This window comes from Phytohalomonas tamaricis, assembly GCF_003012345.1.
Classification (GTDB): Bacteria; Pseudomonadota; Gammaproteobacteria; order Pseudomonadales; family Halomonadaceae; genus Phytohalomonas; species Phytohalomonas tamaricis.
The window spans coordinates 1-56,629 of sequence record NZ_PVRV01000016.1; the positions used below are offsets into that span (position 1 = coordinate 1).

A 56,629-nucleotide genomic window follows, 5' to 3' on the forward strand; every position below is an offset into this window, starting at 1 on the left:
TTTTATGCTCGCCACGTAGGATCTTGATCCTGCCCGCCCCCCGGCCCCGCCTGACGGCGTTGCCCGCCGCAGCCCGACTCCCGAACACGCCCACATAAAAAAAGCCCGCCATCGCGGCAGGCGTGGGCGTGGTTATCCGCATGTGATCTCAGCGCAGTTCGTAAAACTCGATCGGCGTGCCGTCCGGGTCGGCAAAGAAGGTGAAGCGCTGATGCGTCAGCTCATCGGTACGGATCGCCTCGCATGTTACGCCGCGTGATTTAAGCATGCTCACCGCACTGTCGAGATCTGTGACACTCAGGGCGAGATGGCGCAATCCGCATGCCTCTGGATAGCTAGGGCGCGGCGGCGGTGACGGAAAAGAAAACAACTCCAGTCGTGCCCCCCCGGGCAGCTGTAGATCAAGTTTGTAGCTCTGTCGTGCTTCTCGCCAGGTCTCTTCAATTATCTGTGCTTCAAGTACTTCAGTATAAAAATGCTTGGCACGGACATAATCTGATGTGATCAAGGCAACATGATGAAAGCCAGCAATGGATAACGACATGGCAACTCCTTCAGTGCGGCGTGACATTAATCAACGTATCAAGCGTTTCCAGGAGCGTATCCATTTCATCATCGGTGCCAATTGAGATACGTAGAAAATCATGCAGTATATCGGTGTTGAAATGTCGTACCAGAATGCCTCGCTCACGCAGTTCACTGAAAACTTCAAGCGCGCTCATACTGCGCGGACGTACGAAAAGAAAATTGGCCTGTGAAGGCAGGACTTCGAAATCGAGTTGCTCCAAACCCCGGCGGGTACGCTCCCGGGTCGTGATAACTGCTTCGCAGCATGCTTTGAAGTGGGCGCGATCCTCAAGTGCGGCGACGCCTGCTGCTATTGCTAGGCTATCGAGTGGGTAGGAATTAAAGGAATTTTTGACACGATCCAATCCCTCAATCAGCTCCCTAGAGCCAATAGCATAACCGATGCGCAGCCCTGCCAAGCTTCGAGATTTAGAAAATGTGCCTGTCACTAGCAGGTTAGGGCAGGTGTCTACCAGCCCGACCGCACTCTCACCACCGAAGTCCGCATAAGCCTCATCAACAAGCACGACACGTTCCGTATGGTGGCTGAGCAACTCTGCTATGGCTGCACGTGAATATCCGTGGCCGGTGGGGGCGTTGGGATTGGCAAAGATGATTCCGCCATTGTCGCTATCGAACGCATCAAGCTGCACACGCCACTGATCATCAAGCGCGACACGCTGAGCCTCAATGGCGTATAGCTGGCAGTAGACAGGATAAAAACTATAGGTGATTTCCGGCATGAGTAATGGTTTGTCATGGCGAAAAAAAGCCTGAAAGGCAAAAGCGAGTACTTCGTCGGAGCCATTGCCTAGAAAAACCTGTTCGGGCTGCACATTATATTCACGCGCCAGCGCGTCGCGCAGCGCGCTGGCGTCCGGGTCTGGATACAGACGTAGATGGTCTATCGGGTACTCACGCAATACGCGCTCGACGCCAGGGGCCGGCGGGTAGGGATTTTCATTCGTGTTCAGCTTGATCAAGCGCGTGCGCGGCTGTTCACCGGGAATGTAGGGCTTCAGCTCCTGAACGCTGGGGCTCCAGAACTTGCTCATGTTGGCTCACTTGGCGAGAAAGGATACGTTCGCTCATGGTGACGCGCCCCTACGCGTCACGCAAGCCTGTTTCTAATGGTGAGAATAGTTTGTTCAGCACACAACTATGATAGACAACGTCATAGCCCATCGATACACACGTTACGCTGGTGCTGAGCGGGATGTCTGGTTCGTTCTCGCTATGATCTGGCCGCCGATGCAATGGGTAGCACTCTGTTGGCTCATAAGGTTTTTAGGAGCACATTATCGAGGCTTATCTGGCCAGAGTTTACGGTGTGTTCTTCGGACACAATTTACTTGACCGGTTGGAACAATTTTGACGAAAGCTTGATAAGCAGCCTAATCATCGCCACATAAAGAGCTACGCTAGACAGGCAAGCTTTTATCAACTGGATGCAAGGAGGCCTCCGTGGCACATTCCAAACTGTTTACTCCGCTCAAGGTTGGTGCACTCGATCTACCCAATCGAATTATCATGGCACCGCTAACACGCTCGCGCACACCGGATACCATTCCTGGTGAAATGCAGCAGACCTATTATGGGCAGCGTGCTAGCGCAGGCCTGATTATCAGTGAGGCAACCAATATTTCACCGACAGCAGTCGGTTATGTTTATACGCCTGGTATGTGGAACGATGAGCAGGAAGCCGGCTGGAAGGGCGTAGTTGAGGCTGTCCATGCCAAGGGCGGCCATATCGCGATGCAGCTGTGGCACGTCGGGCGTGTTTCCCACGAAATGGTCCAACCGAACGGTCAGCAACCGGTAGCACCGAGTGCGTTGCGTGGTGAAGGTGCTCAGGCCTTCGTTGAATTCGAGGATGGCACGGCAGGACGCCATGATGCGAGTACGCCGCGCGCGCTTGAGACCGATGAAATCCCGGGATTGATCGAAGAGTACCGTCAGGCGGCAGAACGCGCCAAGCGCGCCGGCTTCGATATGGTCGAGGTTCATGCCGCCAATGCCTACTTGCTGCAGCAGTTCATGGCGACAGGTTCCAACCAGCGTACAGACCAGTACGGAGGCTCATTAGAAAACCGTGCGCGTTTGCCACTTGAGGTAGTTGATGCGGTGGTGGACGTATTTGGTGCTGACCGGGTGGGTATCCGCATTTCGCCATTCATCGAGATATTTGGCCTCAAGGATGACGAAGCTGAGGAAATGGCCTTTTATCTTGCCGAACAGCTTGATAAGCGTGGGCTTGCCTATTTGCATATCAATGAGCCTGATTGGGCGGGCGGCGATATCAAATTGACCGATGATTTCCGTCAGGCGATGCGCCAGCGTTTTAGCAAGGGCGCAGTGATTTATTGTGGCCACTACACTGCCGAGCGTACCGAGCAAGCGATTGAACAAGGCTATGCTGATGCTGCAGCATTCGGACGCCCTTTTATTGCCAATCCCGACCTGCCTGAGCGTTTCAGATTGAAGGCTGCTCTCAACGAGCCTAATCCCGACACATTTTATGGTGGTGGTGCCGAGGGTTATATCGACTACCCATTTCTCGAGAAGTAATCTCGGTTGAAGAAAGCCAATAGAGGTGGCCGACCCCTATCGCTTAACGTTATGCTGTAGGGTGTCGGCCGCTTAGTTGGCCACTGCCCAAGCATTAGGAGGAAGCTCATGCAGACCAGGACGTTGCTGGCCGGTTCGGCATTGATGGCCCTTTTGGCCGGTTGCGCGAGTTCGGGATCGCAGTCCGGTACGGATACCTCGGCATCACAAAGCGTGCAGAGCAATGAAGTGACCTATAAGGGGTCGCTACCCTGCCGCAACTGTAGTGCTATTGATTTGACGGTTGATTTAAAGGGTAGCGAAGATGCTTCTTCTTCTGAGGCGCGTAGCTTCACCCTTGATGCAGCATATCGCGATCACCCGCAGAACCCACCGGCCGAGCATTACCAGGGGAATTGGGATGTACTCTCGGGCACGCAGAGCGATCCGCAAGCGACAGTGTATGAACTGACGCCTAATGGCGAAGGGCAGGTCTACTATTTTCAGAAGATCGATCCCAGCACGCTGGAGTTGATCGATCCTCAGTTGCGTCGCTTTGAAAACGGTCAGAATCTGCAGCTCAAGCGCCAGCCATAATAGTTATACAGCTTTGTAGAAAGGCGGCTTAAGCCGCCTTTTTGTATTTTTGGTGGCTTAGTCGAAACATTGTACTTAACGCGTTGTACAGGAGCCGCGATGGCAAAAGCGAAGACAGCCTTCGTATGTACCGAATGCGGTGCAGAGTATTCCAAGTGGCAAGGCCAGTGCAGTAACTGTCGGGAGTGGAATACCCTTACTGAGCTGCGTATTGCGCCAGCGCGTAGTACCGGTGGCAGCTCGGCTTCGCGACAAGGCTATGCGGGTAGCTCGTCACAGGTTACTGACCTTTCAGTAGTAGACCTTACTGAGGTCCCTCGATTTTCTTCTACATTCGGTGAGTTTGACCGGGTTCTGGGGGGAGGGCTTGTACCGGGCTCGGCTGTCTTGCTGGGCGGCAACCCGGGCGCTGGTAAATCAACCCTGCTGTTGCAGACCGCTTGCAAGTTGGCGCAGCAGCGCAAGGTACTTTATGTCACTGGTGAGGAGTCGCTCTCTCAGGTGGCAATGCGTGCACATCGTCTGCAGCTGCCCACTCAGGGCTTGAAGATGCTCGCTGAAACCAGCGTCGAGACGATTCTGGCCACCGCTGAGCGTGAACGCCCTGACATCCTGATTATTGACTCGATTCAGACCATGCATCTTGAAGACCTGTCATCGGCGCCGGGTGGTGTAGCACAGGTGCGCGAGTCGGCGGCAGTGCTCACGCGCTTCGCCAAGCAGACCAATACCGTGTTGCTGTTGGTTGGCCATGTCACCAAGGATGGCACCTTGGCTGGGCCGAAGGTGCTTGAGCACATGATCGATGCCTCGCTACTGCTCGAAGGTGGGGCTGATTCACGCTTTCGTACACTTCGGGGCCAGAAGAACCGCTTCGGCGCGGTCAACGAACTTGGTGTGTTCGCGATGCTTGAACACGGTCTCAAAGAGGTCAAGAACCCTAGTGCTATCTTTCTGTCGCGTAGCGAAGAGCTCGCGTCAGGTAGCCTGGTCATGGTGGTATGGGAAGGTACGCGGCCAATTTTGGTCGAAGTGCAGGCCTTGCTCGATGAAACCCAACTTGGTAATCCCCGGCGCGTTGCGGTGGGTCTGGACGGTCAGCGACTGGCCATGTTGTTGGCGGTCTTGCACAAGCACGGCGGCCTTTTCACCGGCGACCAGGACGTTTTTCTCAATGTGGTCGGCGGTGTCAAGGTGCTTGAGACAAGTGCTGATCTTGCCGTGCTGCTTGCGGTCGTTTCAAGCCTGCAAAATCGAGCATTGCCTCGTGAGCTGGTGGTGTTCGGTGAGGTCGGTTTGTCCGGTGAAATACGACCCGTGCCAAGCGGACAGGAGCGCATCGTCGAAGCTGCCAAGCATGGTTTTACGCGTGCTATTGTGCCTCGTGCCAATGCCCCGAAAAAAGCGCCGCCCGGTATGGATGTTATCGCTGTCGACAAGTTGTCCGAAGCGCTCGAGGCGCTTTAATCGCAAGAGCTCGGCTGCTGCTTGCCAGGCATGATTACGCTAGCATTCCTTCAGTGCCACGACGCATGCGGATATCCGATTCACGCTCAGTTCAAGGAGGACTGAATATGCCCTCGATTCGTCTGACTCAATACAGCCACGGTGCTGGCTGTGGCTGCAAGATTGCTCCTGATGTGCTCGATACTATTCTCGCTAATGCAGGCCCCGGCGCGTCAAGCGATAAACTGATTGTAGGTAATCAGGATCGAGAAGATGCCGCCGTTTACGATATTGGTCATGGCCAAGGGTTGATCGCAACCACCGATTTTTTCATGCCGATCGTTGATGATCCTTTTGATTTCGGCCGTATCGCCGCAACCAATGCGATCAGTGATGTCTATGCGATGGGGGGCAAGCCAATACTGGCGCTGGGCATCTTGGGCTGGCCTATCGACAAACTACCCGCTGCGGTGGCGGGTGACGTCATTGCGGGTGCCCAGACGGTATGTCGCGAACTGGGTCTTGCCCTGTCTGGTGGTCACTCCATAGACACCCCGGAGCCCATCTTTGGACTGGCGGTCAATGGGCTGGTTGATCTCAAGTATCTCAAACGCAACAACGCGGCCAAGCCTGGCGACCGGCTTTATCTGACCAAACCGCTGGGTGTAGGCATGCTGACAACGGCGGAAAAGCGCGGTTTGTCGAGTAATGATCATCAGATGCTGGCCCGCGATACGATGCTCAAGCCCAATTCAATCGGTATGGCATTGGCCAGAGTCGAGGGGGTACACGCCATGACTGATGTGACCGGCTTCGGTTTGGCCGGACACCTCGGTGAAATGTGTACAGGCAGCAATGTGGCTGCCCATATTGATTTTGCCAAGCTACCCAAGCTTGCCGCTGCTGAAGGCTATCGGCGACAGGGGGCGGTTCCCGGTGGGACTGCGCGTAACCGGCAAGCGATGGGTGAACTTCTGCCGGCGATGGATGAAGCACACTGGCAATGGCTCTGCGATCCACAGACCTCGGGCGGATTGCTAATCGCGGTTGATCAGGCTTGGGAAGATGACGTAGAGCGCGTCGGACGCGAGCATGGCCTGACGCTTGAAGCTTTTGGCGAATGTGTATCGCGCAAGGGCAAAGCGGTCATCGAGGTTGTCAGGTGAGTTCAGCCGCTAGAGCAGGGGGTGATACGCCGCTGATAGCGCCATCGCTGTCGCTATTGCAGGACTCCACCTTGATTGACGTTCGTGCACCGGTTGAGTTCGCTCAGGGGGCGCTGCCCGGGGCAATTAACCTGCCGCTGATGGATGACGATGAGCGGCGTCAGGTGGGGACATGTTTCAAGGTGTCTGGACAGGGCGCTGCCATAGCCTTGGGCCAGCGGCTTGTTGATGGTCGACTGCGTGAGGCGCGCATCAGGGCATGGCGGGAGTTGGCATGTTCTCATCCTGATGCAGTGATCTATTGCGCACGCGGTGGGCTGCGCTCACAGACGGCGCAACAGTGGTTGAATGGAGCCGGTGTGGCGCTGCCGCGGATCAAAGGCGGTTTCAAGGCGATGCGTCAGCTTCTTATGGCGCAGATTGAAACGGCCGCTGGCCAGCCAATGTTAATCGTTGCTGGACTCACCGGTTGCGCCAAGACGGCATTGATCAATCGTATTGCTCACGGTATCGATTTGGAGGCGCATGCACGTCATAAAGGATCGAGCTTTGGCCGTCGTCCAGGGCCCTTGCCGTCACAAATAGATTTTGAGCATGCGTTGGGACTGGACTTGGCGCAAACCGCAGCGCCCTATGTGTTTGAAGACGAGTCACACCGTATCGGTGATGTGGAAATCCCCTTGCCTTTGTGGCAGACGATGCTTAAGGCGCCTCGCGTCAGAGCCGAGATGCCTCTCGATTGGCGCCTTGAACAGATTCGCAAGGATTATATCGAGGATCTTTGGGAGATCTATCAGGCTCAATATGGCCTTTGGCTCGGCTGGACGCTGATGCGTCGTCAGCTTTCCTCTGCGTTGATGAGGCTACGTAAACGGCTAGGGGGTGAACGTCTGGCTCGGCTTGTCCAATTGCAACAGATGGCGTTTGAGGCGCATGAGCGTGGCGATAGCCATGCCCATGAGGCATGGCTGGCCCCGCTTCTGACCGAGTACTATGATCCAATGTATCACTATCAGATCGAGAAAAACGAAACCCCTTTCGTACACGTTGGCGATTGGGACAGTTGCCTTGCGTTCGTCCGGCAATGGTGTGCTGAACAAGTGCCGCGATAGGTTTGAACCAAGCGCCTAGCGAGCAGTGTTGAGCCAGTCCAGCAGCAAGCGATCAAGCAGTGGAGCAAGACGGTCAAAGCGCTTGGATGTAGACAAGATTTCATCGAAAGATTGAACGTAAGGCCCCGAGCCGCTCAAGGCACTAGCGTGATGAACCGCTAGGGCGCGCACCCATGGCGCGGTGACTTCGAGATGAAACTGCAGCGCCACGACGCGTCCATCGTCCCAACTGAAGCCTTGTACCGGGCTTGCTGGCGTGGCGCCGATCGGGGCGGCATCATCAGGCAGGCCGAAAATATCACTGTGGCAGTGAAACGCTTCGAACGTGGCAGGAAGGGCCAGTTCGCATTCATCACTGCGTGTTACGGTATGCCAGCCGAGCTCTGTATAAGTGCCCCGCGAAATAATGGCGCCGAGCGCCTCGGCAATCAATTGGGCGCCGAAGCCAATGCCAAGCACTGGCTTGGCGCTATTGAGCGCGCGCTCGATCAGCTTGCGTTCGCGCTTGATCCAAGGATGTGCATCGGGATCTTCGGTGCGCATTGGCCCGCCGAGCACGACCAACGCATCGAATTCCGATAGCTGCGGTGGGATTTCGCCAGCATAGAGATGACGTGTATTGTGACTATGGCCCATCCCCGTTAGCCAGTCGGACAGTCGGGCCGGATCTTCGTAGGCGGCGTGCTGAAGGAAATAAATATGCATGATATCGCCATAATAAAGAACGCATTCCATTGCGCTCAGTGAATTAAGCAGAGCTTTGGCCAGATACGAGTATATGAAAGACGAGCTACGCGAACAGATTACCACTATCGTTGCGCAAATCCCTCCCGGACGAGTGACGACCTATGGTGCTATTGCGTACATGACCGATGGCGCTACGGCACGCTCGGTTGGCGCGGCACTGCGCATGCTGCCGCCCGGCCATGGCTTGCCCTGGCATCGTGTCGTCAGCGCCGGTGGGAAACTGGCTGATCATGGCGGTGCCGCTGAGCAGCGCCAACGTTTGCAAGAGGACGGTATCGTCTTCGATGCAAAAGGCCGCATTCCTCATCGGTTCATGTGGCCCTAGGTGACATAGTGATACGCCCCCCCATTCTTATCCATAGCGCTGGCATAGCCGTTATGGGTGTCCTGTGATGAGAGCTGATACATGAGTACTGAAAATGCGTCGTTGGAAGTACGGCTGGATGGCCTGGAAGGGCGTGCTGCCGTTGCCTTCATGGCTACGCTGACCGAGCGTCTACTGCCCAACTATATGCTCTATGCTGAATTGGGCGGACAGGGTGATACCAAGAGTGTTCGTGTCATGCTCGATCTGGTCTGGGAGGCATTGAATGTACGTGATGCCAAAATAGATTTTGCACGTCAGGCCGACAAGCTTACCGAAATCGAGCCTGACATTGACGAAGATCAAAGTTTTGGTGCCCGCGTAGCGCTCGACACCACCATGGCATTATCGTGCTGTCTCGATGCTTTGCAAAATGCCCTGCAGAAAAAGAAAGATAGCGAGTCACCTGTTGAGGTCAGTCGTCTATCGATAGGCGGTGTCGCACGTTATATCGAACTCAGCGAAGGGGACGGGCTTGATGACGATGCCCTGACCGCGCATATCGAGGCGCATGCCCTGATGGCGGATGAGTGCGCGTTTCAGTACGTTGTGCTTGAACTGGTGGAGCAAGCACCGCTTGACCGTGATCGGTTGCGTGAGCTGCGTCGGCTAGGGCGCAACGAGGGCGTTAGTAATATTGGTTTGTCGACCAATGATGAGTGAACTGTAAGAAAGCATAACGGAGAAATGAATCAGCGATGACCTGACGACTGCCGGATCATCGCTTTTCGAGACATTTTTTGCGATCTTTCTAGTTTAACGATCCATCATCCAAGACGCATCGTAATGCCGTGTGCGGCCATGTGTTCTTTGGCCTGTTGTACGGTGTATTCACTGAAGTGGAAGATGCTGGCGGCGAGTACTGCGTCGGCGCCGCCATCCTTCACACCGGCGACCAGATGATCAAGGTTGCCGACGCCACCAGAAGCGATGACCGGTACGGATACAGCGTCGCTGATTGCGCGTGTCACACCGATATCGAAACCGGCTTTGGTGCCATCGCGGTCCATGCTGGTCAAAAGCAATTCACCAGCACCGTAATTGACCATTTGCTGGGCCCACTCGACAGCGTCAAGCCCAGTAGGGTTGCGTCCGCCATGGGTGAATATTTCCCAGCGTGGCGTTTCGCCTTCTGCGCTGACACGCTTGGCATCTATTGCGACCACGATGCATTGGCTGCCGAAGCGCTCGGCAGCTTCCTGTACAAAATCGGGGTTGGTCACGGCTGCGGTATTGATCGATACCTTGTCGGCGCCAGCATTGAGCAATGCGCGAATATTATCGCAGCTGCGGATGCCGCCACCCACGGTTAATGGGATGAACACCTCACCGGCGATACGGCTGACCATTTCGATAGTCGTGCCACGCGCTTCGTGGCTGGCGGTAATATCAAGAAAAGTGATTTCGTCGGCGTTCTGTTCGTTGTAGCGTTTGGCCACTTCAACGGGATCGCCGGCATCACGAATGCCGACAAAGTTAACGCCTTTGACCACTCGACCGCGGTCGACATCAAGACAAGGGATAATACGTTTGGCCAGGTTCATGGTCAGCTCCTTTCAAAGGCATCGCAAAGCGCCTGCGCTTCGCTGACATCAAGACTGCCTTCATAAATGGCACGCCCGGTGATAGCGCCGAGAATTCCAGAGGGTGAGGCTTCGGCGAGCTTACGGATGTCATCGAGGTTGGTGACGCCTCCTGAAGCGATTACGGGCACCCCGCCTTGGCGCGCAAGATCAACGGTCGCTTCGATATTGACGCCCTGCATCATGCCGTCACGGGCGATATCGGTGTAGACAATTGATGACACGCCATCATTAGCAAAGCGCTTCGCCAGCTCAGTCGCCTTTAGCGTCGAGACTTCAGCCCAGCCATCGGTAGCGACATAACCTTCATGAGCATCAAGGCCAACAATGATATGACCGGCGAACTCACGACACATGGCGGTAACGAAATCCGGCTCCTTGACAGCCTTGGTGCCGATGATGACGTAGGAGACACCGGCATCAAGGTAGTGCGCTATAGTCTCGGGCGAGCGAATGCCGCCCCCAATCTGGATCGGCAAATCAGGATACGCTCGCGCTATGGCGGTAACTGCTTCACCATTGACCGGTTTACCTTCGAAGGCGCCGTTTAAATCGACGAGATGCAACCGGCGTGCACCTGATTCGACCCAGCGTGCCGCCATGGCAACGGGATCTTCACCATAGGTAGTGGCGTCTTCCATCCGGCCCTGGCGCAGGCGAACGCAATGGCCGTCTTTCAAGTCGATGGCGGGAATGACCAGCATGTCGTGTCCTTCTCTTCTTTTAATGGCGTTGCGTTCGATACGCGCCGCTTGGGCGTCAGGGTGACCAGTGAACGAAGTTGGAGAGTAACTTGAGTCCGGCGCCAGCACTCTTTTCTGGATGAAACTGTACGGCAAACACCGCATCACGGCCGGTAGCAATATGGGCACGGTGATCACCGTATTCAGTGATTCCGAACACATGCTCGTCCCGTTCAGCTGCAACATAATAGCTATGCACGAAGTAGAAGCGCTCCCCGGTGGGGATGCCTTCCCATAGGGGATGCATGTGATGCTGATGAACCTGGTTCCAGCCCATATGCGGTACTTTTAATCGCTCACCCTGAGCATCATGCATGTCAGCATTGAAACGGCTTACGCGCCCGGGTAGATAGCCCAGACAGCGCACCCCACCGTTTTCCTCGCTCTTGTCCATCAACATCTGTTGGCCGACACAGATGCCCAGCAGCGGTTTGTTGGCATCTGCGAGCAACTCCTTGACCAGCCCGGTCAGCTCGGTGCGCTCAAGCTCACTCATACAGTCGCGGATAGCTCCCTGCCCAGGCAATACAATCCGCGTTGCCCCTTTGATGGCACGGGCGTCTCGGGTAATGGTTACGCGCTCTTCGGCAACATGTTCGAGTGCCTTGGCCACGGAGTGCAGGTTACCCATTCCGTAATCGATTATGGCGATGGTCATGTTGTTCCTCGTGTGTAGAGCCGCTCACTTAAAGGCTGCCTTTGGTCGAGGCGATGCGCCCAGCCATACGATCATCCATGGCAATTGCCATGCGCAGCGCCCGTCCGAAGGCTTTAAAGATGGTCTCGGCCTGATGATGGGCATTGAAGCCTTTCAAGTTGTCGATATGTACGGTTGCGCGGGCGTGATTTGCAAATCCCTGAAAGAACTCAGCAATCAATTGGGTGTCAAAACGGCCAATCAGATCACGGGTGAACTCGACGTCCATGAACAACCCCGGGCGACCTGAAAAGTCGATGACAACACGTGACAAGGCTTCATCAAGGGGGACATAGGCGTGGCCATAACGATAAATGCCACGTTTATCTCCCAATGCTTGGGCGAATGCCTGGCCTAGTGTGATGCCAAGATCTTCTGCGGTGTGGTGATCATCAATATGCAGATCACCCTCGGCCTTGATATCGAGATCGATCTGGCCGTGGCGAGTTACCTGGTCGAGCATGTGCTCAAGAAAAGGGATGCCGGTCACTGCGTTGAGGTGACCTTCGCCATCCAGGTTAACGCGCACCTCAATACGGGTCTCGGAAGTATCGCGTGACACGGTCGCAATACGCGCGGAACGCTCAAGGCTCTCCATCGGGAATCTCCATCAGGGCGTTTTCAGCGCTGTGTGCGGGCGGAAAAGGATGACAGTTCTTGAAGAGACATTATAGAGAATCGCCCCTGCCATCCGCTACACTATTGCCTTGCTGCGCAGCGCTACGGTGGTGTTTATATCGAGTTTTGCCATGGTCTTGATCAAGATAGGGTGCCTTTCGGCCGTAATCCTATCTAAACGGGTGTAGACCGCAGGTATCATATTGTTTGATCGGGCCAAGTCATCGGCGGCACACCGGCTGTTGTCATGCAGCCTTTAATGTATTTTAGCTGGTATGGGAGAACGTCGATGAAAGCGCTGTTCCGGGCTCTGCTTGCCGCGGTAGGTGTCCTTGCCCTGCTCGTGGTCTGTGGGGTTATTTATGTCACGACGTTTCTCGACCCCAATGAGCTTAAGCCGCGTCTGGTTGAGGCCGTGCATGAAAGAACCGGTCTTGATCTTACACTCAATGGCCCCCTCTCCTGGACATTCTATCCTCGCCTCGGTGTGACTATCGAGGATGCCGAAGCTCGCTTGCCCGATCAGCCGGAACAGGATAGCCCCTTTGCGGCGTTCAAGCGCGCCGATGTCAAAGTGAAGTTTGCTCCTTTACTTGCGGGAGATGTCTCAATCGATGGCATCACGCTTGATGGCTTACGCCTTGAACTAGTGCGTGATGAGCAGGGGCAAGGCAACTGGGAGATGCTCATTGCACAGATGGCACAGGACGACGATACGGTAAGCGACACACGTCCGCGAGAGGCGCCGCGGAGTATCAACGATGCCGCTAACCGGCCGCTTGGCGTGGATATCGCTAATGTTCAAGTCACTGATAGTCAGGTGCACTATGTGGATGTTCAGCACAACCGTGACCTGCGGCTAACCCAGTTGGCGCTAACAGGTACCAATGTTTCGCCAGGACGATCGTTTCCACTTACGCTTTCATTTGATCTTGCCAGTAGCCAGCCAGCACTGACCAGCCACGTTGAATTGGCAAGCAAGGTGCAAATCAATCTGCGTGAATCACGCTATCAGTTGCAGCAGTTAGCGCTCAAGACCACTTCTTGGCTACCTGAATTGGCGACAGAGCAGACGCAAACGGTTAATTTGAACGCTGATAACGTAGTAGCAGATCTTGCTCAAAAGCAGTATCTCATCAATGGAGCAAGTATCATTGGCAATGCCAGACTTCCACAGCTCACTTCCCATGAGCTGCCATTTGCTCTCGCTTTCAATGCTGACGCTGCGCTGCAGGAACAGACGGGGCATGTGCGCAATATCGTATTGACCAGTGGCAAAAACCTCAATCTAACGGGAGAGCTGACGTTTAGCCAACTGATGGATAAGCCGAAGTACAACGGCAATTTACAACTATCCCCCATGGACTTACGTGCCTGGTTGGATCGCCTCGACATTGAACCCTTACATACCGCTGACCCTGACGCATTGACGAACGTCAGCCTGGCTTCACCGTTGAGCGGTGATCTTGATCATGTTGATCTTACCAATGTGACACTTGGCATCGATGATCAGACGTTTTTGGGCCAGCTAGGCGCTCAGCTGGACGGTAAGAGCGTCGATTTCAATCTGCAGGGCGATCGTCTCGATCTTGATGCTTATCTTCCGCCTGCAGAGGAAAAAACCGAAGATACAACAGCCATGCTCACAGGGTTGGGGATTGCTCCTGTACTGGCGGCAAGTGAAGGGGCCGAACAGTTACCTGTCGACTGGCTGCGTACGTTCGCCTTGAATGGCACAATCAACGTGGGGGAGCTAAAGATCAAGGACATGCTGCTCACGGATGTGGCACTGCGTGCGACGGGAGGCAACGGCTTGCATCGTCTCGAACAGCTATCAGCCAATCTTTATGGTGGCACTCTCAAGGCCAATGGGGAGCTTGATGTGCGTAAGACTCCGGCACAGTTGAGCATGGATGAGACGGTAAGCGATGTACAGCTTGAGCCGCTACTCAAGAATGCTGCCAACCGTGAGCAGCTGATTCGTGGCAAGTTGGCGCTTAACGGTAAGTTCACGTCGAGCACTAATACTTTGGATGCCTTAGTTCGTAATTTAAATGGGAGCGCCACTTTCTCTATCACTGATGGAGCAATACTCGGAACGAATATCTCTCAACAGCTATGTACAGCGGTAGCAGCTCTACAGGGCAAGGAGTCGTCACGAGAATGGGGGGCTGATACGCCATTTGATCACTTCGGCGCGACCGCTAAAGTGAGTGATGGTGTCGTTCATAATGATGATTTGTTGATTACTGTTCCCGGGATAGAGCTGGCGGGTAAGGGGGAGGCAAACCTTGCTACTACGCGGTTTGACTATGCGCTCGGAGCAAGATTCATCGATACGGCCGACCAGCAGGCCTGTAGTGTTAGTGATAAGTTGCAGAAAGTCCGCATCCCAATCCGTTGCGAGGGCGAGTTCACAGGTGAGCCGCAGCAATGGTGCTATTTCGATCGTGAAGGGGTTCAACAGGTATTAATGAACCTTGCCACTGATGAGGGAAAAAAGAAGCTACAGCAACGGTTGAATGAAACACTCGATGGTGATCTGGGCAAGAAAATCGATGAAAAGCTCGGGGAAGATTCTGGTAAGGAACTTCGCAATGCCATCCAAGGCCTTTTTAAATAAATATTCCTTGGGTTAGTTGATGAGCGCTGGAGAGATTCTCTAGCGCTTTTTTATTGATGCGTTGTCCTGCACCTGACGCGCGATGGCTATGATTCATTCAGGGCGTTGGGGCGGGTAACGTCCTTTTATGCTTGGCAAAACTATTGATGAAACTATGCACGAAATAGCGCTTGATGCCGGAGAGTTCCAGTCGCGAACTCTTGAATGGTTCGATCAATACGGACGTACACATCTGCCTTGGCAGCAGCAAAAGTCGCCATATCGGGTCTGGGTCTCGGAAATCATGTTGCAGCAGACCCAAGTCGCAACGGTTATCGATTATTACCAGCGCTTCATGGCCCGCTTCCCTGATGTCCAGGCGCTAGCTGCAGCTAGTCAGGATGAAGTGCTGCACCTATGGACAGGCCTTGGCTACTATGCAAGGGCACGCAATCTTCATAAAGCGGCACGGCAAGTTGTCGATGAGTTCAATGGCGAGTTTCCGACCCATAGTGTTGAAGCATTAAGCAGTTTGCCTGGCATCGGACGCTCAACGGCCGGTGCGATCATCAGCATCTCGACGGGACAGCGTGCAGCGATACTCGATGGCAACGTCAAGCGAGTACTTACGCGGTTGCATGCCGTTGAAGGCTGGCCGGGCAAGCCGCAGGTTGAACGTACATTATGGGATCTTGCCGAGCGCTACACTCCTGATTCGCGCGTGGCGGACTATACCCAAGCAATGATGGATCTCGGCGCCACACTTTGCACACGTCGCCGGCCCAGTTGCTTGCTATGCCCCTTTGCGGATGTGTGCGTTGCGCACGCACGTGGAGAGGAGCATGGCTTTCCACAGGGCAAGCCCAAAAAGACCTTACCGGTGCGCGCAGCTTATATGCTGCTGCTTCATGATGAAGCTGGTGCAGTATGGCTCGAGCAACGTCCATCTACGGGCTTATGGGGTGGCCTATGGGGCTTCCCTGAGTTTAATGATCTGGAGGCACTGCAATTATGGATAGATCGCTATGCGCCTCAGGCAGTGCTGGATAAGCCCTGGGGTGGATTTACTCATACGTTTAGCCATTTCCGCCTCGACATTACGCCCTGTCCTGCCAGACTAGGGCGAGCTTTCGACCAGGTGACGGAGACGGGGCAGCTTTGGTACAACCCTAAGCAGCCTGTCAATATAGGGCTGGCGGCACCGGTCAAGGCGCTACTTGAAAAATTGCTGCAGAGCATCTATTCACAGGGGAGCACATATGACGCGCAAGGTATTTTGTCGCAAGTATCAGCAGGAAATGGAAGGGCTTATGATGCCGCCCTTGCCGGGACCGAAGGGGCAGGATCTATTCGATAATGTTTCCAAGCAGGCATGGGAAGAGTGGCAGCAACTGCAGACACGTCTGATCAATGAAAAGCATCTCAATATGCTTGACCCTGATAGCCGCAATTACTTGATGGTGCAGATGGAACGCTTCCTTGCCAACGAAGAAACTGACTTGCCGTCAGGCTATGTACCTCCGGCTCATTGAGTAGTCAGGGAGTAATATGCCGGATGTATTTTTGTTTGGAAAAATCTTTCATAAAAAAATGAGGTAAGTGCTTGACCCAATAATCGATTTTAGGTTTAATGTGCGCCGTTGGCAGCGGCCAGATAGCTCAGTTGGTAGAGCAGGGGATTGAAAATCCCCGTGTCGGCGGTTCGATTCCGTCTCTGGCCACCACACTGCTGGGGTATAGCCAAGTGGTAAGGCACCGGTTTTTGGTATCGGCATTCCCAGGTTCGAATCCTGGTACCCCAGCCACGCCAACGCTTATAATTTGTAACGTAAGCTGTATATGCCGGCTTAGCTCAGTTGGTAGAGCAACTGACTTGTAATCAGTAGGTCGAGGGTTCGACTCCTTCAGCCGGCACCATTCTAAGGCCCTGAATATCAGGGGATTAGAATAAGAAAAACCGCCTATAAGGCGGTTTTTTCGTATGTGCGTACTACTGACTGTTTTCTTATCCTGCCTCTGAAGAAAGGTTCGCCCACGGTACGTGCAATTGGAAAGGTCCATTATTATCGTACTATGGATGTTATTTACATCCTACGTCTTGTGATGGGCGCCCTCTGCGCGGTCAATAACGTTGTGCTTAAAATTGCGTAATTAGAATTGCTGACCTTCAGTAATTAAGCTTTCCTCAAGCGTTAACTTCATACTATCTTTGATGCTAGATTAAACAAATAAATCTAATGTGAGGATTGGAGATAGAACTTATATAAACTTTTTACGCTATGGGGTCTAGCGCTCTTAGGGTTATATGCTACCGGATAGTTATTCTATTTACTTAGAGTAATTATGCCCAAGTTATCCCAATTTAATAATGAGTTAATCAAGGTGTAGTGCAGTTAAAAACGGATAGCCTAAGCGGCAAAGTGTGCAGAGGAATATCGTTTTATAATTACGAACTGCAATCATTTAGCCGCCTCCTATGGGGCGGCTTTTTTATTGATGTTTCTATATTCCGTTTGAATTAGGGATTAGAGATCGCGAAGTGTGGTACACAACGTATATCTGATAGGGGTTGGCTAAATGAAGATGGGCAAGGAAATGTGGTGATGCATTAACAATGCATGGGCAGTAGCGCTAGCATAATAGATAGCTTATTAATCCCTCTAAAAAATCATATATCAACGCAACGATGGCACGTTGAGTTGTATAAGAATGACAGGCTAAAGAACGTTTTATGTGAATGGCAAAAGCTAATAGCTTGTTTAGTAGGAAAGTATTTGATATTAACTGGGAGCGACGTAGGTAAAAGCTGTACTAAAAAAATAGCATATATTTATTTTAGATGTGACTTCAGTTATCAAAAGGATGCGATATATTATTTGTCAATGCGATAAAGTTAGATTTTCTTAATCAAGCGTATCATCCAGTTTCACTATAATTATTGTAGTTATTTTGACAAATAGAGGAATGTTAGCCGCGCCATGATGCCGCGCTAATAGACGCGGCCACTATGCCAATAACAATGACCAATAATTTGAACATTCCCTAAATTTTCAGGAGGAATGACTTCCGGAGCATAATGATTGTTATCAGAAGATAAACGTAATGAACCGTCAGATAAAAGCTGCACACGCTTTATACGTAATTCATCACCTACGCGGATAACAAAAACACCATCTGGGCGTGTAATGGCACGATTTATAAGAACGGTATCTCCATTCTTAAGCGTTCCGTCCATTGAGTCCCCTATTACCCGCACGGCCACAAGGTCTTTAGCATGTAACCCTTCCTTGGCAATCCAATCGTTGCGAAAGCTAAGGTAGGTTTCAACATGTTCGTTATCAAATAGCCGGCCTGGTCCAGCAGCAGCTTCTATATCGTACAAAGGGACACCTACGAAATCCTTGAGTGAATAACGTAAGCCTCTTTCATCCTGATCCATTTCACTAATAATCGGAGCAGGGGCAGTTCCTGAAGGAGGCGCTCCCTTACCCAGGATAAGCCAATCTAAGCTTGCATTATATTCAACTGAAAGTTCAATGCATTCGTCTATTGGAACCGTGCCACGCTTTTTCCAATTATGAATGGCACTTGTTGATTTACCAAAACGCTTGGCTAGTTGATAATCCGAGCTGACGCCCATCAGTTGCTTCATACGTCCCATGATAGCTGCAGTGATAGCTATTTTTTCATCGACTTCGGTATATTCGATAGTCATAATCCATAGCCTTAAAGTTGACCAATCCCCATATTGGGCATAATATTGCCGTTAAAGCTTTACTGAACATATAGGAGCTTACTACATAAATTGTGTTATGTCCGCTAAGTGGCAAACGATGGTTACAAGAAAATCTTGTTGGTTAGTAACTTTGAGTTGACGTATCAAAATGCAATCTGAGCCGATAGTTGGAGGAGTCTATATGGAACGTAAAACAAGTTTGCGCCTTAGTTGCCCACACTGTGATGCTTTTGCTCGTGTCCGTAAAAGTCAGCAGTTAACCCCGCTATATCGTGAGGCAGTAGTGGAGTGTCAAAATCCTGATTGTGGGTGGAGAGGGAAGCTAGCTCTTGAAATGACACAAACGCTGACGTTTAGTCAGAGTCCGAACCCAGACATATCTCTTCCTCTTGCTCCGCGCTTGAGAAATACGTTCATGCAGCAAATGTCAGCTCACTAATCGATAACAAAGAAGATCAATTCTTATCATGAGAAAAAAAGCTGAATTGCAAGATTATAAGCCGATAGGTATAGCGCATGAGGTAGGAGAGCTGACCGTGCTGCATGGCGGTCAGCAGTCTCATTATAATTCTGCGCTTCTAATCACTTTTGAAGATGCAGTATCGCTTCAAAATGCTTTAGAGCTAAAGCATTGCTCTTATTTTTTTGAGTACGAATATATCGCAATGAAACGCCTAAAGTCCTGAGTGTCATAAGGATCTTCATATATCGAACAGCTTTCCCCACTCTTCGTCTGTTTCTTTATATTTAAAGCGTGTCAAACCGGCAGTAGGTGTAAAGGTCATTTCACCAAAATAAATATGCTCTTCAACAATATAAAAGTCGACTCGGACATATGAAAAACCTTCAGCAAGCTTAAGGGCAAGTTCTATTCCTTTGTCGAGCATCTTAGGCTTCGCAATAGCTTGCCCAGAGCTGTATTTGTCTTCTCTTATATCGATAAGATTCCAAGCCTGGTCATAGAAATCAACTTTATAGTTAGTAAAGCGATCATGGGCTACTTCTATGAATACAACCGGATCTTCGCCTTCCTTCTTAAAACAGTGGAATTTAAAGTCTTTAGGTACCTGATGGTTTTCATCAAGTAAAAGTCTTTCAAATATCAAACGAGGCTGGATCCGCTTATAATGATTTTCTCGGCATATTTTATAAAAATTATGAGATAGCCACTCTGTACTTAAATTGTAAAGGTAAGGGAAAGTATATTGTGACTTATCGTGAACTAGAAGATTGTATCCAAAGCCATGGTTAGCTTTCATCACAAAGCTATTAGGAAGCTGAGCGAATAGTTTGGGCGAGATACTAGATGCTATCTTGTAGCATGGAACTAAATGCTGTTCCCCTATTTTATAGGCAACGTATTCTCGAGCTTCGATTTTATCACTTAGTACAGAAAATATAGGTTGCGGGTGAAGTTTCCGGTAGCAAATTTTTTCATTAAACGTCTTTGGGTTCTTTAAATTAGGGAACTCTCCAAAAGCGCGCTTGTAGCGCAATGGGACATGAAGACGATCTGAAAGCGAATTCATGATATTGCTACGAATAGCAGCCATCATAGCGTTGTAAAAATTCTTTATTTTCCCATTCATTTCGTTGGGCGCTGAACTTTTCATAGCCAAGTCTGACGTGGTGGTATATGACTCGCCCAGATTGTTCCTCATTACCCTAGGCATGAAAGTACTCCTTCGATTTCAATGATAGCATTACTTGCTGCTGTGTTTTGAAGACAGCGCTTTTAATATAAAAGCCTTTAAAAAGGCAGTTGCTATTAACCTGAGATGTCGTTGCAATTCTTGCTTTTGATGAGATAGCTATAAGGTAGCTGGGTATAAATATTGCTAAGGACGTTGTAAGTATGCTGAGATCATTGAAGTCAACTTTTTTTGCTTCCTTTAAGCCGTTAAATTGGAGGAAAGTCGAATCCATGAGAGTGATAAGTGATGGTAAAAAAATCATCAGACAGGCTGATGAGGTAATGGCAATGTTGTCACTATTGCTTTTTGATACATGATTAAATGTATTATGGGTAAAAATTATAGGTTTGATAATAGCAATAGACGTATTACGCAAATCGAAACCATCCGATCCCAAATGCCGTATCATACAGGCGCTGATGAACATTTCTTTGAAAAAAAGGATCACCTTTTTTGAAAATTTCCCAAAAGTATCGGTTGCGATCTGATTCATGGCCCGGCGGCTTGCATAAATGGAATACTCAAAAATGATAATTTAATGTATATGAATTACTTTAAATTATGGCACGTAACAATTTGCAAGGATGTGCTGAAGTAAGCAACCTAACCTTTTCTTATGCAGTAAATAGAGCTGTGGGGTTGAATAAGCCCTGTTTGATAGCAGGTCTAATATTTAAGAATGTCGAATTAATAAAATAGTCTGAGTGAAGGGTGCTGTTGCCTTTTAAGAAGCATTTTATGGATGGATTGCCTGTAAATATGAATATAAAACAGGTTTTTGCGCTGAATAGAGAGGTATTCTTTGAATTAAGATGTGGAGCCCATGGCGACCAAATAGCATTTCTTTTTACTTTTATCTCGCATTTTTAATTGGTATGAGTTAGCCGATTAGTTATAAGATAAATTGGAGTGTTTAGAATAAGCGACTGCCATGAAGGTTTTTGCATGGCTGTTATGGCCGTGAGAGGCGCAAATATTCAGCCTTAAGCCAGCAGCGAGAATACTGTTTTTTATAATTCACGCGCCCTATTTGAATTATAATTTATGAGGGCGTAAAAAAAGCGGCTTAGAAGCCACTCAGCTGATGGCATTAATATTAACTCAGAAGAGTTCCTATTAGATGCAACCGCTTGAGTGCTTCTAAGCCGCTTTCCTTAAAGTGGTGGAGGCGGCGGGAATTGAACCCGCGTCCGCCGGTACTCTCCCTTTGGCTCTACATGCTTAGTTTCGTCTTTTGTTTTAACAGCACTGGCTCCGACGAGCAGGATCCAGTGTCGCGATTCTTCTAAGTTTTAACATTTGCCGTGAAGACACCAGCAAATGCGATCCTATCAGTTTTGGCTCTTGCCCATCCACGATGAATAGGCACATCGCTTCAGGGTTAGGCAAATAGCTAACTGCGGTTTAGGCGGCTAGCAGTTCACCTTGAGCATAGTTTTCGTCGTTTGCGACTATATCAATTGTAACGTTTTATTTACGAGATACGTTACGCTCTCGGCATGCACCTCAGGGTTTGCTCCCGGCGTCGAATCCAGAACGCCCCCTTAGAACTAAATAATTCTATCAGAATGATGTATCTTCGCCAAGCTGATAGCGGAAACTAGTTTTGGCTTCGCATGATGCGAGCTTTTTGTCGTTCCCAATCACGTGTTTTCTCTGTGGCACGTTTATCATGGAGCTTTTTGCCGACTACTAAGGCCAGTTCACATTTAACCATGTGGCCTTTCCAGTACAGTTTTAAGGGAACGCAGGTATGCCCCTTATCCTGTGTACGTGAAAAGATTCGGGCAATCTCTTTTTTATGTAACAGTAGCTTACGGGTGCGGTCTGGCTCGGCAATGCTGTGCGTGCTAGTCGTGTTCAGTGGAGTGAAGTGTGAACCTAGCAACCACGCCTCGCCATTTTTGACCAAAATGTAAGTGTCTGTCAGTTGGCCTTTGCCTGCTCGCAGGCTCTTAACCTCCCAGCCTGCCAACGACAGTCCTGCCTCGAACGTTTCTTCGATATGGTATTCATGCCGTGCCTTGCGATTTTGGGCAATGACATTGCTGTTTGGCATGTTGCCTTTTTTCTTGCCCATATGGCCTCTTGTCTTCAACTATCAATAAGTGGTGATCACTCCGAGATGGGGGAAGGCGTGATACCATTCAAGTATTCATATTAAACTCTTGATGATACGCCAGTTGCGTATCTACGTCAGCGGAGAGGTACATGCCCAAAGTTAATCGGTCGGCATTAGTGCGCCATTCCGATCAGGCGATGTTCGATCTGGTCAATGACTTCGAAAGCTATCCGCAATTTTTGCCTGGGTGCCGCAGGGCGCGGCTGCTTGAGCGTGAGCAAAGCTATTTGATTGGGGAGCTTACCCTGGCCAAGGGCGGCATTGAGCAGAGTTTTGTGACCCGCAATGATCTATACGAGCCCCATTGTATCGAACTTTCACTCGTGGATGGTCCCTTTAAGCGACTATCAGGGCAGTGGTTATTCACTTCATTAGGTGAAGATACGTGTAAGGTAGCTTTGGAGCTTGAGTTCGAGTTTGCTAATCGCTTGATCGGCATGGCGTTTAGTCGACTATTTAATCAGATGGCAGGGCAGCTTGTTGATGCGTTCACAAAACGGGCTGATGTGGTTTATGGTCGCTGATAATAATGGGTCAACATGTGCCATTCAGATTGAAGTGGCTTATGCCTGTCCTGATAAGCAACATATCATATCGTTGTCCGTGCCTGTTGGTACGACGGCGCGTGAGGCGTTAAAATACTCTGGTATTGATAGATATTTTTTCGATCTGACGTCAGAGCAACTGGAAAGCGTGGAACTGGGTGTGTTCGGACAGCTCATACGGGATTCGGATAGTTATGTGCTGTCTAGCGGGGATCGGTTAGAGTGCTATCGTGACTTGGTGCGTGATCCGAAACAGGCGCGCATTGCACGCGCCGAACGGAAGCCTGGTTGAAGTGGCTCCAACTGTTATGGAGTTGGGGAGATGGTTGCGCTTGGAGCTCTTGCTGCAGCCGACGCGGGTGCATCATGATTCGATGTTTTAGGCTCTGCCGCGAGGTTGTCTGAAGAGTGTATTTCTGCAAGGCGACTATCATCGAAGGTTAGCGTCACACGCTTCTCAACGATATCGTCTTCTGCAGTCTTCATTCGATAGACATAATCCCACTGATTTGTATTGAAGGGATCTTCTAACAATGGGCTGCCCATGACATATTGCACCTGCTCGCGGGTCATTCCGAGCTGAAGCTGTTGAACCATTTCTGGTTTGATCAGGTTTCCCTGAGGAAGGTCGCGTTTATACACACTGAACAAACTGCATCCAGAGAGCAGTGTAAATACGCAACAAAAGGTGATTACTTTGATCGTGTTTTGCATTTGCTCCTGACTTTCCCTATCGTTTGCCTTAGTCGATCATACCCGATACATCAAGCGACTGCGAAGAGCATGCCATGGCCGATAAGAACCAGGAGTTACGCAAGGCGGGCCTAAAGGTCACCTTGCCCCGTGTGAAAATTCTGCAAATCCTGGAGGCAACTCGAGAAGAAGATCTGCATATGAGCGCGGAAGATGTCTACAAGGCGCTGTTAGAGGCAGGTGAAGATGTTGGCTTGGCCACCGTTTATCGTGTTCTGACGCAGTTTGAAGCGGCAGGGCTGGTCGTGCGCCACAACTTCGACGGTGGACATGCCGTATTCGAAATGTCCCAGGAGGAGCATCATGATCATATGCTCTGTCTGGAGACTGGCGAAGTGGTTGAGTTCTTCGATCATGATATCGAGCGCCGCCAGCGTGAGATCGCTGAAGAGCGTGGCTTTGAACTGGTCGATCATGCCCTTGTGCTTTATGTTCGTCCGAAAGGATCGAACGCAACGCGTCAGGACGGTGGAGGTGGCAATCGCCGCTGAGACTGCATGTATAGCCTATAAAAAACCGCAGGCGTAAAGCCTGCGGTTTTTTGTTTTTCCGTTTTTTGCTCTAGATATCTTTAATCTTTGGCGCTCGTTAATGATGAGGGCGTTGGCTAAGGTCAAGCATCTCGCGAGCATGTGCCAGCGTGCGTTCCGAAAGATTGACGCCACCAAGCATTCGCGCTAGTTCGCGCACTCGGCCTGATTTGTCGAGCAATGCCATACGGGTAAGGGTGGTGTCCTGTTCCGCTTGTTTTTCAATATGAAGGTGTTGGTGGCCTTGTGCGGCGACTTGAGGTAAATGAGTGACGCAAAGCACCTGGCCGTTCGTGCCTAGCTGCCTTAATAGTTGGCCCACTATTTCAGCCGTGGCACCCGAAATGCCCACATCCACTTCATCGAAAACCAATGAAGGAATGGTGCTGTGCTGAGCGGCAACGACCTGGATGGCTAGGCTGACGCGAGAAAGTTCACCACCGGACGCTACTTTAGTGAGAGCGCGTGCTGGCTGGCCAGGATTCGCACTAATGAGAAACTGGACGCGGTCGGCTCCATCGGGCTGCGGTGTGTCGCGATTACTGACACTGACTTCAAAGCGGGCTTTGTTCATGCCGAGAAAAGCAAGCTGTGCTTGGACCTCTTGCCCCATACGTTGGGCTGCGGCCTGTCTGTTGGTAGAAACCTGCTTGGCCAGTGCCCGCCAAGTTTCACGGATCTGTTCGCCTTCATGTGTTAATGCTTCCAGATCTTGGCTGCCTTCCTCTAGGCTGGCGAGCTCGACGCTCAATCGCTGATGGAGAGCAACGACCTCTTCGGGCATGATGTGATGTTTACGTGCAATACGATGAATATCGCCTAGCCGCTCATCGACACGTTGTAGGCGGTCAGGGTCAAGTTCGGTGTTTTCAACGAAGCGGTGAAGCTCACGGCCAGCTTCCTCGACTTGGATGCGTGCCTCTTCAATCATGGCAGCTATGTCGGCAAGTACTCCTTTGTCACTGCCGGACAGAAGAGATAGATGCTGCGCGGCTTGAGTAAGACGAATCAGTGCACCTTGCTCATCGTCATCGCAGTATTGAGCCGCAGCCTGGGCTTCGCTGATAGTCTGTTCTGCATTGGCAAGTGTGGTTTGCTCTTCTTCAAGTGTCGCCAGCTCACCTTCTGCAATAGCGAGATGGTCGAGTTCTTCGACTTGATAGCGTAGGAGTTGGCGTTTGGCCTGAATCTCGTCTCCTGCTTCACGGGCTCGCTTCAAACGGCGACGAATATCCTGCCAGTGTCGAAATAGCCGCCCTAGCTCAGCAATGTCTTCGCTGTGGCCAGCAAATTCGTCCAGTAGGCGCAGGTGTGTTTCTTCGCGCAGCAGTGATTGATGGGCGTGTTGACTGTGGATGTCTATCAAATGTTCGCCAAGCGCCTTGAGATCTGCCACAGGGCATGCTGAACCGTTGATCCACGCCTTGGAACGGCCATTGGCGGTAATGACGCGACGCAACAGGCACTCTTCATCATTGAGGAGCTCGCGTGATGCAAGCCAGGCACGAGCTTCGGGAAGTGCGGCAAGATCAAAGCGGGCCGACAGTTCCGCGCGCTCGGCGTTGTGACGCACGCTACCCACATCGGCGCGCTCGCCCAGGCAGAGTGACAGTGCATCAAGCAGGATCGACTTGCCGGCACCGGTTTCACCGGTAATAGCCGTCATGCCTTTTTGAAAATCGAGTTCTAGATGATCAACGATCGCATAATCATTGATGGCGAGCTGTACCAACATGGTTATCCCCTATGGAGATCACTTGACTGTGTTTTTATACAGGCTATCTACTGAGCCTTCAATCCCCTTCTTTATGCTATCCAACGATTACTTTCTTCATTGCCTTGAGTTCAGACAAAACATCCCCATCTAGGCAACAGTTTCCCAATCAGATTGGTTAAACACCGTTTACGGCAGGAGTTGGAGTTATGGCTAAGAATCCGCAGAACCCGAACCCGGCAGATGAAGAACTCGATCGTGCAACCCGTGATGCTGAGCCTCAGCCGCTCGATATCGATAACGAGAACAATCCGATAGACGATGTTTCTGTTACTCCCGATGAAAGCACTATTGCAGCGTTCGGCGAGGCAAGTGAAGAAGAGTTGAGCATTGATGCGGCGACAACCGCTGATGCTGAGATCAATGCCGATACTGATGTGTTGGCTGCTCGTATTGAAGAGCTGGAACAGGCGCTTGTGACCACAAGGGATCAGTCGCTGCGTGCTGCTGCCGAGGCCCAAAATGCAAGGCGTCGTGCGGATCAGGATATCGAGAAGGCCAGAAAGTTCGCGCTTGAAAAGTTTGTTAAGGAGCTTCTGCCAGTCGTAGATAGTCTTGAGAAAGCGCTTGAAAGCATGGGTGATGATGCTGACCAAGTGCATCGTGAAGGCGTGTCAATGACCTTGAAGCTACAGCTTGATGTATTGAACAAGTTCGGTGTCGTGCAGGTAGACCCGCAGGGCGAACCGTTTGATCCTCAGTATCATGAAGCCATGTCGATGGTCCCCAGCCCATCGCTGGATCCCAATACTGTCATGGATGTAATGCAGAAAGGTTACACGCTGAATGGCCGGCTTGTTCGCCCGGCGATGGTTGTTGTCAGCAAGGCGGCACAGTAGCGCACGCTGTTACGGCAATAACTGCTTGTAAAAAGGGGAAGGCACTTGAAAGGCGTGTGTCAGCCCCCATAAAAGCATTCAACGACGCGGCAACAGCCGTACTGCAGATTGAAGCAATGATTTTTTTGAGGTGAGCTCATGGGACGTATCATTGGAATTGACTTGGGGACAACTAACTCTTGTGTTGCTGTCCTCGACGGTGACAAGACCAAAGTTATTGAAAATGCCGAAGGTACTCGTACGACGCCTTCCATTATTGCCTATACCGACGATGGCGAAACGCTAGTTGGCCAGGCAGCCAAGCGTCAGGCAGTGACTAATCCGCAGAACACGCTTTATGCGGTCAAGCGCCTGATAGGCCGTAAGTTTACCGATGATGTCGTGCAAAAAGACATCAAGATGGTGCCTTACCAGATTGTCAAAGCCGACAACGGTGATGCCTGGGTACAGGTAAAAGACAAGAAAATGGCACCGCCGCAGATAAGCGCGGAAGTGCTTAAGAAAATGAAGAAGACCGCCGAGGACTATCTCGGTGAGGCCGTGACTGAAGCCGTTATCACCGTTCCGGCCTACTTCAATGACTCTCAGCGTCAAGCCACCAAAGATGCCGGTCGCATCGCCGGGCTTGATGTGAAGCGCATCATCAATGAGCCGACCGCAGCAGCGTTAGCTTATGGCATGGACAAGTCGCGCGGCGACAAGACCATTGCTGTTTATGACTTGGGCGGCGGTACCTTTGATATCTCGATTATTGAAGTAGCCGATGTTGATGGTGAAACTCAGTTTGAAGTGCTGGCCACCAATGGTGACACGTTCCTGGGTGGTGAAGATTTCGATCTCAAGCTGATTGAATATCTTGTGCAGCAGTTCAAGGCCGACAGTGGTATTGACCTGTCTGGCGATTCGTTGGCCATGCAGCGTCTGAAAGAAGCTGCGGAAAAAGCCAAGATCGAGCTGTCTTCTGCACAGCAGACCGATGTCAACTTGCCTTACATCACGGCAGATCAGACCGGTCCGAAGCATATGAATGTCAAGGTCACGCGCGCCAAGCTCGAGTCCTTGGTCGAGGAGCTAGTACAGCGTTCGCTGCAGCCGTGTAAGACGGCAATGGCAGATGCCGGGCTCTCCAATAGCGAGATTGACGATGTCATTTTGGTAGGCGGTCAGACGCGCATGCCGATGGTTCAGCAAAAAGTTGCTGACTTCTTTGGCAAGGAAGCGCGTAAAGATGTCAACCCGGATGAAGCTGTCGCCATGGGTGCCGCGCTTCAGGGCGGTGTGCTGGGCGGTGATGTCAAAGACGTGCTGCTGTTGGATGTCACTCCGCTGACGTTGGGCATCGAAACGCTTGGTGGTGTCATGACGCCGCTGATCGAGAAGAACACCACGATTCCGACCAAGAAGACACAGACGTTCTCTACTGCTGAAGATAACCAGACAGCCGTGACGATTCATGTGCTGCAGGGTGAGCGTAAGCAGTCGACTCAAAACAAGTCGCTGGGGCGTTTTGATTTAGCTGACATTCCGCCAGCGCCGCGCGGTGTACCGCAGATCGAAGTGGCCTTCGACATTGATGCCAACGGTATCCTTAATGTGTCGGCCAAAGACAAGGCGACTAATAAGGAACAGTCGATCGTTATCAAGGCTTCAGGTGGCCTGAGTGACGATGAGATCGATCAGATGGTTCGTGATGCCGAGGCGCATGCGGCTGAAGACAAGAAGTTTGAAGAGCTTGTTCAGCTACGCAACCAAGCCGATGGCATGATTCACGCATCGCGCAAGACGCTGGAAGAAGCCGGAGACAAGGCTAGCGCTGAAGAGCGCCAGCAGATCGAGACGGCCATCACCGAACTTGAAGAAGCACTCAAGGGTGATGATAAAGACGCCATTCAGGCCAAGCTTGATGCGTTGACCGAAGCTTCTGGCAACGTCGCACAGAAAATGTACGCTGAGCAGAGCCAGGCAGGTGGTGATCAGGCTGCTGGGCAGAGCGAAGGCAAGAAAGAAGACGATGTCGTTGACGCTGAGTACGAAGAAGTCAACGACGACCAGAAAAAGCAGTAACGCGAGTTCGTCACCTTGCATTATTGCGCGGGAGAACCATTGAGGTGGCAGCTCCCGCGCTGTTGTATGTAAGGAAACGATTTCGGAGGGCCGACTGACCCATGTCCAAACGTGACTATTATGAAGTGCTAGGTGTCGAGCGGGGGGCTGATCAAAAAGAGATCAAAAAGGCCTACCGACGGCTGGCACAGAAATTTCACCCTGACCGCAATCCGGATGATGAGACCTCCGCCGAAAAATTTCGCGAGGTTTCCGAAGCTTACGAAATATTGTCTGATAACGAAAAACGCGCTGCCTATGATCAGTTTGGTCATGCCGGGGTAGATGGCCAGGCAGGCGGCTTCGGCGGAGGCGGTTTTGGTGGCGCCGGTGCCGGAGGTTTCAGTGACATCTTCGGCGATGTATTTGGCGATATTTTCGGTGGTGCTGGTGGCGGAAGACGCAATCCCAATGCGCCGCAACGCGGCTCGGATTTGCGCTACAACCTTGAGATCAATCTTGAGGAGGCGGTTGCCGGTACTAATGTCGATATTCGTGTTCCGCGCCTGACCGAGTGCAACCACTGCCATGGTGGCGGTGCTGAACCGGGCACTAGCAAGAAGTCCTGCCCAACCTGTAACGGCATAGGGCAAGTACGCATGCAGCAGGGCTTTTTTGCCGTGCAGCAGGCTTGCCCGACCTGTCATGGGCGTGGCGAAGTGGTCGATACACCATGCCGTAAATGTCATGGTGAAGGGCGTATTCAGGAAACTCGTACACTGGCAGTCAAGATTCCTGCGGGTGTCGATACCGGTGATCGTATCCGTCTCAATGGTGAAGGCGAGGCGGGGATAAACGGTGGACCGGCGGGTGATCTTTACGTTCAGGTCATGATCAAGGCGCACCCTATTTTCGAGCGCGACGGCCGGGATCTTTATTGTGAGGTTCCGATCAATTTTGTCGATGCTACGCTGGGGGGTGAGCTTGAAGTTCCGACCTTGGAAGGGCGTGTGAAGCTTAAGATTCCCGCTGAGACTCAGTCGGGTAAGCTGTTCCGACTGCGCGGTAAAGGCGTCAAGCCAGTGCGCGGCGGAGCGCCTGGTGATTTGATGTGTAAGGTGGTGCTGGAGACGCCAGTTAATCTGAACGATGACCAGAAAGATTTGCTGCGTAAGTTCCAGGATAGCCTTGACGGTACTGGTAACAAGCATTCACCGCGTAAAAGCGGTTGGTTTGATGGGGTGAAGAAATTCTTCGAAGATATGCGGCCTTAGGCATCGTCGTAGTTACCTCTGATAACAATGCTGGATCGAAAAGGGCTCTGCTATGTGGGGCCCTTTTTTTGTCTTGGCTTGTGCAGGCTCAATGTGTCGATGTGTTGTGGCGAGCATTATTGTTCAGGTACTTCGAAGCAGGTAAGTAACGTACTTTGTAGCTTATTGAAATTATCGTCGCTTACCATCAAATAACGGTTCCCTCCTAAACTGGTTAGTCCCTCAAAATTATCCAGAAGCCAGCCTTCCGAGCTCGATAGTTGTGCGATTGTCGTGACGTGAGTAGTGCCATCGTCATTGAGGGTCACGCGACGCAGAGAGATGATCAACGGATGGAAGGGCTTAAAGGCGCGTTCCAATGCCAATAGATCATCTCCCAGAGGTGCCATGGACGTGAGGCCACTTTGGGTGGCATCAGCCAGTTGATAGCTCCACTGCTTACCCTTCATGTCGAAAAGGCGTGTTGTTTTTTCGGCGGCACCATCGGGCGGCGACTCAAGCCCCGCGATGACGCCATATGCCGGATGTGCCGTTAGGGCCTCAATGCTGCCGTTGTATTGTGCGCCATCAAGAGCCGATGGATGTATTGGTGGCGCGGTGGGGTGGCCTTCGAGATCAAAAGACTGAATACGATGATCTTCCTCGAAACCAATCAGTAGCTGCTTTTGTCCGTCTTCTTCCCTTAATGCCATCGCCTCGCTATCGGCGTGGGGCATCTTCAGCAGACGACCTTTGGTATCACGAAGCCGGTGGGTATCTTTAATGTTTAGGTTCGTTAGTTGTCCTTCGACGAACGTGAGCTTGGCGCGATAAAGCCGTCCACGATCGGAAACCATATATAGCGTATGGGTATCCTGGTCATAAGCGAGGTCGGATAAGCCCCCCAGCGGTATGCCTTCTGCTGTTTCAGAAGCCAGCTTGAGCGTGCCGCACCACGAAAGGGGCTCAGGCCGACTGCCGGATAACGGGCCACCGATATCTATGGGGCCAGCCTGAGCGCAGCCGGAAAGTATCCCACTGTAAAACAGCACAGCGAGACGGAGAAGTCGGGAGAGGCTGCGGTTATTCATGCTGTGATCCTGTCATCAGAGTTGATGCGGTATAGTGTGTTCATTGGACAGTGTTTACTTATCGTATCGATACCTTCTTATTTGTACATGACAGGAGTCAGCATGACCCGTATCGCCGTCGTCGGAGCCGCTGGCCGCATGGGCCGTATTCTCGTTGAAGCCGCGCATAAGGATGACGAGGCGACGCTTACCGCTGCAATAGTGCGGCCAGATAGTTCCTTGGTTGGTGCTGATGTTGGTGAGCTGGCAGGCCAAGGCCGGCTCGGTATCAATATTGTTGGAAGCGTTCAGGAGGTGGCAGACACATTTGATGTGTTGATCGACTTCACTACGCCCCGTCTGACGCTTGAGAATCTTGCTATCTGCGCTGAGCACGGCAAAGCCATGGTTATCGGGACGACGGGCTTTACCGCAGTGGAATTGGCTGAGTTGGATAGCTATGCCGGCCGTGTTCCTTTTGTGTTTGCCGCCAACATGAGTACGGGCGTCAATCTCACCGTCACCTTGCTTGAAGTGGCGGCTAAAGCCTTGGGCGATGCTGGTTATGACATCGAAGTGATTGAGGCACATCATCGTCATAAAGTCGATGCGCCTTCTGGTACGGCATTGATGCTGGGGCGAGCCGTTGCCGATACGCTGGGGCGTGATCTTGACACGAATGGTGTTTTTGCACGTGAGGGCCAGTGTGGTCCGCGCGATCCAAAGGAAATCGGTTTTGCGACCGTGCGCGCTGGCGATATTGTAGGAGAGCACACCGTCATGTTTGCGGCTGAAGGGGAGCGGATCGAGATTACGCACAAGGCATCAAGCCGCATGACATTTGGCAATGGCGCCGTACGTGCGGCCAACTGGCTAATGGGTAAACCAGTAGGACATTACGATATGCAAGATGTGCTAGGACTTCGTTGAGAGCACGGTCATAAATAAAGAAGCTATTTATCAGTAGGCGCCGGTAGTCAGGTGGGTTGAGAACCCTTTTATCCGGCCTGGCTCGGGTGCCTAAGGATGAGCTGGGGGACTCGCTCTAGGAAATGTGTTCGCAGAGCGGTGCTGTCTCCTTGTGTTTATTAAGCATCCTGTTACGTACAAGGATGGTGTTGATGAGCATAATCGAGTATCATCGACACAATTTGGCCGGGTTGAACCCGCAGCCCAGTGGCAATCGCACAAGCGGGATGAAACCCTTCGGGATTTCGTCCCGCTTTTTTGCAAGCCGGTAGCATAGGAATGTCAGAACGCTATCGGTAGCGGCACATGTGGGGTTCCGGCCGGATATGCTTTCTGCCCGGTGTGACATGGCTTTATATGATAGCGTGCATGGCATGCCGGGTAATTCATTTGCCCTGGAGGACGTTGCGTTGATCAAACCCGCGATACTGGCGCTCGAAGATGGTAGCGTATTTCACGGTGTCTCCATCGGTGCTGACGGTCAAACCAGCGGTGAGGTGGTGTTCAACACGGCCATGACCGGCTATCAGGAAATCTTGACCGATCCTTCCTACCTTCGCCAGATTGTCACCCTAACCTACCCGCATATCGGCAATACCGGCATTAATGAAGAAGATGTCGAGTCCAGCCAGATATGTGCGGCTGGGCTTGTCATCCGAGACCTGCCGCGCCTGGCAAGCAATTTTCGCAGTTTGCGTTCACTCGATGAGTATCTGCGTGCCCATAATATTTTGGGTATTGCCGACATCGATACGCGCCGCCTGACGCGTATTCTGCGTGACAAAGGTGCGCAGAGTGGTGCGATTCTTGCCGGCCCCGAGGCTGAGGGTGAAGACGCGCATGAGCGGGCTATCCAGGCCGCGCGTGCTTTTCCCGGCTTGAAAGGGATGGACCTGGCCCAAGTGGCCAGTGCCAGGGAAATCTATGACTGGCACGACGGTGAGTGGACGCTTGGGCAGGGATACACCAACTTGCGTGAAGGCGAGCGGCCATACCATGTGGTCGCCTATGATTACGGCACCAAGCACAACATCTTCCGCATGCTGACCCAGCGAGGTTGTCGCCTGACGATAGTGCCGGCCAAGACTCCTGCTGCGGACGTGCTGGCAATGAAGCCGGACGGCGTTTTTCTTGCCAATGGCCCGGGAGATCCCGAACCGTGCGACTATGCCATTACTGCAATTCGGGACGTTCTGGATACTAAAACGCCTGTATTCGGCATCTGTCTCGGTCATCAACTGCTGGCACTAGCCAGTGGCGCCCGGACGATGAAGATGAGTCATGGGCACCATGGCGCCAACCATCCGGTGCTGGATCTGAAGAGTGGTCATGTGATGATCACTAGTCAAAACCATGGTTTCGCTGCAGACGAGGCGACGCTTCCCGCTAACGTCAAGGCGACGCATCGCTCCCTGTTCGACGGGACGCTTCAAGGAATCGAGCTTACGGACTGTCCCGCATTCAGCTTCCAGGGACACCCTGAAGCAAGCCCCGGGCCTCATGATGTTTCGCCGCTGTTTGACCGCTTCGTTGCCATGATGGCTGAGCGACGCGCCAGCTGACCCTCGGTGTTGGTTAGCTGACTTTAACGCTGATTCTTAACGTTTATCCGCCGCGGAAACCGTCATGCCAAAACGTACAGATATTAAAAGCATTTTAATCATTGGTGCCGGGCCTATTGTTATAGGCCAGGCGAGTGAGTTCGACTATTCTGGCGCGCAGGCCTGCAAGGCGCTGCGCGAGGAGGGGTACCGGGTCATTTTGGTGAACTCCAACCCGGCCACCATCATGACCGACCCGGTGATGGCGGATGCGACCTACATTGAGCCGATCACTTGGGAAACGGTAGCGCGTATCATCGAGAGAGAGCGCCCCGAGGCGTTACTACCGACCATGGGTGGTCAGACGGCCCTGAACTGTGCGCTTGCGCTTGAAAAGCACGGTGTGCTGGAAAAATTCGGGGTCGAAATGATCGGTGCCAATGCCGATACCATTGATAAGGCTGAAGATCGTAATCGCTTTGATCAGGCGATGAAAAAGATTGGCCTTGAGTGCCCGAAAGCAAAGATCGCGCACTCTATGGAAGAGGCGTGGGAGATTCAAGCGGAGCTTGGTTTCCCTTGTATCATTCGTCCATCGTTCACCATGGGCGGCTCCGGCGGCGGTGTGGCCTACAACAAGGAAGAGTTCGATGAGATATGCCACCGTGGCTTCGAACTTTCTCCGACCCGCGAGCTTTTGATTGACGAGTCATTGCTCGGTTGGAAGGAATATGAGATGGAGGTCGTTCGTGATAAGAACGATAACTGCATCATCGTTTGCGCCATCGAAAACTTTGATCCGATGGGAGTGCATACAGGGGATTCGATTACCGTTGCGCCAGCCCAAACGCTGACCGATAAAGAATATCAGATCATGCGCAACGCATCGCTTGCGGTGCTGCGCGAGATTGGCGTTGAGACTGGCGGCTCCAACGTTCAGTTTGGTGTCGATCCCGATACAGGGCGCATGGTAGTCATCGAAATGAATCCGCGTGTGTCGCGTTCGTCTGCGCTGGCCTCCAAGGCGACAGGCTTCCCGATCGCGAAGATCGCCGCCAAGCTGGCAGTCGGCTATACACTCGATGAGTTGCAAAACGATATTACCGGTGGCGCTACGCCTGCATCGTTCGAGCCGGCAATCGACTATGTCGTCACTAAGATTCCGCGCTTTACCTTCGAGAAGTTTCCTCAGGCCAATGACCGTTTAACTACGCAGATGAAGTCAGTCGGCGAAGTTATGGCAATTGGTCGGACATTCCAGGAATCGTTGCAGAAGGCGTTACGTGGACTAGAAACTGACGCAGTCGGCCTAGACCCTAAGCTGGTTCGTTTTGATGAAGCGGCCATGGCCTTGATGCAGGGCGAGCTGCAGCGCCCCGGCGCTGACCGTATTTTCTACGTTGGTGATGCCTTCCGTGCTGGGCTTTCGGTAGATGAAATTTTTGCGTATACCAAGATTGATCGCTGGTTCCTGATTCAGATCGAGGAGCTCATCCAGCTTGAAGCCGAGGTGGCAAAGCTGAAACTTGCCGGTCTCGATTATCGCAATGTCTATCAGCTCAAGCGTAAGGGCTTCAGCGATGCTCGTCTGGCGCAGTTGCTGGGTATAGGCGAGGGTGAGTTCCGGCAGCATCGCCATCAGCTTGGAGTGCATCCCGTTTATAAGCGTGTCGATACGTGTGCAGCAGAGTTTGCAACGTCGACGGCTTACATGTACTCAACTTATGAAGAGGAATGTGAAGCTGCGCCCAGTGATCGGCAGAAGATCATGGTGCTTGGCGGCGGGCCGAACCGTATCGGGCAAGGTATCGAGTTCGATTACTGCTGTGTTCATGCCGCTCTTGCCATGCGTGAAGACGGCTATGAAACCATCATGGTTAATTGTAATCCTGAAACGGTATCAACCGATTATGATACTTCGGATCGCCTCTATTTTGAGCCGGTAACGCTTGAAGATGTGCTGGAGGTTGTGGCGAAAGAGAAGCCAGTGGGTGTGATCGTGCAGTTTGGCGGGCAGACACCCCTAAAGTTGGCCCGTGATCTTGAAGCTGCTGGCGTGCCGATAATCGGCACAACACCGGATGCCATCGACCGTGCTGAGGATCGGGAACGCTTCCAGCAAATGATCGAAAAGCTAGGGCTGAAGCAGCCGCTGAACGCTACAGCGCGTAGTTTCGATGAGGCCTTTGCCAAGGCCGAGGCGATCGGTTATCCATTGGTAGTTCGGCCTTCCTACGTGTTGGGTGGGCGCGCGATGGAAATCGTTTATACGGCCGATGAGCTTGAGCGTTATATGACTAATGCGGTCAAGGTCTCCAATGCCTCTCCCGTCCTGCTTGATCATTTCCTGAATGCCGCCATCGAGGTTGATATTGATGCGGTCAGCGATGGTAAGGAGGTAGTGATTGGCGGAATCATGCAGCATATTGAACAGGCTGGCGTGCATTCGGGAGACTCTGCATGCTCGCTGCCACCCTACTCGTTGCCTAAAGATGTTCAGGATGAGATGCGTGATCAAGTCAAGCGCATGGCGCTTGAGTTGAATGTCATTGGCCTGATGAACGTACAGCTAGCGTGGCAGGATGGCGAAATCTATATCATCGAGGTTAATCCACGTGCCTCTCGTACCGTGCCGTTTGTCTCCAAATGTATCGGACGCTCCTTGGCGCAGGTCGCAGCACGTTGTATGGCGGGAAAGACCCTCGCTGAGCAAGACTTTACTCGGGAGCTGATTCCTGGCTATTTCAGCGTCAAGGAAGCGGTTTTTCCGTTCAACAAGTTCCCCGGAGTTGATCCCATCCTGTCGCCGGAAATGAAGTCCACCGGAGAGGTGATGGGCAGTGGCGAGACTTTCGCTGAGGCCTTTTACAAGGCGCAACTGGGCGCTAGCGAGCCGATGCCTCCGCTGGATGGCGAGCGTACAGCTTTTCTTTCTGTCAGGGACCCTGATAAGGAAGGTGTTATCGACGTGGCGCGCTCTTTGCTAACGTTAGGATTTAACCTGATCGCGACGCGTGGCACTGCCCAAGCATTATCGGCTGCGGGGCTTCCGGTCAAGGCGGTTAATAAGGTATTCGAAGGTCGTCCGCATATTGTTGATATGCTTAAGAACGACGAGGTGGCCTATATCGTCAATACTACTGAAGGCCGCCAGGCAATAAGTGATTCTTCTGTAATCCGCCGTACCGCGCTTGCCCATAAAGTACCTTATGCGACAACGCTGGCAGGTGCGCATGCTGTATGCATGGCACTTGCATATGGTAATGAAATCACCGTGCGACGGCTTCAGGAACTGCATGCAGGAGCAAGTACATGAATAAAGTGCCGATGACTGTCGTGGGCGAAAAAGCGCTCAGAGACGAATTGAATCAGTTGAAAAGTGTGGAACGTCCTAAGGTGATCAATGCAATTTCCGAGGCACGAGAGCATGGTGACCTCAAAGAAAATGCGGAGTATCACGCTGCACGTGAGCAGCAAGGGTTCATTGAGGGACGTATCCAAGAGATCGAAGGTAAGCTGTCGAATTCTCAAGTCATTGACGTCACCAAAATGCCAAAGACTGGCAAGGTAATTTTTGGTGTGACGGTCAACCTGTTGAACCTCGATACCGATGAGGAAGTACGGTATCGTATCGTTGGCGAGGACGAAGCCGAGATCAAGGCGGGTAAGGTGTCTTTGACATCACCGGTTGCCCGGGCATTGATCGGAAAGGAAGAGGGCGATATCGTGACCGTTCGTACACCGCGAGGTGACGTTGAGTATGAGATCAATAAGGTCGAACATATCTAACCTGGCGCTTTAGATATAAAGGCTCTCAATGAACGATCATTGTGAGCCTTTTAGCGATGACCACGTAGAACGATACTAACAAGCCAATGCAATAGGGTGATGATCGGCTTGTTCACTCTTGACTGTAGCGTGTGACATTGGAGAGCTTTGGATTGGCTTTAGGGTTTTTACGGTAGAGTAACGCCATTTTTCCGATAGTCTGAACTACTTCTGCCTGCGCGGTTTCTGCCAGATGATCGACAATGTCGTTCCTGATGTCACGGTCATTGATCGCCAGCTTGATCTTGATCAGTTCATGATCATTGAGAGCGCGCTCAAGTTCAGTTTTTGCGCCTTCGGAAAGGCCGTTTTCAGAAATCTGGACTACCGGGTTCAAGTGATGCCCGATGCTGCGAAAGCTTTTCTTTTGTGCCGATGACAAGCTCATGATATCTTGGGTGCTCAAACGATATAAGTTGTGTTTAATCTCGAACCATCCAGTTTACTTTAGTTGATGACTCGTTCGCCAACTTCTCTAATGCTTCTATTAAATCTTTTCCCTCCCAGGTGATGCTGTGGCACGCTCTGCTCACTCTAAAAAAAGTAGTGCCGGCTGGCTAAAAGAGCACTTTGACGATGTTTATGTCCAGCGTTCGTGGCAAGATGGCTATCGTAGCCGAGCCAGCTACAAATTGCTCGAAATTGATGAAAAGGATCGTCTGTTAAGACCCGGCATGACGATTGTCGACCTCGGCGCAGCGCCGGGGGGATGGAGTCAGATTGCTGCGGATAAGGTCGGTGCTCAAGGCGTGGTCATCGCTTCCGATATTTTGGAAATGGATGCGCTCGCTGGCGTGCACTTCATTCAGGGAGACTTTACCGAAGAGGCCATACTGAATGATATCCTAACCGCAGTGAACGATCGTGGTGTTGACCTGGTCATTTCTGATATGGCGCCTAATATGAGTGGCCAATCTGCTATCGACCAGCCTAGTGCCATGTATCTGGTTGAGCTAGCGCTCGACCTTGCTACACAAGTGCTAAAGCCTGGCGGAGATTTTTTAGCTAAAGTATTCCAAGGCGAAGGGTTTGATGATTATCTTCGTGCAATGCGACAAGCCTTTGATAAGGTGTCTACACGTAAGCCGTCGGCTTCTCGGTCGCGTTCACGTGAGGTCTATCTGCTTGGGCGCGGATTCCGCGGTTGAGCTTGTAACTCGGTAGGTTCGTCCCCACATGGGTAGAACCATCCTCTCCGGCCGCGTTTGGCAGTCAGAATCACTAATGAGGGTATTCCCTTGAACGATATGGCGAAGAACCTGATCCTATGGTTGATCATCGCAGCAGTTCTGCTGACGGTGTTCAACAACTTCAGCGTCGATACATCGCCGCAGTCGATGAACTATTCCCAGTTTGTCGAGCAGGTGCAAAACGACCAAGTCCGCAAAGTAACCATTGATGGTTACACCGTTCGCGGTGAGCGTCAGGATGGATCGACCTTCCAGACCATTCGCCCCGCGGCGGAAGATCCCAAGTTGATGGATGACCTTCTAAGCCACGACGTGGTTGTCGAAGGAAAAGCGCCAGAGCAGCAAAGCATCTGGTCACGGTTGCTGATTGCCAGTTTCCCGATTCTGATCATATTGGCGATTTTTTTGTTCTTCATGCGCCAGATGCAGGGCGGCGGCAGTGGCCGTGGCGGTCCGATGAGTTTCGGCAAGTCCAAGGCCAAGCTGTTGTCTCAAGATCAGATTAAAACCACATTCAAGGATGTGGCGGGATGTGACGAGGCAAAAGAAGAAGTCGAGGAACTAGTCGACTACTTGAAAGATCCCAGCAGGTTCCAGCGCCTTGGTGGGCAAATACCGCGAGGTGTGCTGATGGTCGGGCCGCCTGGTACAGGTAAAACACTTTTGGCCAAGGCTATTGCTGGTGAAGCTAAGGTGCCATTTTTTACTATTTCCGGCTCTGATTTCGTCGAAATGTTTGTCGGTGTCGGGGCATCCCGTGTCCGTGATATGTTCGAACAGGCCAAGAAGCAGTCACCTTGCATCATATTCATTGATGAGATTGATGCTGTTGGACGCTCGCGCGGTTCTGGCATGGGCGGTGGTCACGATGAACGTGAGCAGACCCTGAACCAGCTTCTGGTCGAAATGGATGGTTTTGAGCCTAATGACGGTATTATCGTTATCGCGGCTACAAACCGGCCTGATGTTTTGGACCCGGCTCTGTTACGTCCAGGACGTTTCGATCGCCAGGTGACGGTTGGCCTTCCCGATATTCGAGGGCGTGAGCATATCCTTAATGTGCACCTGCGCAAGGTGCCACTGGGTGATGATGTCAGACCTGAATTAATCGCTCGCGGGACACCTGGTTTCTCCGGTGCGGACTTGGCCAACGTCGTTAACGAAGCAGCATTGTTTGCAGCACGTCGTAACCGTCGCTTGGTGTCAATGGAGGAGCTCGAATCAGCCAAGGACAAGATCATGATGGGTGCTGAACGTCGCTCCATGGTCATGTCTGAAAAGGAAAAGCGTAACACGGCCTACCATGAAGCTGGCCATGCAATTATTGGCCTGTTAGTGCCGGAGCATGATCCTGTTTATAAGGTCACGATTATTCCTCGTGGGCGTGCGTTAGGTGTAACCATGTTCCTGCCAAACGAGGATCGTTATAGCTATACGCGCCAGCATATCATCAGTCAGATATGTTCATTATTTGGTGGTCGTATCGCCGAAGAGATGACGCTTGGTCCGAATGGCGTGACAACGGGCGCTTCTAATGATATCAAGCGCGCTACCGAGTTGGCACATAACATGGTGGCGAAGTGGGGATTGTCCGCCGAGATGGGGCCGCTGATGTATGACGAGGATGAGTCGCATCAGTTCTTGGGAGGGCCTGGTAGCGGTAGTGGTAACCGCTTTGTTTCCCCCGAGACCACATCGCGTATGGACAAGGAAGTGCGCCGTATTATTGATGAGTGCTATGCGCTGTCCAAGCAGCTGCTTGAAGATAATCGCGATAAACTAGACATCATGGCCAATGCTTTGGTGCAGTACGAAACCATTGATGCTGACCAGCTCAAAGATATTATGGAGGGACGTGATCCGCGTCCGCCTAAAGACTGGAACGATGGTGGCCCGAGTGGTGGTGCGCGTGCAGAAGAGCCTACTGCCGAGGATACATCTGGTGAGGATGAGCTGGATAGTAAGCGTCGCCGCCCATCTGACCCGCTTGGTGGTTCTGCCGGGCACTGAGAATAAGATGAATGATAGACCGCCCTTCGAGGCGGTCTTTTTTTTGATAGAGTTACTTAAATATCCAGCGGCTATTTAATAGGCAAGGTTAAGGTCATGGGCGTGTCCGGGTCATCTGAAATACTGCTATGTAACCATCGTCAGCTTGATCTTTCCTCTCCACGGGTAATGGGCATATTGAATGTGACCCCTGATTCGTTTTCTGATGGTGGCCAATATTCTCATCTGGATGCAGCCATTCACCACGCAGAGCGTATGCTGAATGACGGTGCGGCCATTATAGATGTAGGGGGTGAGTCTACGCGCCCCGGGGCAGATGTGGTCAGTGAGCAGGCTGAGCTCGATCGTGTTGCGCCAGTGGTGGAGAAGCTTGTCGAAGAATTTGATGCGCTGATCTCTGTCGATACCAGTACGCCGGCAGTAATGTTAGAAGCTGCTCGGCTTGGTGCAGGGATGATCAATGATGTCCGTTCTTTAAAGCGTGAGGGCGCGCTAGAGGCTGCGGCCAGAACGCCGCTGGCTATCTGCTTGATGCACATGGTTGGCGAGCCCGATAATATGCAACATGACCCTTATTATGAGCAGGCGATCGAGGAAGAAGTGGCCTCGTGTCTTGCTGAGCGACTTGAGGCCTGCTTGTCGGCAGGAATAGCCGCTAATCGCATAGTGCTTGATCCTGGTTTTGGCTTCGCGAAGACGCTTACGCACAATTTGTGTCTTATGAATCGCTTAGAGTGTCTTAATGCGTTGAAACGGCCCCTTTTGGTTGGCGTTTCGCGTAAAAGTATGATCGGCAAAACGCTCGATCGGAATGTGGATGCGCGCCTGGCGGGTGGGCTGGCTCTTGCAAGTATGGCAGTCGCACGCGGCGCGCGGATTATTCGCACACATGATGTGGCGCCCACGGTTGATGCTGTCAACATGACCTGGGCCGTGCTGAAGGAAGGCTCTTAACCATGACAAGACGTTATTTTGGTACTGATGGTATTCGCGGTACTGTAGGACAGGCACCTATCACCGCAGATTTCATGCTTAAGCTTGGCTGGGCAGCAGGTAAGATGCTGACGCGTCATGGTCGTCGCTCGCCTCGCGTGCTGATCGGTAAGGATACGCGTATTTCCGGGTACATGTTCGAGTCTGCCCTTGAGGCCGGTTTCTCTTCGGCAGGGGTGGATGTTGCGCTCCTGGGGCCTATGCCTACGCCAGGTATCGCTTATTTAACGCGTACATTTCGTGCCGATGCAGGAGTGGTAATCAGCGCCTCGCATAATCCATTTCAGGATAATGGCATCAAGTTTTTTTCCGCGGCGGGAACCAAGTTGCCGGATGCACTGGAAAGCGAAATCGAAGCGGAACTCGAGTTACCGCTTGAAACGGTAGGGCCGGATCGTCTGGGTAAGGCTATTCGTATCAGTGATGCCGCTGGACGCTATATCGAATTTTGTAAATCAACCGTTCCTGGGCGGCTGGGTTTGCATGGGTTGAAGGTGGTAATCGATTGTGCCAATGGGGCAACTTATCATATTGCCCCGAGTGTCTTCCGTGAGCTGGGTGCAGAAGTCATCGTGATCGGCGCCAGCCCCGATGGTCTGAACATCAATCATCATGTTGGCTCTACTCACCCCGAAGCGCTGCAAGCGAAAGTGCTTGAAACCGGGTCGGATCTGGGTATTGCTTTTGATGGTGATGGTGACCGTGTCCTGATGGTCGATGGCCATGGCCGGCTGATTGACGGCGATGACATTCTTTATCTGATTGCTAAAGATCGCCACCAGCAAGGGATTCTGGGCGGTGGAGTAGTCGGCACACAGATGAGTAATTTTGGACTTGCAATGGCGCTTGAAGCGCTGGGTATACCGTTTGAACGAGCAAAGGTTGGCGATCGCTACGTAATTGAGCGCCTTGAATCCAGAGGGTGGGAGCTTGGAGGAGAGTCGTCTGGCCATATAGTTTGCCAGCATGTGCAAACTACCGGGGATGGTATTGTTTCTGCGCTTCAAGTGCTTGCTATCATGATGCGCGAAGAACGTTCACTGGACGTACTGTTGCAAGGTCTGGAGAAGGTGCCTCAATCGTTGGTCAACGTGCGTCTGCCTATGGGTGTAAATAAAGACGCGCTCATGGCATCAGATAACGTACGTGCTGCGGTAAACAGTGTGGAAAGTGAACTCGGCAATGAGGGGCGTGTGCTGTTGCGTCCTTCTGGAACTGAGCCTTTGATCCGTGTCATGGTCGAAGGACGCCCTCGCTTCGATGTACAGTTGCTGGCTGAAAGGATTGCAACCGAGCTGGAAGTCGGCCTGAACTAATCCATACCATTGTTACGGGGATGGCTTGATTGGTTGTATTCGTCACAGCCCTCCATTACCATCCCCAACCACTCTGAAAATAGGGGGAATACCATGCGCACGCCTATCATAGCGGGCAATTGGAAGATGAATGGCTCGCTCGCTCTGCTCGAGGATTTCGGTCATGCTTTTTCAGAGGCGGCATTACCTGAGTCGATTGAAGTAGTCATCCTTCCACCTTTTCCCTATTTAGCCAATGCGGATGAAGCGTTTGAAGCCTCACTTGTGCAGCTTGGTGCGCAAACAGTAAACCCTGAAGAGCAAGGGGCTTTTACTGGAGAAGTCAGTGCGTCCATGCTGAAAGAGTTTGGCGTTCGCTTTGTGCTCGTGGGGCACTCCGAGAGACGCACGCTCTTTCGTGAAGATGATTCAGCTGTTCTAGCACGCGCCCGTGCCGCACTAAACTCAGGTCTGACACCCATTTTGTGTGTCGGTGAAACGCTTGAGGAACGTGAGGCTGGTCGCACCGAGAGTATTGTGCTGGGGCAGATCGACGCAGTGCTGGGTGAGCTTGACTCACAGCAGAGACGCGAGCTTGTAATTGCTTACGAACCTGTGTGGGCAATCGGTACGGGACGTACGGCGACGCCTGAGCAGGCTCAGCAAGTGCATGCCGCGATTCGCCAGCATCTTCATGCCTATGAGCACGAACTCGGCAATGGGGTGCGTTTGCTTTACGGTGGCAGCATGAAGGCGGATAACGCCGCCCAATTGCTTGCGCAGCCGGATATTGACGGCGGTCTGATCGGCGGTGCTTCGCTGAAGACCGACGATTTTCTAGCCATCTGTCACGCTGCAGGTTGATTTCATGCAAGTTGCAATTCTTTTGGTTCATGTAGTGCTTGCCATCGGTTTGATTGCGTTGGTACTCATTCAGCAAGGTAAGGGGGCCGAGGCCGGCGCCGCGTTTGGCGGTGGTGCCTCTCAAACGGTATTTGGTTCAAGAGGAAGTACAAGTTTCCTGTCCAAGCTTACCGGCATTCTCGCTGCGCTGTTTTTTGTGACTTCGCTTGGACTTGCCTGGTTTGCCAATCAGGGCGGCGATTCTCCGGATAGCGGTATACCTGATGCTAGAGTTATTGAGCAGCAGCGTAATAGCGTGCCAAGGCTCGATGATAGTGCTGTCAATACTACCGCTCCCAATGCTTCTTCTGTGGCAGCGAGTAGTCCGAGTTCGGAAACAGAAAATGATTCGACTCCCATGCTTGACGAGGGGCAGCAAAATCAGCATAATGCTGCGCCAGCGCTGGAGGATAATGGCAACGCCAACCAGTCAGCGCAATAGGATCTTTCGGGCAGTTTAGCGTTTAGCCCGTTCTCCGATGCCGAAGTGGTGGAATTGGTAGACACGCTATCTTGAGGGGGTAGTGACCTTACGGTCGTGCGGGTTCAAGTCCCGCCTTCGGCACCATCTAAGATTCGATTGGCAAGCGCTTGGCGGTATGGCTTGACCCTTGTGGGTTGTATGCTTATAATTGTCGCGCTAATGATGCGGGGTGGAGCAGTCTGGTAGCTCGTCGGGCTCATAACCCGAAGGTCGTCGGTTCAAATCCGGCCCCCGCTACCAAGTTTTTATTGAAAGGCCCCTTCTATGAAGGGGCTTTTTGTTGCACCAGTGCCAATCAGCCACCTTGTGTTTCTTATTCTCCTGGTCAGGTGCCTGATGCAACTGCTGTAGGAGCTTTCGTCTGTGGCAACCAAGGAAGCTGCGCTATACGCGCTTATCGAGCCTGCCGTAACGGCTCTGGGTTTCGAGCTTTGGGGTATTGAGTATCTTGCTCAAGGCAAGCACTCACGGCTGGTTATCTACATCGAACATGACAATGGCATAAACGTTGATGATTGTGCCGATGTCAGTCGCCAGGTCAGTGCGATACTCGATGTTGAAGATCCTATCGCTGGACAATATAACCTCGAAGTATCTTCACCGGGTATGGACCGTCCCTTGTTTTCTCTTTCGCACTTTTCCCGATTTGCAGGTCATGTTGTTCAGCTTCGGCTTCGGGCACCGTTCGAGGGTCAGCGTAAATTCAAGGGCCTTTTGGTGGGCGTTGACGGCGATGAAGTCCTGTTGCAGGTCGGCGAGGAAGAATACGGTTTTCCGATAGAGACCATCGACCAGGCCCATGTGGTGCCGCAGTTTGATGCATAAGAACAGATTTTCTGGCGAGGCAAAGGCATGAGCAAAGATATTTTGCTGGTCGTTGACGCGATCTCGAATGAGAAAGGTGTCCCGCGGAGTGTGATTTTCGAGGCGGTTGAGGCGGCATTGGCTAGTGCTTCACGAAAACGTTTTGAAGGCCAGGATGTGGATGTGCGCGTCAAGATCGATCGTACGACGGGTGATTATGAAACATTCCGTCGCTGGACAGTCGTGCCTGACGAAGATTACACCACTTCAGCACGTGAGATTCCTTATTCCGCTGGCCAAGAACGTGACGAGCCGATTGGTGTCGGTGAGTATGTTGAAGAGCAGATAGAATCTGTTGCTTTTGGTCGTATTGCTGCGCAAACGGCTAAGCAGGTCATTGTTCAGAAAGTCCGCGAGGCTGAACGTGCCGAGATTGTGCGTCACTATGCAGAGCGCGAAGGCGAGCTGATCGGCGGTGCAGTCAAGAAAACAACTCGTGATGGGCTCATTATCGACCTGGGTGAGAACGCAGAAGCGTTCCTGCCACGCGGTGAAATGATTCCCGGTGAACGCTATCGCATGAATGAGCGTGTGCGGGCACTCTTGTGGCGAGTCGACCCAGCTGCGCGGGGCGCACAGCTGATTCTGTCACGCACTCGTCCGGAATTTCTGACAGAGTTATTTAAGATCGAAGTGCCCGAAATTGCTGAGCAATTGATCGAAATCAAGGGTGCAGCTCGTGACCCGGGGTCTCGCGCCAAAATCGCAGTGAAAACCAATGATCGGCGTATTGATCCGGTCGGGGCCTGTGTTGGGATGCGAGGCTCGCGAGTTCAGGCTGTATCTAACGAGTTGCGTAACGAGCGTGTCGATATCGTGCTATGGGATGACAATCCCGCACAGCTCGTTATTAATGCCATGGCGCCGGCCGATGTCGCTTCCATTATTGTCGATGAGGATGCGCATGCCATGGATGTAGCCGTTGCCGAGGATAATTTGGCGCAGGCTATAGGTCGTAGTGGTCAGAATGTGCGCTTGGCTTCTGAGCTGACCGGTTGGACATTGAATGTGATGACCGAGGAAGAGGCTCAAGGCAAGCGTGAGCAGGAAGTTGATAGTTATATTGAATATTTTATTTCGCATCTCGATATTGATGAAGAGTTAGCCCGCGTCTTGGTAGATGAGGGGTTTACGTCACTCGAAGAGATCGCATACGTACCGCTTGAAGAAATGCTCGAGATCGATGTCTTTGATCAAGAGCTGGTGGAAGAACTGCGCGCCCGCGCCAAGGACGAGTTGCTTAATTTGGCCATCGCTTCTGAGGAAGTACTTGATGGCGCCGTCCCTGCCGAAGACTTGCTCAACATGGAAGGGATGGATCGACACTTGGCCTTTACACTGGCCAGCCGAGGCATCGTGTCCATGGAAGACCTCGCTGAGCAGTCGATCGATGATATAAAAGACATCGAGGGCGTGGACGAGGAGCGCGCGGCGGCGCTGATTATGACGGCCCGCGCACCCTGGTTCGAGGGCGAAGGGTAATCAGGTCACGGGCTCAGGAGGGTCGCAATGGCAGAAACAACGGTTAAGGAATTTGCCAACAAGGTGGGCCGCGATGTGAACCGCCTGTTGGAACAGATGAGTGAAGCGGGTTTACCGCACAAGGCTGAAGGTGACGCTGTTTCGGAAGAAGACAAGCAGCGCTTGCTTGATCATCTGACGAAAAATCACGGTGGTACCGGGCCAGGTAAGAATCGCATCACGTTGACACGGAAAACGCGTAGCAAGATTCGCACTGGTGATCGCAACAAGACGATTGAAGTGCAGGTGCGCAAGAAGCGTACCTATGTCAAACGTAGCGAGCTCGATGGTACACCTGAAAATGAGGGTGAACAGCAGGGCACGCCCGATGAAGTGTCGGAAAATGTAGCAGCGCAGCCGTCACCGTCGAAAGAAGCAGAGCGCAGTGAGGCGCCTGTTGAGGCGTTGACTGACAATGCAGCAGCGTCCGAAGTACAGGTATCGGAAACGCCAGAGCCTGTCAGCACTAAGCCTACTATTACTGCAGATGTGACTGCAGCTACTGATAGTAGTGAAAGTGATGATGAGCCTTATGCCAATGCTCCGCCGAAAGAGCCGCGTAACGATAATCGTCGTGCTCAGAAACCTAGCAGTACAGCTGGGCGAAAAGCGGCGGGAGGACGCAAGAGCGGACCTTCCCGTGACGATCGTGACGATCGTGAAGATCGTAGTGAACGTAAACGTGGCGGCGGTGCTAAGAAGGTTAAGCGGGCTGAGCGCCGTGGGGGACGTCGTGGCGGTAGTGGGCGCAGTGATAACGCCCATGGTTTCCAGAAGCCTACCCAATCCATCGTGCGTGAAGTGGCTATTCCCGAGTCCATCAGCGTGGCTGAATTGGCTGACAAGATGGCGGTCAAGGCGGCAGAAGTGATCAAGGCCATGTTCAACATGGGCGCTGCGGTCACGATTAACCAGACTATTGACCAGGATACGGCGGCGATTATCGTCGAAGAGATGGGGCATAAGCCCAAACTAGTCAAGGAAGATGCGCTCGAGACTGAAGTGCTCGAAGGCATTTCCTACGAAGGTGAAGAAATCAAGCGTGCGCCGGTTGTTACCGTTATGGGACACGTCGACCACGGTAAGACTTCTTTGCTTGACTATATCCGTCGCACTAAGGTCGCGACAGGTGAAGCGGGCGGTATCACGCAGCACATCGGTGCTTACCACGTTGAGCATGAGACGGGCGATGTCACGTTCCTAGATACACCTGGACATGCAGCCTTTACCGCGATGCGCGCACGTGGTGCTCAGGCTACCGATGTTGTCATTTTGGTGGTTGCCGCCGATGACGGGGTTATGCCGCAGACGATTGAAGCTGTGGAGCATGCCAAGGCAGCCAATGTGCCGCTAGTCGTGGCTGTCAACAAAATTGACAAAGAAGGTGCTGATTTCGATCGCATCCGCAATGAGCTGTCACAACATGGCGTCATCTCTGAAGAGTGGGGTGGCGATACGCAGTTCGTTCATGTCTCGGCTAAGACGGGTGAAGGCATTGATGCTCTGCTCGAGGCTGTGCTGCTTGTATCTGAAGTGCTTGAGCTGACCGCTGTACCTGAAGCACCTGGCAAAGGGGTTGTTGTCGAATCACGTCTTGATCGTGGTCGCGGCCCGGTTGCTACTGTTCTGGTTCAGAACGGGACGTTGAAGAAAGGCGATATCGTATTGGCCGGTCTGCACTATGGCCGTGTTAGAGCCTTGGTTAACGAATTGGGTAAGCAGGTTTCTTCCGTGGGTCCCTCAATGCCTGTTGAGATTCAAGGGCTTGATGGTACGCCGGAAGCCGGCGAAGAGTTTGCGGTTGTTGCTGATGAGAAGAAGGCACGTGAAATCGCCAACTTCCGCCAAGGTAAGTACCGCGATATCCGTCTGGCGCGCCAGCAGAAAGCCAAGCTGGAGAATATGTTCAGCCAGATGGGGCAGGATGATATCGCTACCGTCAATGTCGTTCTGAAAGCGGACGTACAAGGTTCACTGGAAGCCATCAAGGGTGCTCTTGAAGAGCTCTCTACTGATGAGGTTAAGGTTGCAGTGGTCTCATCCGGTGTTGGTGGCATTACAGAAACTGATGCTAACCTGGCGGTTGCCTCGGATGCGATTGTGGTTGGCTTCAACGTACGTGCCGATGCCAGTGCGCGAGACATTATTGAGCGCGAAGGGCTGGATCTACGCTACTACAGCGTCATCTATCAGCTTATCGATGAAGTCAAGCAAGCGATGAGCGGTATGCTTGCCCCTGAGTGGAAAGAAGATATTGTCGGTGTAGCTGAAGTGCGTGATGTGTTCCGGGCGCCGAAGATCGGTGCTGTGGCTGGCTGTATGGTCATTGAGGGCTCCGTTCACCGCAACAAGCGTATTCGTGTGCTGCGTGAAAACGTCGTCATCTACGAAGGTGAGCTTGAATCATTGCGACGCTTCAAGGATGACGCAAGTGAAGTCCGCAGTGGCATGGAGTGCGGTATTGGGGTACGTAACTACAATGACGTACAGGTCGGCGACAAAATCGAGGTTTTCGACCAAGTCAAGGTCGAACGTAGCCTGTAAGCGGGCAAGGAGACACGGTCATGCGTGAGTTCAGTCGTACCGATCGGGTCGCCGAGCAGCTGCAACAGGAGCTGGCGGTGCTTATTCAGCGTGAGGTCAAGGATCCGCGCTTGGGTATGGTTACCGTCAGTTCGGCCAGCGTCAGTCGTGACTTGGCCTATGCCGATATTTATGTGACCCTGTTGGGCGAAAATGATCCTCAGCGTGTCCGTGAAAATCTCGGCATACTCAAGCGCGCTTCAGGCTTCCTGCGCTCACAGATTGCACGCCGCATGAAATTGCGTCACGTGCCTGAGTTACGGTTCCATTTCGACGAGTCCGTTGAGCGTGGGCAGAGGCTCTCGTCCTTGATCGAAGATGCGGTTGCATCTGATCGTAGGCGTAGTGACGATGACGGTGAGGGCCAGCCTTAATGGCACGGCGGCGCCGTGGAATGCCCATTGATGGCGTGCTTCTGCTCGACAAGCCTAAGGGTATGAGTTCCAACCGTGCGCTGCAAAAAGCGCGCGGTCTTTTTCAAGCACAAAAGGCAGGTCATACGGGAACGCTTGATCCTATGGCAACCGGGTTATTGCCGGTGTGCTTCGGTGAGGCGACCAAATTTTCCTCGCACCTTCTCGATGCTGATAAGTGCTATCTGGCGCGTGTTCAATTAGGCGTAACGACTGATTCAGGCGATGCTGAAGGCAACGTGCTGAAACAGCGTGCATTGCCGCAATTGGATAGGCAGCAGGTTAGGCAAGTGCTGAACGGTTTTCTGGGTGAGATTGAGCAGATTCCCCCTATGTATTCAGCGCTTAAGCATCAGGGTCGACCCCTTTATGAGCTGGCTCGCGCAGGTAAGGAAATCGTACGTGCACCGAGGCGTATTACGATTTATCATATTGCGCTTCTTGATTTTCAGCCCAGCCATTTCGATATTGAAGTGAGCTGCAGTAAAGGCACATATATCAGGACACTGGCTGAGGATATAGGTCATTCTCTTGGATGTGGCGCTCACCTGAGTATGCTGCGGCGACTGAAAACGGGGCCTTTTGATTCTCGGTCAATGATTGACCTAGAGAAGCTTGAAGCAATGGATGACATGAAAACACGTGGCTCCCATTTGCTACCGGTAGACGTGTTAATAGATCATCTTCCACGTCTTGATGTCGATAAAGGCACGGCTGAAAAAATTATTTTGGGTCAACGTGTAAGGGTTGATACCGCAGAGCTTGGTGTTGATAGCACGGTGCGTTTATATCATGACAGGCGTCTTCTTGGACTTGTTATGGTATCTGCGCCAGGCGAGCTGGCTCCCAAGCGTTTGATTCGCACTGGCGATGACGCTGTTGCTCTGTGAGTGATAGCTGACGTCAATGCTTACAGGGAGACTGCAAATATGCGTGGTCTCCGACATTCACGCTTAGGCATATTGTAACTGGAGAAATACATGGCACTAACAGCAGAACGCAAAGCTGAAATTGTTAAGGAATTCGGCGCAAGCGATAGCGATACAGGTTCCCCTGAAGTTCAGGTGGCTCTGTTGACTGCAAATATTGAAGGCTTGCAGGATCACTTCAAGGCCAATAAGCAGGATCATCACTCTCGTCGTGGTTTGATCCGTATGGTCAATCAGCGCCGCAAGCTACTTGACTATCTAAAGCGTAAAAACTTTGAGCGTTATCAGCAGCTTATTTCCCGTCTCGGCCTGCGTCGCTAACGCGCGCTTGTTTGGCAGGATCGGCTTCAGGCAACCCCGTCCGGGGTTGCCTGTTCTTTTTTTTAACATGCCTTTTTTAGCTGTCGCGGCGCAATGTCTCGACACTCGTCTATTATTTTTCTCTCTTATTCATTCTTGTTCGCTTGGGCGTTTAGGCTCTGGCCATCTTTGCCGTGTCATCAGTGACAGCGATGGCAATAGGTTCTAATATGGCCGCCGAGAACCAATGAATATGAAACTACATGGCTATTAGTCGAAGGAATTCGCCGTGAATCCGGTCAAGAAGACATTCCAATACGGTGAACACACCGTCACGCTCGAAACGGGGCGTATCGCTCGTCAGGCTACCGGCAGTGTTCTGGTAACCATGAATGACACCGTAGTACTGTGTACTGTGGTAGCTAGAAAAGATACCAAGCCCGGTCAGGATTTTTTCCCACTGTCCGTGCACTATCAGGAAAGAACCTATTCAGTCGGCAAGTTTCCTGGCGGCTTCTTCAAGCGTGAAGGCCGTCCTAGTGAAAAGGAAACTCTGACTTCACGTCTGATCGATCGTCCGATCAGGCCGCTTTTCCCCAAAGGTTTTATGAATGAAGTGCAGGTTATCTGTACTGTGCTTTCCGCCGAGCGTAATCAGGATCCTGATATTGCTGCGATGTTGGGAACGTCAGCTGCGCTGTGTATTTCAGGTGTGCCGTTCAATGGCCCGATAGGGGCTGCTCGTGTTGCTTTCAATGAGGAACGTGGTTATTTCCTCAATCCGACCCAGGAAGAGTTGCTCGCTTCCGAACTCGACATGGTGGTCGCCGGTACTGAAAAAGCCGTGTTGATGGTGGAGTCTGAAGCCAATGAGTTGTCTGAAGATGAAATGCTCGGTGCGGTGCTTTTCGCCCATCAGGAAATGCAAGGCGCTATCAACTCCATTGATGAGTTTGCCCGTGAAGCAGGCAAGCCTAAGTGGAATTGGCAGCCGGCGGTAGAAAACACGCCGCTGAAGGATGCGTTAAGAAGTGCTTTTGCCGAAAAAGTGGGTGAGGCCTACCGCGTCATTGACAAGATGGCACGTCAAGATGCGTTGGCTGATCTGAAAGCGCAGGCTATTGAGCAGCTTGCTGGAGAGGAGGAAGGCAAGTTCAGTGCTGAAGACGTTAGTAGCGCTTTTGCTAGCCTTGAGAAAACTACTGTCCGTGAACGTGTATTGACAGGTGAGCCACGTATCGATGGGCGTGACCATAAGACAGTCCGTCCGCTGAAGATTGACGTAGGTGTACTTCCGCGTACTCACGGCTCCGCCATATTCACACGTGGTGAGACACAGGCTATCGTATCGACTACGCTGGGCACTTCGCGTGATGCACAGCTTGTCGAAGGGCTTTCGGGCGAGCGTCATGAACGCTTCATGTTGCACTATAACTTTCCTCCTTACAGCGTTGGTGAAGCGGGGTTCATCGGCTCGCCGAAGCGCCGTGAAATCGGTCATGGCCGCCTAGCCAAGCGTGGCGTGCAAGCCATGATTCCGTCGGCAGAGAGCTTCCCCTATTCGATTCGTGTCGTTTCTGAAATCACTGAATCCAACGGTTCCAGTTCGATGGCCTCCGTGTGTGGCTCATCATTGGCGTTGATGGATGCAGGTGTTCCGCTCAAGGCGCCGGTGGCAGGCATCGCCATGGGACTGGTCAAGGATGGCGAACGTTTTGCCGTGCTGACTGATATCTTGGGTGATGAGGATCATCTGGGCGACATGGATTTCAAGGTGGCGGGCTCCACTAACGGAATCACAGCGCTGCAGATGGACATCAAGATCGAAGGCATTAATGAAGAAATCATGGAGCGTGCTCTCGATCAGGCCTATGAGGCGCGTCAGCATATTCTTGCAGAAATGAATAAGGTGATCGCTGAAAGTCGAGCCGATGTCGCCGAGCATGCACCTTCCATGGCCACGATCAAGATCGATCCAGAGAAGATTCGTGATGTCATTGGCAAGGGTGGAGCCACGATCAGGCAGATATGTGAAGAGACGGGCGCCTCTATCGACATCGATGATGATGGTACTGTGCGTATTTATGCCGAAACAAAAGAAGGCTCCACAAGCGCCATCAATACCGTACTGGCTATTACGGCTGAGGCCGAAATCGGCAAGCTTTATCGCGGTAAGGTAGTGCGTATTGCTGACTTTGGTGCATTCATCAACTTCATGCCGGGCACCGATGGTCTGGTGCACATTTCGCAGATCGTGCCGGAGCGTGTTAATGATGTACGTGATTTCCTCAATGAAGGCGACGAAGTGACGGTTAAGGTGCTCGACATCGACAACCGTGGCCGCGTAAAGCTTTCCATCAAGGAAATCGAGGCCGAAGAGAAAGCGGCGTTCGAAGCGCAGCTCGCGCAATGATCTAAGCACCGATGAACGTAAACATAAACCCCGCCAAAAGCGGGGTTTTTTTATTGTCTAGTTGAGCTTGTGAGGTACTTACCGCTAGCCGTATACGGTTCAGGCATGAACAGGAAGTGCTACACGAATGTTATCGATCAGGCGCGTAGTGCCCAGATAGGCGGCGACAAGGAGAATGGCATCATGCGTACGCTGAGTGACCTCACCTAGATCACTGGTACGACGCAACTCGAGATAGTCTGGTTTGAATCCATGTGCTGTCAGTGTCTCAAGGCATTCTCGAATGGCCTCGTCAGGTAGCGCTCCTTCCTCAAGTCTTATCTTCAAGTCCTGGAGGGTGCGATACAGCAGACTTGCCATTTCACTCTCAGCATGGCTGAGATAGTCATTGCGTGATGACAGTGCCAGGCCATCATCATTACGTACGGTAGGGACGCCAACAATTTCAATATTAAAATGAAGATCCCGGACCATTTTTCGAATCACGGCGAGCTGCTGGAAATCTTTCTCACCGAAAAAGGCCACATCAGGCAAGATGAGATGAAAAATCAAGCTGACGACTGTTGAAACGCCATCAAAGTGGCCAGGGCGACGTGCACCGCATAGCCCTTCCGAAACAGTAGGAACATGGACGTGAGTCAGTCCCTTCAATCCATCAGGGTAGAGAGTGGCAACATCGGGAGCAAAAAGCAGATCACATCCTGCCTCTTCAAGCTTTTGACGATCAGCGTCCAGTGTGCGTGGATAGCGAGTCAAATCTTCATTGGCACTAAATTGCAAAGGATTGACGAAGATGGTCGCAACGACGATATCGGCGTGCTGCCTCGCAGCGTCAACCAAAGCTATATGTCCGGCGTGAAGTCCACCCATAGTGGGAACAACTGCAATACGGCGGCCATGACGACGGTGTTCCGCTAGGGTCTGCTGTAATGGTGTAATAGAGTGAAAAAGTTGCATCGATATTCTTCTTGCGTTCGATAAAGTGAAAGGCCTTTTAAAAGCAATGCTCTGAAGCGGGAAAACTGCGTTGAGCCACCGCTTCACGATAGGCTTTGAACGCGCTTTCGATAGTTCCTGTTTCTTTAAGAAAATCTTTGACGAAGCGCGGCGGGCGGGAGACGTTAGCGCCCAACATGTCATGCATGACAAGAATTTGCCCGTCAACATCGGGGCCCGCGCCAATGCCTATTACTGGAATATCGATCGCGTTTCGTACGGCTCGACCGAGTTGGGCAGGCACACACTCTAGCAAGATGACTGCCGCACCGGCATCAGCTAGCTGCTGTGCCTCTTTGATGATGCGCTCGGCCTGGACGGCATCACGGCCCTGTACTTTATAGCCTCCAAAAGCATTGACGCTTTGTGGAGTAAGTCCCATATGCACGCAAGTTGGTATGCCACGCAGGGCAAGCTCACGTACGCCCTCGGCTAGCCAGGCTTCACCTTCGAGCTTGACCATGTGTGCGCCTGCCCGCATCAATCTGCCCGCGTTTTCCAGCAGGGCCGACATGCAGGCGTTACTCATAAAAGGCATATCCGCCATGATCAGGCTATGCACGCCAGCACGTGTGACACAGGCAGTGTGATACGCCATGTCATCCATGGTGACTTGTAGCGTACTAGGGTGGCCTTGGAGCACCATGCCCAATGAGTCTCCCACCAGTAATACTTCTATTCCAGCATCACTGGCGATGCGGGCGAATGTCGCATCATAGGCCGTCAGGCAACTGAATGGAGTGTTGGTTTCGCGGCGCGCCCTGAGAGCAGCGATGGTTATTCTAGTCATGACGAGATGCTCAGATACGTGGTAGGAGAGCCGAAATTCACCTCGGTGGTTAAGCCGACGAGAGATGATGAGCCACTCTAGGGGGTGCTTAGAGTGGCTTCAAGCCGACATCCCTATACTTTTTTGCAAGGTGCGCGATGCTTGTGCCATCGGGTAGGTAGAGGGTCGGTGCGATCTCGGCCAGAGGAACAAGAACAAATCCGCGACGGTGCATCTCTGGATGAGGGACAAGAAGCCGAGGATGCACAATGACGTTGTCATCGTACAGCAGTAAGTCAAGGTCGAGAGTACGAGGCCCCCAGCGTCGCTGACGTACACGCCGCTGGCGCTGTTCAAGTGCTTGGAGCTGATCGAGCAAGGCCAGCGGCGAGAGATGCGTTTCAATCAGAGCGACGGCATTAATGAAATCAGGCTGATCCTGCGGGCCAATAGGTCGGCTGGCATACAATCGGGAAGCTTGAACATGTGTCGTCAGGGGCAAATGTTGCAGTGCCTTCAGCGCCTGTAACACTTGGTGCTGAGGATGCTCGATATTGCTGCCCAACCCGATATAGGCATGATGTGCCATCATTGCTTGTTCAGGAGGACGGCAAACGACGACGACGTCGTTTGCGAGGTTTTTTTGCGCTTGTACTATCGTGTTCGTCTGCGTCGTCGATATGCAGCGTCATCTCACGCTTCATCTCCTCGCTGACTTCCTGAAATTGCGTCCACCAATCCCCAATGCCTGGAGGTATTTCACCGGCAGATTCTCGTAGCAATAGAAAATCATAGGCAGCACGAAAGCGAGGATGCTCACGTGTTTGGAATGCACGCTTACCTTTGCGTCGGGGCAACCGGAGCTGCAACTCCCAGATATCACGCATTGGAAAGCTGAAACGTTTGGGAATGGACGTATGCTGAAGCTGCCGGCTAATTACCTGTTGTGAAGCCTGCTGGTGTGCAGGGACTGCAGGCATACCTTCCTGCTCAAGCTCATGCGCACGCAGTTGTACAGCGGGCCAGAGTAATGCCGCATAAAGAAACGCGGGCGTTACAGGCTTGTCGTTTCGAATGCGGATATCAGTATTGATCAAGGCCTGTTCGATTAAACGTTCAGCCCAAGGCAAACTGGAAAAAGCCTCATCTGTCTCGGGAAAAAGCATTGCAAACAAGCCATATCGGTGCAAGCCGCGGAATGTATCGACACCGTAGCCTGTCAAGAAGAGCTTGAGTACTTCTTCAAATAGACGTGCGGGAGGAATCTGCAGTAGAAGCGAAGCCTGTTCTTTAATAGGTGCTTCGGTTGCTGCTTCAATATCGAAATCAAGCTTGGCGGCAAAACGGATCGCGCGCAACATTCGCACGGGATCTTCCCGATAACGAACATCAGGATCACCAATCAGGCGTAGTAAGCGATGCTCAAGGTCATCCAGCCCACCCGTCCAGTCGTGAATCGAAAAATCAGCAATATTGTAAT

The 56,629-nt window shown here is 52.0% G+C and carries 53 protein-coding genes, 5 tRNA genes, 1 other RNA gene and 1 pseudogene (1 of these 60 cut by a window edge); 40 read left to right on the plus strand and 20 right to left on the minus strand.

Annotation, left to right across the window (positions count from 1 at the left end; all coding sequences use genetic code 11):
- Positions 1-148 precede the first annotated feature (148 nt).
- Entirely contained in the window at positions 149-544 is a 396-nt protein-coding gene (gene gloA2 / locus C3Z11_RS01560) for an SMU1112c/YaeR family gloxylase I-like metalloprotein (protein ID WP_106475785.1), read from the minus strand.
- A gap of 10 nt (positions 545-554) precedes the next feature.
- A complete protein-coding gene (hisC, locus tag C3Z11_RS01565) occupies positions 555-1,622 on the minus strand; it encodes a histidinol-phosphate transaminase (RefSeq protein WP_106475786.1) in 1,068 nt (355 codons plus the stop codon).
- A 409-nt stretch (positions 1,623-2,031) separates the two neighbouring features.
- Here hisC and C3Z11_RS01570 point away from each other — a divergent pair, with 409 nt between their 5' ends.
- The 5 genes from C3Z11_RS01570 to mnmH all read left to right on the plus strand — a co-directional run bounded on the left by C3Z11_RS01570 (position 2,032) and on the right by mnmH (position 7,435).
- Complete coding sequence (locus C3Z11_RS01570) at positions 2,032-3,135, plus strand: alkene reductase (RefSeq protein ID WP_106475787.1); 1,104 nt, start codon at positions 2,032-2,034, stop codon at positions 3,133-3,135.
- A 108-nt stretch (positions 3,136-3,243) separates the two neighbouring features.
- Positions 3,244-3,711, plus strand: coding sequence for a copper resistance protein NlpE N-terminal domain-containing protein (locus C3Z11_RS01575; RefSeq protein ID WP_106475788.1), 468 nt, complete (start codon positions 3,244-3,246; stop codon positions 3,709-3,711).
- A gap of 99 nt (positions 3,712-3,810) precedes the next feature.
- On the plus strand, positions 3,811-5,178 hold the full coding sequence (gene radA / locus C3Z11_RS01580) for a DNA repair protein RadA (RefSeq protein ID WP_106475789.1): 1,368 nt from the start codon (positions 3,811-3,813) through the stop codon (positions 5,176-5,178).
- A gap of 107 nt (positions 5,179-5,285) precedes the next feature.
- The gene (gene selD, locus C3Z11_RS01585; RefSeq protein ID WP_106475790.1) at positions 5,286-6,323 is read left to right on the plus strand and encodes a selenide, water dikinase SelD; all 1,038 of its coding nucleotides are present in this window, start codon (positions 5,286-5,288) and stop codon (positions 6,321-6,323) included.
- The gene (gene mnmH, locus C3Z11_RS01590) at positions 6,320-7,435 is read left to right on the plus strand and encodes a tRNA 2-selenouridine(34) synthase MnmH (RefSeq protein ID WP_262927176.1); all 1,116 of its coding nucleotides are present in this window, start codon (positions 6,320-6,322) and stop codon (positions 7,433-7,435) included. The genes selD and mnmH overlap by 4 nt, the downstream gene beginning before the upstream one ends.
- Before the next feature lie 15 nt (positions 7,436-7,450).
- Here the strand turns inward: mnmH and C3Z11_RS01595 are convergent, their stop codons facing one another.
- Positions 7,451-8,140, minus strand: coding sequence for a type 1 glutamine amidotransferase (locus tag C3Z11_RS01595; RefSeq protein ID WP_106475851.1), 690 nt, complete (start codon positions 8,138-8,140; stop codon positions 7,451-7,453).
- A 73-nt stretch (positions 8,141-8,213) separates the two neighbouring features.
- On the opposite strand from C3Z11_RS01595, the gene C3Z11_RS01600 reads away from it, so the two are divergent.
- Both C3Z11_RS01600 and C3Z11_RS01605 read left to right on the plus strand, forming a co-directional pair.
- Positions 8,214-8,507, plus strand: coding sequence for an MGMT family protein (locus tag C3Z11_RS01600; protein WP_106475792.1), 294 nt, complete (start codon positions 8,214-8,216; stop codon positions 8,505-8,507).
- Positions 8,508-8,588: 81 nt separating this feature from the next.
- Positions 8,589-9,209 carry a YjaG family protein gene (locus tag C3Z11_RS01605; RefSeq protein WP_106475793.1) on the plus strand — a complete coding sequence of 207 codons (621 nt, stop codon included), beginning with the start codon at positions 8,589-8,591 and terminating at the stop codon, positions 9,207-9,209.
- Positions 9,210-9,313: 104 nt separating this feature from the next.
- On the opposite strand, the gene hisF is transcribed toward C3Z11_RS01605, so the two are convergent.
- From hisF to hisB, 4 genes are read right to left on the minus strand one after another with little or no spacing between them, the layout of a single operon-like run.
- Positions 9,314-10,090, minus strand: coding sequence for an imidazole glycerol phosphate synthase subunit HisF (gene hisF / locus C3Z11_RS01610; RefSeq protein ID WP_106475794.1), 777 nt, complete (start codon positions 10,088-10,090; stop codon positions 9,314-9,316).
- A gap of 2 nt (positions 10,091-10,092) precedes the next feature.
- Entirely contained in the window at positions 10,093-10,833 is a 741-nt protein-coding gene (gene hisA / locus C3Z11_RS01615) for a 1-(5-phosphoribosyl)-5-[(5-phosphoribosylamino)methylideneamino]imidazole-4-carboxamide isomerase (protein ID WP_106475795.1), read from the minus strand.
- 55 nt (positions 10,834-10,888) lie between these two features.
- Positions 10,889-11,530, minus strand: coding sequence for an imidazole glycerol phosphate synthase subunit HisH (hisH, locus tag C3Z11_RS01620; protein ID WP_106475796.1), 642 nt, complete (start codon positions 11,528-11,530; stop codon positions 10,889-10,891).
- A 28-nt stretch (positions 11,531-11,558) separates the two neighbouring features.
- Complete coding sequence (gene hisB / locus C3Z11_RS01625) at positions 11,559-12,167, minus strand: imidazoleglycerol-phosphate dehydratase HisB (RefSeq protein WP_106475797.1); 609 nt, start codon at positions 12,165-12,167, stop codon at positions 11,559-11,561.
- 309 nt (positions 12,168-12,476) lie between these two features.
- Between hisB and C3Z11_RS01630 the strand changes: the two genes are divergently transcribed.
- The 6 genes from C3Z11_RS01630 (at position 12,477) to C3Z11_RS01655 (ending at position 16,706) form a co-directional block, all read left to right on the plus strand.
- A complete protein-coding gene (locus C3Z11_RS01630; protein ID WP_106475798.1) occupies positions 12,477-14,810 on the plus strand; it encodes an AsmA family protein in 2,334 nt (777 codons plus the stop codon).
- Positions 14,811-14,964: 154 nt separating this feature from the next.
- Positions 14,965-16,146, plus strand: coding sequence for an A/G-specific adenine glycosylase (gene mutY, locus C3Z11_RS01635; protein ID WP_106475852.1), 1,182 nt, complete (start codon positions 14,965-14,967; stop codon positions 16,144-16,146).
- Complete coding sequence (locus C3Z11_RS01640; RefSeq protein WP_106475799.1) at positions 16,049-16,321, plus strand: oxidative damage protection protein; 273 nt, start codon at positions 16,049-16,051, stop codon at positions 16,319-16,321. The genes mutY and C3Z11_RS01640 overlap by 98 nt, the downstream gene beginning before the upstream one ends.
- A 116-nt stretch (positions 16,322-16,437) precedes the next feature.
- A tRNA-Phe gene (locus tag C3Z11_RS01645) sits at positions 16,438-16,513 on the plus strand.
- A 6-nt stretch (positions 16,514-16,519) separates the two neighbouring features.
- Positions 16,520-16,594: transfer RNA gene (locus tag C3Z11_RS01650), tRNA-Gln, on the plus strand.
- A gap of 36 nt (positions 16,595-16,630) precedes the next feature.
- Positions 16,631-16,706 (plus strand) — tRNA-Thr (locus C3Z11_RS01655).
- 1,072 nt (positions 16,707-17,778) lie between these two features.
- On the opposite strand, the gene C3Z11_RS01660 is transcribed toward C3Z11_RS01655, so the two are convergent.
- A complete protein-coding gene (locus C3Z11_RS01660; RefSeq protein ID WP_106475800.1) occupies positions 17,779-18,504 on the minus strand; it encodes a LexA family transcriptional regulator in 726 nt (241 codons plus the stop codon).
- A 202-nt stretch (positions 18,505-18,706) separates the two neighbouring features.
- On the opposite strand from C3Z11_RS01660, the gene C3Z11_RS17235 reads away from it, so the two are divergent.
- Complete coding sequence (locus C3Z11_RS17235) at positions 18,707-18,964, plus strand: ogr/Delta-like zinc finger family protein (protein ID WP_158700894.1); 258 nt, start codon at positions 18,707-18,709, stop codon at positions 18,962-18,964.
- A 28-nt stretch (positions 18,965-18,992) separates the two neighbouring features.
- A complete protein-coding gene (locus tag C3Z11_RS01670) occupies positions 18,993-19,211 on the plus strand; it encodes a hypothetical protein (RefSeq protein WP_106475802.1) in 219 nt (72 codons plus the stop codon).
- 15 nt (positions 19,212-19,226) lie between these two features.
- On the opposite strand, the gene C3Z11_RS01675 is transcribed toward C3Z11_RS01670, so the two are convergent.
- From C3Z11_RS01675 to smpB, 4 genes are all read right to left on the minus strand, one after another.
- On the minus strand, positions 19,227-20,198 hold the full coding sequence (locus C3Z11_RS01675) for an ATP-grasp fold amidoligase family protein (protein WP_106475803.1): 972 nt from the start codon (positions 20,196-20,198) through the stop codon (positions 19,227-19,229).
- Positions 20,191-20,712: a hypothetical protein gene (locus tag C3Z11_RS01680; RefSeq protein ID WP_106475804.1), complete on the minus strand. Its 522-nt coding sequence runs from the start codon at positions 20,710-20,712 to the stop codon at positions 20,191-20,193. Before C3Z11_RS01680 ends, C3Z11_RS01675 begins: the two co-directional genes overlap by 8 nt.
- Positions 20,713-21,379: 667 nt before the next feature.
- Positions 21,380-21,763: a transfer-messenger RNA gene (gene ssrA, locus C3Z11_RS01685) on the minus strand.
- Between the two features lie 56 nt (positions 21,764-21,819).
- The gene (gene smpB / locus C3Z11_RS01690) at positions 21,820-22,299 is read right to left on the minus strand and encodes an SsrA-binding protein SmpB (protein WP_106475805.1); all 480 of its coding nucleotides are present in this window, start codon (positions 22,297-22,299) and stop codon (positions 21,820-21,822) included.
- Positions 22,300-22,430: 131 nt separating this feature from the next.
- Between smpB and C3Z11_RS01695 the strand changes: the two genes are divergently transcribed.
- Positions 22,431-22,865: a type II toxin-antitoxin system RatA family toxin gene (locus tag C3Z11_RS01695; RefSeq protein WP_106475806.1), complete on the plus strand. Its 435-nt coding sequence runs from the start codon at positions 22,431-22,433 to the stop codon at positions 22,863-22,865.
- The gene (locus C3Z11_RS01700; protein ID WP_262927177.1) at positions 22,825-23,178 is read left to right on the plus strand and encodes an RnfH family protein; all 354 of its coding nucleotides are present in this window, start codon (positions 22,825-22,827) and stop codon (positions 23,176-23,178) included. The genes C3Z11_RS01695 and C3Z11_RS01700 overlap by 41 nt, the downstream gene beginning before the upstream one ends.
- Positions 23,179-23,192: 14 nt before the next feature.
- On the opposite strand, the gene C3Z11_RS01705 is transcribed toward C3Z11_RS01700, so the two are convergent.
- Positions 23,193-23,600, minus strand: coding sequence for an outer membrane protein assembly factor BamE (locus C3Z11_RS01705; protein WP_106475808.1), 408 nt, complete (start codon positions 23,598-23,600; stop codon positions 23,193-23,195).
- 74 nt (positions 23,601-23,674) lie between these two features.
- Between C3Z11_RS01705 and fur the strand changes: the two genes are divergently transcribed.
- Positions 23,675-24,130 (plus strand): ferric iron uptake transcriptional regulator, encoded by a 456-nt coding sequence (fur, locus tag C3Z11_RS01710; RefSeq protein ID WP_106475809.1) that lies wholly within the window; start codon positions 23,675-23,677, stop codon positions 24,128-24,130.
- Between the two features lie 97 nt (positions 24,131-24,227).
- Here fur and recN read toward each other — a convergent pair whose 3' ends face one another.
- The gene (gene recN / locus C3Z11_RS01715; RefSeq protein WP_106475810.1) at positions 24,228-25,904 is read right to left on the minus strand and encodes a DNA repair protein RecN; all 1,677 of its coding nucleotides are present in this window, start codon (positions 25,902-25,904) and stop codon (positions 24,228-24,230) included.
- 188 nt (positions 25,905-26,092) lie between these two features.
- Between recN and grpE the strand changes: the two genes are divergently transcribed.
- From grpE to dnaJ, 3 genes are all read left to right on the plus strand, one after another.
- Positions 26,093-26,782, plus strand: a complete 690-nt coding sequence (grpE, locus tag C3Z11_RS01720) for a nucleotide exchange factor GrpE (RefSeq protein WP_106475811.1) — start codon at positions 26,093-26,095, stop codon at positions 26,780-26,782.
- A gap of 138 nt (positions 26,783-26,920) precedes the next feature.
- Positions 26,921-28,846, plus strand: a complete 1,926-nt coding sequence (dnaK, locus tag C3Z11_RS01725) for a molecular chaperone DnaK (protein ID WP_106475812.1) — start codon at positions 26,921-26,923, stop codon at positions 28,844-28,846.
- Positions 28,847-28,947: 101 nt separating this feature from the next.
- Positions 28,948-30,099 (plus strand): molecular chaperone DnaJ, encoded by a 1,152-nt coding sequence (dnaJ, locus tag C3Z11_RS01730; protein ID WP_106475813.1) that lies wholly within the window; start codon positions 28,948-28,950, stop codon positions 30,097-30,099.
- A 116-nt stretch (positions 30,100-30,215) separates the two neighbouring features.
- On the opposite strand, the gene C3Z11_RS01735 is transcribed toward dnaJ, so the two are convergent.
- The gene (locus C3Z11_RS01735) at positions 30,216-31,169 is read right to left on the minus strand and encodes an esterase-like activity of phytase family protein (RefSeq protein ID WP_106475814.1); all 954 of its coding nucleotides are present in this window, start codon (positions 31,167-31,169) and stop codon (positions 30,216-30,218) included.
- 102 nt (positions 31,170-31,271) lie between these two features.
- On the opposite strand from C3Z11_RS01735, the gene dapB reads away from it, so the two are divergent.
- The 4 genes from dapB (at position 31,272) to greA (ending at position 37,447) form a co-directional block, all read left to right on the plus strand.
- Entirely contained in the window at positions 31,272-32,078 is an 807-nt protein-coding gene (dapB, locus tag C3Z11_RS01740) for a 4-hydroxy-tetrahydrodipicolinate reductase (RefSeq protein ID WP_106475815.1), read from the plus strand.
- Between the two features lie 449 nt (positions 32,079-32,527).
- Positions 32,528-33,679 (plus strand): glutamine-hydrolyzing carbamoyl-phosphate synthase small subunit, encoded by a 1,152-nt coding sequence (gene carA / locus C3Z11_RS01745; RefSeq protein ID WP_262927179.1) that lies wholly within the window; start codon positions 32,528-32,530, stop codon positions 33,677-33,679.
- Between the two features lie 64 nt (positions 33,680-33,743).
- Positions 33,744-36,974 carry a carbamoyl-phosphate synthase large subunit gene (gene carB / locus C3Z11_RS01750; RefSeq protein WP_106475816.1) on the plus strand — a complete coding sequence of 1,077 codons (3,231 nt, stop codon included), beginning with the start codon at positions 33,744-33,746 and terminating at the stop codon, positions 36,972-36,974.
- Positions 36,971-37,447, plus strand: coding sequence for a transcription elongation factor GreA (gene greA, locus C3Z11_RS01755; protein ID WP_106475817.1), 477 nt, complete (start codon positions 36,971-36,973; stop codon positions 37,445-37,447). Before carB ends, greA begins: the two co-directional genes overlap by 4 nt.
- A 112-nt stretch (positions 37,448-37,559) precedes the next feature.
- Here greA and yhbY read toward each other — a convergent pair whose 3' ends face one another.
- Entirely contained in the window at positions 37,560-37,874 is a 315-nt protein-coding gene (yhbY, locus tag C3Z11_RS01760; RefSeq protein WP_106475818.1) for a ribosome assembly RNA-binding protein YhbY, read from the minus strand.
- Between the two features lie 127 nt (positions 37,875-38,001).
- Here yhbY and rlmE point away from each other — a divergent pair, with 127 nt between their 5' ends.
- The 15 genes and pseudogenes from rlmE to pnp all read left to right on the plus strand — a co-directional run bounded on the left by rlmE (position 38,002) and on the right by pnp (position 53,384).
- Entirely contained in the window at positions 38,002-38,634 is a 633-nt protein-coding gene (gene rlmE / locus C3Z11_RS01765; RefSeq protein WP_106475819.1) for a 23S rRNA (uridine(2552)-2'-O)-methyltransferase RlmE, read from the plus strand.
- A gap of 90 nt (positions 38,635-38,724) precedes the next feature.
- Entirely contained in the window at positions 38,725-40,686 is a 1,962-nt protein-coding gene (gene ftsH, locus C3Z11_RS01770; protein ID WP_106475820.1) for an ATP-dependent zinc metalloprotease FtsH, read from the plus strand.
- Positions 40,687-40,782: 96 nt separating this feature from the next.
- On the plus strand, positions 40,783-41,640 hold the full coding sequence (folP, locus tag C3Z11_RS01775; RefSeq protein WP_262927178.1) for a dihydropteroate synthase: 858 nt from the start codon (positions 40,783-40,785) through the stop codon (positions 41,638-41,640).
- 2 nt (positions 41,641-41,642) lie between these two features.
- Positions 41,643-42,995 carry a phosphoglucosamine mutase gene (gene glmM / locus C3Z11_RS01780; protein ID WP_106475821.1) on the plus strand — a complete coding sequence of 451 codons (1,353 nt, stop codon included), beginning with the start codon at positions 41,643-41,645 and terminating at the stop codon, positions 42,993-42,995.
- A 93-nt stretch (positions 42,996-43,088) separates the two neighbouring features.
- Entirely contained in the window at positions 43,089-43,838 is a 750-nt protein-coding gene (tpiA, locus tag C3Z11_RS01785) for a triose-phosphate isomerase (RefSeq protein WP_106475822.1), read from the plus strand.
- 4 nt (positions 43,839-43,842) lie between these two features.
- Positions 43,843-44,175: pseudogene (gene secG / locus C3Z11_RS01790) on the plus strand (preprotein translocase subunit SecG); the annotation flags it as partial.
- 183 nt (positions 44,176-44,358) lie between these two features.
- Positions 44,359-44,445 (plus strand) — tRNA-Leu (locus tag C3Z11_RS01795).
- 79 nt (positions 44,446-44,524) lie between these two features.
- Positions 44,525-44,601 (plus strand) — tRNA-Met (locus tag C3Z11_RS01800).
- 123 nt (positions 44,602-44,724) lie between these two features.
- Positions 44,725-45,186: a ribosome maturation factor RimP gene (gene rimP / locus C3Z11_RS01805; RefSeq protein ID WP_106475824.1), complete on the plus strand. Its 462-nt coding sequence runs from the start codon at positions 44,725-44,727 to the stop codon at positions 45,184-45,186.
- A gap of 27 nt (positions 45,187-45,213) precedes the next feature.
- On the plus strand, positions 45,214-46,707 hold the full coding sequence (gene nusA, locus C3Z11_RS01810; protein ID WP_106475825.1) for a transcription termination factor NusA: 1,494 nt from the start codon (positions 45,214-45,216) through the stop codon (positions 46,705-46,707).
- Between the two features lie 27 nt (positions 46,708-46,734).
- Complete coding sequence (gene infB / locus C3Z11_RS01815) at positions 46,735-49,290, plus strand: translation initiation factor IF-2 (RefSeq protein WP_106475826.1); 2,556 nt, start codon at positions 46,735-46,737, stop codon at positions 49,288-49,290.
- Positions 49,291-49,310: 20 nt separating this feature from the next.
- Entirely contained in the window at positions 49,311-49,703 is a 393-nt protein-coding gene (rbfA, locus tag C3Z11_RS01820; RefSeq protein WP_106475827.1) for a 30S ribosome-binding factor RbfA, read from the plus strand.
- Positions 49,703-50,632, plus strand: coding sequence for a tRNA pseudouridine(55) synthase TruB (gene truB, locus C3Z11_RS01825; protein ID WP_106475828.1), 930 nt, complete (start codon positions 49,703-49,705; stop codon positions 50,630-50,632). Before rbfA ends, truB begins: the two co-directional genes overlap by 1 nt.
- A gap of 90 nt (positions 50,633-50,722) precedes the next feature.
- The gene (gene rpsO, locus C3Z11_RS01830) at positions 50,723-50,992 is read left to right on the plus strand and encodes a 30S ribosomal protein S15 (RefSeq protein ID WP_106475829.1); all 270 of its coding nucleotides are present in this window, start codon (positions 50,723-50,725) and stop codon (positions 50,990-50,992) included.
- 268 nt (positions 50,993-51,260) lie between these two features.
- The gene (gene pnp, locus C3Z11_RS01835; RefSeq protein WP_106475830.1) at positions 51,261-53,384 is read left to right on the plus strand and encodes a polyribonucleotide nucleotidyltransferase; all 2,124 of its coding nucleotides are present in this window, start codon (positions 51,261-51,263) and stop codon (positions 53,382-53,384) included.
- Between the two features lie 99 nt (positions 53,385-53,483).
- Here the strand turns inward: pnp and panC are convergent, their stop codons facing one another.
- From panC to pcnB, 4 genes are all read right to left on the minus strand, one after another.
- A complete protein-coding gene (gene panC, locus C3Z11_RS01840) occupies positions 53,484-54,341 on the minus strand; it encodes a pantoate--beta-alanine ligase (protein ID WP_106475831.1) in 858 nt (285 codons plus the stop codon).
- Positions 54,342-54,378: 37 nt separating this feature from the next.
- The gene (gene panB / locus C3Z11_RS01845) at positions 54,379-55,170 is read right to left on the minus strand and encodes a 3-methyl-2-oxobutanoate hydroxymethyltransferase (RefSeq protein WP_106475832.1); all 792 of its coding nucleotides are present in this window, start codon (positions 55,168-55,170) and stop codon (positions 54,379-54,381) included.
- Positions 55,171-55,258: 88 nt separating this feature from the next.
- Positions 55,259-55,741, minus strand: coding sequence for a 2-amino-4-hydroxy-6-hydroxymethyldihydropteridine diphosphokinase (gene folK, locus C3Z11_RS01850; RefSeq protein WP_106475833.1), 483 nt, complete (start codon positions 55,739-55,741; stop codon positions 55,259-55,261).
- Between the two features lie 7 nt (positions 55,742-55,748).
- Positions 55,749-56,629, minus strand: partial view of a polynucleotide adenylyltransferase PcnB gene (pcnB, locus tag C3Z11_RS01855; RefSeq protein ID WP_106475834.1) — the 3' portion only. The gene runs 484 nt beyond the window's last position; only the last 881 of its 1,365 coding nucleotides appear in the window; the start codon falls outside the window, past its right edge; it ends in the stop codon at positions 55,749-55,751.

What these genes read in the sequence shown, in the direction of transcription:
- gloA2 (WP_106475785.1), bottom strand. Translation starts at nt 544, where the DNA reads ATGTCGTTATCCATTGCTGGCTTTCATCATGTTGCCTTGATCACATCA.
- hisC (WP_106475786.1), bottom strand. Translation starts at nt 1,622, where the DNA reads ATGAGCAAGTTCTGGAGCCCCAGCGTTCAGGAGCTGAAGCCCTACATT.
- C3Z11_RS01575 (WP_106475788.1), top strand. Translation starts at nt 3,244, where the DNA reads ATGCAGACCAGGACGTTGCTGGCCGGTTCGGCATTGATGGCCCTTTTG.
- radA (WP_106475789.1), top strand. Translation starts at nt 3,811, where the DNA reads ATGGCAAAAGCGAAGACAGCCTTCGTATGTACCGAATGCGGTGCAGAG.
- selD (WP_106475790.1), top strand. Translation starts at nt 5,286, where the DNA reads ATGCCCTCGATTCGTCTGACTCAATACAGCCACGGTGCTGGCTGTGGC.
- C3Z11_RS01595 (WP_106475851.1), bottom strand. Translation starts at nt 8,140, where the DNA reads ATGCATATTTATTTCCTTCAGCACGCCGCCTACGAAGATCCGGCCCGA.
- C3Z11_RS01600 (WP_106475792.1), top strand. Translation starts at nt 8,214, where the DNA reads ATGAAAGACGAGCTACGCGAACAGATTACCACTATCGTTGCGCAAATC.
- C3Z11_RS01605 (WP_106475793.1), top strand. Translation starts at nt 8,589, where the DNA reads ATGAGTACTGAAAATGCGTCGTTGGAAGTACGGCTGGATGGCCTGGAA.
- hisF (WP_106475794.1), bottom strand. Translation starts at nt 10,090, where the DNA reads ATGAACCTGGCCAAACGTATTATCCCTTGTCTTGATGTCGACCGCGGT.
- hisA (WP_106475795.1), bottom strand. Translation starts at nt 10,833, where the DNA reads ATGCTGGTCATTCCCGCCATCGACTTGAAAGACGGCCATTGCGTTCGC.
- hisH (WP_106475796.1), bottom strand. Translation starts at nt 11,530, where the DNA reads ATGACCATCGCCATAATCGATTACGGAATGGGTAACCTGCACTCCGTG.
- hisB (WP_106475797.1), bottom strand. Translation starts at nt 12,167, where the DNA reads ATGGAGAGCCTTGAGCGTTCCGCGCGTATTGCGACCGTGTCACGCGAT.
- C3Z11_RS01630 (WP_106475798.1), top strand. Translation starts at nt 12,477, where the DNA reads ATGAAAGCGCTGTTCCGGGCTCTGCTTGCCGCGGTAGGTGTCCTTGCC.
- mutY (WP_106475852.1), top strand. Translation starts at nt 14,965, where the DNA reads ATGCACGAAATAGCGCTTGATGCCGGAGAGTTCCAGTCGCGAACTCTT.
- C3Z11_RS01640 (WP_106475799.1), top strand. Translation starts at nt 16,049, where the DNA reads ATGACGCGCAAGGTATTTTGTCGCAAGTATCAGCAGGAAATGGAAGGG.
- C3Z11_RS01660 (WP_106475800.1), bottom strand. Translation starts at nt 18,504, where the DNA reads ATGACTATCGAATATACCGAAGTCGATGAAAAAATAGCTATCACTGCA.
- C3Z11_RS17235 (WP_158700894.1), top strand. Translation starts at nt 18,707, where the DNA reads ATGGAACGTAAAACAAGTTTGCGCCTTAGTTGCCCACACTGTGATGCT.
- C3Z11_RS01670 (WP_106475802.1), top strand. Translation starts at nt 18,993, where the DNA reads ATGAGAAAAAAAGCTGAATTGCAAGATTATAAGCCGATAGGTATAGCG.
- C3Z11_RS01675 (WP_106475803.1), bottom strand. Translation starts at nt 20,198, where the DNA reads ATGCCTAGGGTAATGAGGAACAATCTGGGCGAGTCATATACCACCACG.
- C3Z11_RS01680 (WP_106475804.1), bottom strand. Translation starts at nt 20,712, where the DNA reads ATGAATCAGATCGCAACCGATACTTTTGGGAAATTTTCAAAAAAGGTG.
- smpB (WP_106475805.1), bottom strand. Translation starts at nt 22,299, where the DNA reads ATGGGCAAGAAAAAAGGCAACATGCCAAACAGCAATGTCATTGCCCAA.
- C3Z11_RS01695 (WP_106475806.1), top strand. Translation starts at nt 22,431, where the DNA reads ATGCCCAAAGTTAATCGGTCGGCATTAGTGCGCCATTCCGATCAGGCG.
- C3Z11_RS01700 (WP_262927177.1), top strand. Translation starts at nt 22,825, where the DNA reads ATGCGTTCACAAAACGGGCTGATGTGGTTTATGGTCGCTGATAATAAT.
- C3Z11_RS01705 (WP_106475808.1), bottom strand. Translation starts at nt 23,600, where the DNA reads ATGCAAAACACGATCAAAGTAATCACCTTTTGTTGCGTATTTACACTG.
- fur (WP_106475809.1), top strand. Translation starts at nt 23,675, where the DNA reads ATGGCCGATAAGAACCAGGAGTTACGCAAGGCGGGCCTAAAGGTCACC.
- recN (WP_106475810.1), bottom strand. Translation starts at nt 25,904, where the DNA reads ATGTTGGTACAGCTCGCCATCAATGATTATGCGATCGTTGATCATCTA.
- grpE (WP_106475811.1), top strand. Translation starts at nt 26,093, where the DNA reads ATGGCTAAGAATCCGCAGAACCCGAACCCGGCAGATGAAGAACTCGAT.
- dnaK (WP_106475812.1), top strand. Translation starts at nt 26,921, where the DNA reads ATGGGACGTATCATTGGAATTGACTTGGGGACAACTAACTCTTGTGTT.
- dnaJ (WP_106475813.1), top strand. Translation starts at nt 28,948, where the DNA reads ATGTCCAAACGTGACTATTATGAAGTGCTAGGTGTCGAGCGGGGGGCT.
- C3Z11_RS01735 (WP_106475814.1), bottom strand. Translation starts at nt 31,169, where the DNA reads ATGAATAACCGCAGCCTCTCCCGACTTCTCCGTCTCGCTGTGCTGTTT.
- dapB (WP_106475815.1), top strand. Translation starts at nt 31,272, where the DNA reads ATGACCCGTATCGCCGTCGTCGGAGCCGCTGGCCGCATGGGCCGTATT.
- carB (WP_106475816.1), top strand. Translation starts at nt 33,744, where the DNA reads ATGCCAAAACGTACAGATATTAAAAGCATTTTAATCATTGGTGCCGGG.
- greA (WP_106475817.1), top strand. Translation starts at nt 36,971, where the DNA reads ATGAATAAAGTGCCGATGACTGTCGTGGGCGAAAAAGCGCTCAGAGAC.
- yhbY (WP_106475818.1), bottom strand. Translation starts at nt 37,874, where the DNA reads ATGAGCTTGTCATCGGCACAAAAGAAAAGCTTTCGCAGCATCGGGCAT.
- folP (WP_262927178.1), top strand. Translation starts at nt 40,783, where the DNA reads ATGGGCGTGTCCGGGTCATCTGAAATACTGCTATGTAACCATCGTCAG.
- glmM (WP_106475821.1), top strand. Translation starts at nt 41,643, where the DNA reads ATGACAAGACGTTATTTTGGTACTGATGGTATTCGCGGTACTGTAGGA.
- tpiA (WP_106475822.1), top strand. Translation starts at nt 43,089, where the DNA reads ATGCGCACGCCTATCATAGCGGGCAATTGGAAGATGAATGGCTCGCTC.
- nusA (WP_106475825.1), top strand. Translation starts at nt 45,214, where the DNA reads ATGAGCAAAGATATTTTGCTGGTCGTTGACGCGATCTCGAATGAGAAA.
- infB (WP_106475826.1), top strand. Translation starts at nt 46,735, where the DNA reads ATGGCAGAAACAACGGTTAAGGAATTTGCCAACAAGGTGGGCCGCGAT.
- rbfA (WP_106475827.1), top strand. Translation starts at nt 49,311, where the DNA reads ATGCGTGAGTTCAGTCGTACCGATCGGGTCGCCGAGCAGCTGCAACAG.
- truB (WP_106475828.1), top strand. Translation starts at nt 49,703, where the DNA reads ATGGCACGGCGGCGCCGTGGAATGCCCATTGATGGCGTGCTTCTGCTC.
- rpsO (WP_106475829.1), top strand. Translation starts at nt 50,723, where the DNA reads ATGGCACTAACAGCAGAACGCAAAGCTGAAATTGTTAAGGAATTCGGC.
- panC (WP_106475831.1), bottom strand. Translation starts at nt 54,341, where the DNA reads ATGCAACTTTTTCACTCTATTACACCATTACAGCAGACCCTAGCGGAA.
- panB (WP_106475832.1), bottom strand. Translation starts at nt 55,170, where the DNA reads ATGACTAGAATAACCATCGCTGCTCTCAGGGCGCGCCGCGAAACCAAC.
- folK (WP_106475833.1), bottom strand. Translation starts at nt 55,741, where the DNA reads ATGATGGCACATCATGCCTATATCGGGTTGGGCAGCAATATCGAGCAT.